The following is a 41,191-nucleotide window of genomic DNA, read 5'->3' as shown; positions in this document are numbered from 1 at the left end:
CTGAAAAAGTAGACTTGTTCCTTAAAGAGTTTAATAACTTAAGCCATCTGACTCCTGTTTATATTGATGAGACAGGGTTTGAGACATATTTTCATCGAGAATATGGTCGCTCTTTGAAAGGTCAGTTAATAAAAGGTCAGGTCTCTGGAAGAAGATATCAGCGGCTATCTTTGGTTGCAGGTCTCATAAATGGTGAGCTTATAGCTCCGATGACATACAAAGATACTATGACGAGTGACTTTTTCGAAGCTTGGTTCAAAACATTCTTGCTACCAACTTTAGATAAACCAGCTGTTATCATTATGGATAATGCAAGGTTTCATAGGATGAGTAAGCTAAGAGATTTATGCGAGGAGCAAGGACATAGACTTTTGCCCCTTCCTCCTTACTCACCTGAGTACAATCCCATCGAGAAAATCTGGGCTCACATCAAAAAACACCTCAGAAAAGTATTACCAAATTGCAATACTTTTCTTGAGGCACTTTTGTCCTACTCTTGTTTCAATTGACTATATTTGTACACAGCCGCATGTAGGATACCCATGGCTAGACTGACTCCAAAAACCATGGACATCTGCGCTAAGGTGATACTGCTATTGGCTGTTGAAAAAATGCTATTAAACAGCTGCATGTTGATTTACTTCCTCTCCGGTTATGTTGTGGGCAAGTTTATAGGCATTGCCATATTTTGAGAATGATTGTTTTTCAATTTGATATTTTTCAAGCAAGGCTACCAACCATTCTGGTCGCTCTTCAGGAACCTTTACTTCCATGATAACTTTTGTAGGATCCAAAAGGTCTTTACCAAACTTACCTTCCATGGCATCTACATCATAGTCGCGGTAGAGCAAATTCTTGTCAATTGTGAGTCGAACTTTTCTATCTTCAATCCCTTTATAGGAAACACGATCATAGTAAATATACATCTTCGGCTTAATAGTCCCGTAGCGTTCTCTCAATTGTTCCAATTCTGAGGTGACTTTTTCATCTTTAATAGTTGAATCAATCACTCCATTTTCAATATAATTTGTTACGGAAACTGGGTTTGAAGTTAAACGATATTTGTAACCAATTTTGTTTTCTTTTTTCTTGATTTCAAGGAAGGCCTGACTAGATTCAGATGGTTTGGAATCGTAAACACGCATGCGAATCTTCTCACGACCATTCTTTTTAGCAATAGAATCTTGAATCATATCGAAATCTTCATTATCGAAATATATATTTGTAATGGTTGACGTTGCAAACTCGTCTGAAACCATATGTTTCTGTAAATCTTTTTCAAGTAGTGCAAATGTTTCTTTATGAACGATGTATTTTGTTTCTTTACGCTTAAATTGTTTTTGTACGATTCTAGTTTTCATGTTTTTCCCTCTTTATCTCAAAACTTCTTAGCAGTTGCCTGCCTCATTTACAATACTTAGTTTACTGAATAACCTTTAAACGAAACTGAAAGTAATGTTAAACAAAACTTAAACTGCAATAAAGTTGAAATTCTTTTGTCACATTCCAAACTATGCTACAATAGTCCTATCAATAGTAAGGCAAGGAGAACCCCATGTACGAATTTGTCCTAGAATACGGCTCTTTCCCCGTAAAACTCATCGACGGTTTTGTCAACAATCGCTCAGAAATCCCTGATTTTCTCAAAGAAGACGAAGAAATGATTGCCCGATTGAATGAGATAAACGAACTCTTCCACCAACTTTTCTTAACCATCGAATGCAAGTTTGACTACATCGGCAAGCAATTCCCTGACAAAATTGAACAACTACGAGAACTCTATCATCCCCTGGCAGACGACCTGCTAGCCAAGTATGGAGAAGCTGTCGACTTGAAGATTGAACCTTTTATTTTGTAAGACAAAAGAGATGACCGCAATCATCTCTTTTCTTCTATTCTGTATTCCAAACCATACTGATCACGCGATAGATAACCATAATCCACCAAGTAGCGTCTCAATATAGCATAGTCATCATAAATCTCAGCTAGAAAGGCATTGACTTCTTTTTCGGTAAATATCGAGCCCTTCTTAGCCAAATCCTCTTGTAAATAAGCAAACAAGACCTGCTTACTTTTCAGCTTTTTCGGAATGACAAGCAACTTCCCTTCTCGGAAAAATTTTTCTTGAATGTCTTGGTGTGACATACTATCAATCTCCTCCTAAAAATATCATAACCTTTCGCCAAAACGAAAATTTTGCTTTATATTCAATCATATCTTGAAAACCATTGAAACCATTATAATGAAACGTATGCTCACCAATTTCACCAGTTGAAGTTTGCCAACTTACACGTAAATTAGGTATCCCACATGGTACCAAGGTATCAATAATAATCCCTGTACCAGATTGAATATTTTCTTTCTTTAGTATTCTCTTCTTTTTAAAGATATTCTTTTTTTCATTATAACTAAGCTCATAGAATTCAATTTTCTTCAAATCTACTCCTCTAGGAATTATTAAAAATTTTTCTCCACTTAGATTTCCTATTTTACACGTTTCATAATATCTAAGTTTTAATTCTTCTATTTGCTCATGTGTACGTAGCTGTAAGATATTAACATTATCTACAATATTTGATTTGTTAAAACTAATTTTTATTATCAAAATCAAGATTGCTAGAATTTGTAAAATTCTAAGTACCCAATCAATATAAACTTCAACGTTCTGAAAATTATCCATTATTACACCTATACCAAAAATCCTAGCCTGCAGACTAGGATTTACAAATTAACGAATTTCAGCACCAAGTGCTTCGAGCGACTTACTGATTTTCTCCATGTACTTAGCCACTTCTTCATCCGTCAGGCTGTCCGCAGGATTCTGGAAGGTCAGGTTGTAAGCCATAGATTTCTTACCAGCCTCAATATTGCTGCCAGCATAGACGTCAAAGAGGGTCACCTTAGTCAAGCGTTTGACGCCAGCACCGGCAATCGCATCCAAGACATCCTGATGTTTGACATCACTGCTCAAAAGCAGGGCAATATCACGGCTAACCGCTGGGAATTTGGAGATTTCGGTAAATGGCTGAGCAGGCTGGAGGGCTTCTTCAATCGCATCCAAATTGATTTCAGCCACATAAGTTTCAGGAATACCGTAATCCTTAGCCGTTTGAGGGTGTACCTGACCAACAAAGCCGATTACGTCTCCATTCAAATGGATTTCAGCTGTACGACCTGGGTGCAGGGCTGCAATCTCACTGGTCGCCACGAAGTCAACTGCCAACTTGTAGTGACCAAAGATAGCTTCCAAGATACCTTTGGCATGGAAGAAATCAACTGGTACTGCTGGTGTCTGGAAGTCCTTCTCAGCTACCAAGCCAGTCAAGACAAGGGCAAATTTATTGATTTCTTGTGGCAGGTCCTCTTTTGGATTGCCAGACTGTTCAAAGATTTTACCGATTTCGTAGAGGGCCAAGTTCTTGTTCTTACGAGCCACGTTGTAGGCTACCGTTTCCAGCATACCAGACACCATGTTCTGACGAAGGGCAGAGCGGTCAACAGTCATTGGCCACATGAGTTCGGTGACTGTGGTTGGACGAGCCGCAAACTCCACTGCCTTTTCAGGTGTTGTTAGGGCATAGGAGATGATTTCTGTCAGGCCTACACCTTCTGCCAGGCTACGCACTTGGCGACGGATGTTCTGGGTCAGGGTCAACTCACCCGCAGTTCCGTCCTCTTTCGGAAGAGTGGTCGGCAGATTATTATAGCCATAGATACGTGCGATTTCCTCTACCAAGTCTGCTGGGATGCGAATGTCCCAACGGCGACGCGGTACTGCGACTGTAAATTGACTTGCATCGCCAGTTGTTTCCATACCTAAACGACGGAAAATATCTGCGATTTGGTCATAGTCAAGGTTGGTCCCGAGCGAGCGGTTGACATAATCAATGGTCGCTGTGACTGGGACATCCGATGTGTCCACGCTGCCCGCAGAAACGATGCCAGACAAGACCTGACCGCCAGCTAGTTCTGCAATCATAGCTGCTGCTGTGTCCATAGCCTCCGTCAAGGTTGCCACGTTGATGCCTTTCTCAAAACGAGAAGAGGACTCTGAGCGAAGGTTGAGGCGACCTGAGGTCTTGCGGATAGACTTGCCGTCAAAAAGGGCAGCTTCCAGCACAACCATCTTAGAGTTGTTGTCAATCTCTGTGTTGGCACCACCCATGACACCACCGAGGGCAACCGCCTTGTCCGCAACGGAAATGACGATGTCGTCAGCAATCAAGTCACGCTCTTCGCCGTCAAGAGTTACCAAGTTTTCACCCTCTCTTGCCTGACGAGCCACGATTTTCTTGCCGTCAAACTTGTCAAAGTCAAAGGCGTGCATTGGCTGACCAAAGTAGAGCAAGATGTAGTTGGTGATGTCCACCACGTTGTTGAGCGGGCGGATACCTGCGTTCATGAGTAGGTTTTGCAACCACTGTGGGCTCGGTGCGATAGTCACATTTTCAATGACACGGGCCGTGTAGGCAGTCACATTGTCTGACTCAATGGCCACTTCAATCACATCGCTGGCCTTCTTGTCGCTTTCCTCCAAGACCACAGGCTTGAAGTTGACCTTGCTGTCATAGATAGCAGCCACTTCATGAGCCACGCCACGCATAGAGAGGGCGTCGGCACGGTTTGGCGTGATAGACAGCTCGATAATCTCGTCGTCGAGGTCCAGGTATGAAAAGACTGGCTCACCCACGACTGCATCTTCAGGAAGGTGGTAGATTCCGTCCGCATAGACTTTTGGCACAACTGAGTCGGACACGCCGATTTCGCTCAATGAGCAGAGCATCCCCAAGGACTCAACGCCGCGGATTTTGCCTTTCTTGATCTTGTAGTTGTCAGCGATACGAGCTCCTGGCAGAGCGACGATTACCTTGATGCCTGGCTTGACATTTGGAGCACCGCAAACGATTTGTGTAACTTCCTCACCAACATTGACCTGGCAGATGTTGAGGTGGGTATCTGGAATTGGCTCAGCAGACACAACCTGACCGACAACCAACTTAGACAAGCCAGCACTCTTTTGCTCAACACCTTCTACCTCAATCCCTGTTGTTGACATTTTTTCAGACAAGTCATGGCTTGTCGCATCAAAGTCAACGAGTTCTTTTAACCATTTGTAACTTACTAACATATTATCCTTTCTGGTGCAAAGGCCGTTTTAGTAGCCAATCCACATCTATCTTATCACCGACCGCAAATTCATGCTGGCCAAATTTTTCAAATCCATATTTTGCATAGAATTTCTGAGCCTTGTAATTGTGTTCCCAAACTCCCAGCCAGACCCAATCGCAGTTAGATTGCTCTGCTTTTTCCAAAGCAAATTCAAACAAGACCTTCCCAAGACCGCGACCTTGAAAAGCCTGCAAGAGATAGATACGCTGGATTTCAAAGGCATTTTCCAGCTCCTGCTCCGTCTGGGCAGGACCTTGGTTGAGCTTGAGATAACCAGCTATCTGATGATCAACTCTTAGAAAATAGTGCTGGCAGTTGGAATCCGATAACTCACTAGTCAAGACCTCCAAGGAATAAGCTTCCTCGAAGAAGTTTTCTAATTCTTCAGGGTCATTATCGTGAGCAAAGGTCTCGGCAAAAGTCTGCTTAGCCAGTTCCTGCAAAACGGAAACCTCTTCTAAACGTATAGGATCAATCTGCACTTTGGCACCTCCCTTTTCTATATATGCCTGGAAAGTCGCAGAATAGCGATTCCCACCTTCACTTACTCGTCCGTGGTTACGACGCTCTAAGGTTGAAAACGACATTTTTTCAACCTTAGAGCTAGTGAGACGATTAGGCAGTTCGCCATAGCGACTGCCGTCTCATAAATAGGTGCTTTAGCACCATTTATGAGTATCGGAGTCCGACGGTTTCTGGTTGAAAACGATACTTTTTCAACCTTAGAGCTAGTGAGACGATTAGACAGTTCGCCATAGCGACTGTCGTCTCATAAATAGGTGCTTCAGCACCATTTATGAGTATCGGATTACGACGGTTTAGAGTCGAAAACAACATATTTTTCAACCTTGAACCTAGTGAGAGGAGTAGGTAGACCACTAGAGCAGCTACCGTTTTTCACCTTAAACAACCTGACAAACTTACTAAATCACGACGGATTTCAAGCAAAACGATATTTTTATCTAGAAATCCTAGTAAGGTAGCTAGGAAAGTCGCAGAGCAGCGATTACCACACCTTAAATAGTGCGAGATTACGACGTTCTAAGGTTGAAAACGACATTTTTTCAACCTTAGAACTAGTGAGGGGAGTAGGTAGACCGCTAGAGCGGCTACCGTCCTGTTTCTAGATACTTTCAGTATCAGAAACAGGTCTCACATCAAAACTGCTCCGAGAATCGTACATCGCCTTGATAGAATCCACGAATATCGTTGATACCGTAGCGGAGCATAGCAATGCGTTCCTGACCAAGACCGAAGGCAAAGCCAGAGTACTTGGTTGAGTCAATGCCGCTCATTTCCAACACTTGCGGGTGGACCATACCGGCACCGAGGATTTCAATCCAGCCTGTTTTCTTACATACGTTACAGCCGTCACCACCGCACTTGAAGCAGGAAACATCCACCTCAACAGATGGCTCAGTGAATGGGAAGTATGATGGACGCAAGCGAATCTGACGCTCTTCACCAAACATTTTCTTGATGATCATTTCAAGCGTACCTTTGAGGTCACCCATGGATACATTTTCACCGACAACCAAGCCTTCAATCTGGTGGAACTGGTGGCTGTGGGTCGCATCGTCCGTATCACGACGGAAAACACGTCCTGGTGAAATCATCTTCAAGGCACCTTTTGAGAAATCATGCTGGTCCATGGTCCGTGCCTGAACAGGCGACGTATGAGTCCGCATAAGGATTTCTTCCGTGATATAGAAGGTATCCTGCATATCACGTGCTGGGTGGTCTTTTGGCAAATTCATGCGCTCAAAGTTGTAGTAATCTTTTTCCACTTCAAATCCGTCAACGATTTGGAAGCCCATGCCCAAGAAAATATCTTCGATTTCTTCAGAAGTCTGAGTCAAGACATGGCGTTTCCCGATCTTGACCTGACGACCTGGCAAGGTCACATCAATGGTTTCTGAAGCTAATTGCTGCTGAATTTTGGCTGCAGCAACCTTCTGAGCTGTTTCTTCAAAGGCAGCTGTCAGCACGTCACGTACTTCATTGACCTGCTTACCAACGATTGGTTTCATGTCGTTAGATAGGTCTTTCAAACCTTTCAACAAGTCAGTCAAGGACCCTTTTTTACCCAAAACCGCAACACGCAGGTCTTGTAGTTCTTTTTCTCCTTGGTGCTGGATTTCTTTTAACTTTTCAAGTGTAGTTTGGCTTAATTCAGCCAACTGTTGTTCAATGTTTGACATAATTCCTCCAATAAAAAAACGCATGACACCACTCGTATCGGAGCGTTGTCACGCGGTACCATCCGTTTTCATCTGCTAGGCAGACCTTAGTTCCATGAACCAGTATTCACAAGTGAAGTGTCGCACTGTGAATAAAAGTTCTAAGTCTTTGCGTGAGTGAATTCGACCAACTTTCACTGATTGAGCTTACAGTCACGGCTCAACTCCCTGGGCAGTTTCCATAGGTGTACTAGTCTCACAGACTTCTATTCAATTAGTTCTAGTTTAACAAAATATAAGCAATTTAGCAACTAATTTCTTTATTCATTTACCGTGATTTCCCCACTATTGTAGTTAATACTGAGTCCGCTCTGCACGTTTGGAACGAACACATTGAACTCTAAGCTACCATCAGAAGATTTAGCTTCGATTTGGCGGCCGACTGCGACTAAATCATTCTCTTGGGCATAGATCAGGGTTACACGGTAGCGGACACGTTTGTTCTTGTCTAGTGCTTTTCGTACCAAGGTTTCAAAATAGTTTTGCCCCGTCGAATCCTCAGCCCTTGCCTGATTGGCCCAAGCTGTTTGAACCGCGATATTTTTAGGATTACTAGTCGAAGCATCGTAGCCTTTTAAACCGCCAATCAAGGCATAGCCCAGCAGATGCCCTCTATCAATCGCATGATCATAGGCACCTTCCAAATCCTGCACCTGATACCAACCAGCCGGAGTCCATGATGTACTTCCGTTCCCCGTTTCGTTGCGGTCCCTGTACTGTCTCGTCGCCTTGGTCATCAGAGCATTTGCCACCGTTGGAACCGTTTCTCCCTGCACAGTCTTTGTCTTATTATCCGCATAGGGCTTACTTGTGACCGAAGCATCCAAATCGGTCTTATTACCGTTGATAATAAAGGCACCAGCGCCATTCCAATCAATCGAATTGCCCAGTTGTTTTTTTACATCTTCTGTCAATACCGAACTAGCCAGTTCCTGACTAGGTGTGCTCTCACTTGCCTTAGACTGATTGACATAATAGGAATAATCAGCAACGTTACTGCTCTTGTTATCACTTAAAAGATAGCCACCCGCTACTACAACAATCGTAGCCAATAAGCTGAGCAGACTCATTGCTTGTTTTTTTACATTTTTCTTCGCCATTTTCTCTCCATCAAAAAAGCAGGTCCAGCCTACTTTCCTGTAAATTTACCGATTAGTTCTTGCCACTTAGCTGGTGACAACACCGCAAATACATTGTCTCCATCTCCTATGACACCGTAACCAACCATTAATCCTAAAATAAACACCAAAATAGCAATCAACAAAACAACTGCTACTAAGATTAAATTTTTACCAACATAGCTAAGATTATCCTTATACATTTTCATATTCTCCACTCACACGTTCAATCGTTGCACCTAAAGCAGCTAATTTCTCATGAAAACGATAATAACCTCGATCTAAGTGCGTTAATTTACCTACAATCGTCTCACCTTCAGCAACCAAACCTGCCAAAATCAATGCAGCACTAGCTCGCAAATCAGTAGACATAACCTGAGCACCTTGCAGAGCTTGTCCTCCCGTGATGATAGCTGTATCTCGTAAAATTTCCGAATGCAAATCCATCCGACGCATTTCTTCCAAATGCTGGAAACGATTCTCAAATACCGTTTCAATCATGGTAGATTCACCCTTTGCAACTGCCATTAGAGCTGTAAATTGAGCCTGCATATCCGTTGGGAAGCCTGGGTGTGGCAAGGTTTTTACTGTTACGGGTTTGAGCTTGTCCACCTGTGAACGTACTCGAATCCCTTCAGCTTCTTCCGTCACCTCAACTCCCATTTCCAACATCTTAGAAATGAGTGGACGGTTGTGCTCCCAGACAGCATCCTTAACCAAGACATCGCCACCAGTCATTGCCGCTGCCACCATAAAGGTACCTGCTTCGATGCGGTCTTGCACCACTTGGTGTTCTGCTCCATGTAGTTGGTCCACACCAGTAATGGTAATGGTTTCTGTTCCTGCTCCCTTGACATTTGCCCCCATTTTGTTGAGGAAAATTGCCAGGTCAACGATTTCTGGTTCCCGCGCAGCATTCTCCAAAACAGTTGTACCCTGCGCCAGCGTTGCAGCCATCATCAAATTTTGCGTTGCCCCAACACTTGGGAAGTCCAGATAGATATGGGCGCCCTGCAAGTTCTCTGCACTTGCCTCAATATATCCAGCTCTTTGTTTAATTTTAGCCCCCATAGCTTGCAAACCTTTCAAATGCAAATCAATAGGACGGCTACCGATGGTACAACCACCTGGCATAGAAACCTTAGCATAGCCATTACGTGCCAAAATCGGACCAAGAATAACAATAGAAGCCCGCATCTGACTGACATATTTGTAAGGAGTTTCATTTCCAAGTTTGCCAGTTGCATCAATATCGATTGATTTGGTAGCTTCATCAAATTTAACCCGAACTCCCAAACCTCGAACCACATTATTCATGGTATAAACATCAGAAAGAATTGGTACCTGAGTCAATTTGGTTTGTCCTTGACTTGCTAGGACAGTCGCCGCCAACAAAGGTAGAACAGCATTCTTAGCTCCTTCGATTTCCACCTGACCTTTCAAGCCAGTTTTACTACCTGTAACAATAATTGTATCCATATATTACTCATTTCTATTTAAATATTAGCAAAAGAACGACCTACGACCAATAATTCCAAGAAAAATGTTGAAACCAAATATCCTAGAGCAATAGCTAGAAACAAGATTAGTAGGTTGATTTTGCGCTGATTTTCACCTGTTACTTTTAAAAAATTTGACCAATCAACTGTTGAAACTAACAGATGATAGCTCAAATAGATAAAAAGTAGATGACTAAAAAACTGTAAAATTGAAATTACCATGTTTCCATTATACCATGAAATTAAAAAATGGAACTGAACCAAGTTCAATTCCATATAGATTAATGTTTTCCAACACGAATACGATTTATCGCACGTTGGAGGGCGACTGTTGCACGCATCTCCATATCAATATTACGAGCAGTCTGTGCTTCTTCCAATTCACGTTCCGCGCGCAATTTGGCACGTTCCGCACGACTAATATCAATATCCCGTTCCCGCTCAGCGGAATCAGAAATGACCGTAATAATATCCTTGTTGACTTCAATGATTCCACCATTGACCGCAATCCAGTCTACATGGTTTTCATCATCCACACGACGCACCTTCATTTCACCGATTTCCAAAACTGCAATCAGTTCTTCATGTCCAGAATAGACACCCATCTCACCATCAACCGTTTTGACCAAAACAAATGCTGCATGATGGTCATATTTGATACCGTCTGGTGTTACGATTTGTACAGTCATTTGTCCCATAAGCCACCTCTAGAATTTCATTTTAGCAGCTTTAGCGACCACATCCTCAATTGAACCAACATTTCGGAAGGCATCTTCTGGTAGATGGTCGTGTTTGCCGTCCAAGATTTCCTTAAAGCCTTTCACCGTTTCAGCTACTGGCACATAAGAACCTGGCATACCTGTAAATTGCTCCGCAACATTGAAGTTTTGAGAGAGGAAGAATTGGATACGACGAGCGCGACCAACTAGGGTCTTCTCTTCATCTGACAATTCATCCATACCCAGGATGGCAATAATATCTTGCAATTCTTGGTAACGTTGAAGAACACGTTTTACTTCCATGGCCACTGCATAGTGCTCTTCACCAACGATTTGTGGAGAAAGCGCACGAGATGATGATGCCAATGGATCCACCGCAGGGTAGATACCAAGCTGAGTCAACTTACGTTCCAAGTTGGTAGTCGAGTCCAAGTGAGCGAAGGCAGTCGCTGGGGCAGGGTCAGTATAGTCATCCGCAGGTACGTAAATAGCCTGAATAGATGTAACAGAACCCTTCTTGGTTGAGGTAATACGCTCCTGCAATTGTCCCATCTCAGTTGCCAGTGTTGGCTGGTAACCAACGGCTGATGGCATACGACCCAAGAGGGCAGACACTTCTGAACCAGCCTGAGTGAAACGGAAGATGTTATCGATGAACAGAAGAACGTCCTGACCTTCTACATCACGGAAGTATTCCGCAATGGTCAAACCAGTAAGAGCAACACGCATACGGGCTCCTGGTGGCTCATTCATCTGACCAAATACCATGGCCGTTTTTTCAATAACACCTGATTCTTTCATTTCCCAGTAAAGATCGTTCCCTTCACGGGTACGCTCGCCAACTCCGGTAAACACAGAGATACCACCGTGTTCTTGGGCAATATTGTGAATCAATTCTTGGATAAGGACGGTTTTACCAACACCGGCACCACCGAAGAGACCAACCTTACCACCTTTTAGATAAGGTGCTAGGAGGTCGATAACCTTAATCCCGGTTTCCAAAATTTCGCTTGAAGTAGATAATTCGTCAAAAGCTGGAGCTTTCTTATGAATTGGCTCACGTTCAAAATCAGCAGGGAATAGCTCATCAAGGTCAATGGTCTCTCCCAAAACATTGAAGACACGACCTAAGGTTTCCTTACCAACTGGAACAGAGATAGGACGACCTGTATCGAGAACTTCCATCCCACGTGTCAATCCATCCGTTGATTCCATGGCAATGGTCCGTACAACGCCATCACCAAGTTCCAAAGCCACTTCAAGCACGACTTTTTGTTTGGAATCATCATTTTTATATACAACGAGTGCGTTGTTAATCTCAGGAAGTTTATCTTCTGCTGCAAACGCAACGTCTACAACTGGTCCGACAACCTGAGTAATTTTGCCTGAACTCATTCTATTTCCTCTATTTCTATTACTCAAGGGCTGAGGCACCAGCTACAATCTCAGTAATTTCCTGAGTAATCGCTGCCTGACGAGCCCTATTGTATTGGATTGTCAAATCGTTAATGACATTCTTAGCATTATCCGTCGCTGTCTGCATGGCTGTCATACCTGCTGCATTTTCAGCAGTTTTGGCATCCAAAATCGCTCCGTAAATAGTTGACTCAGCATACTGCGTCAAGAGTTGCTCCAGAATCACTTCACGGTTTGGCTCCAGTTCAAAAGTAGCTGTGTAGCCATCTGCTTCATTGTGGTCCAAATCTTCTACAGGAAGCATCTGTTGTACACGCACCTGACTGGTCAAACTATTGACATGGTGGTTATAACAAACATACAACTCATCAAAGAGTTCATTCTTGTACATCTCAACAGACTTAGAAATGATTTTTTGAACCTCTTCAAAGCTTGGGTTATCTGCTAAACCGCGCAATTCAAAGACAGGATTGATACCACGAGCACGGAAAAAATCTGCTCCCATACTACCAATAGCAATAATCTCATACTCATCTTTCGAGTCATGGTCCTGTTCAATCATCCCCATCACAGCCTTCAAGATACTGGAATTATATGAACCTTTTAGTCCACTGTCAGAGGTAATGACAATATAACCCGATTTTTGAACTGGACGGCGAATCAGCATTGGATTGCTTGTATCTGAAGCCATCAATTCTCCACGCAAGAGATCCGTTGTAATCTGACGAACCTTACTAGCGTAGATCTGAAAGGATTGCGCTAATTGCTCTGATTTGGCTAATTTAGAAGCCGAAACCATCTGCATGGCACCGGTGATTTGACTGGTTTTCTTAGTTGATGCAATTTTTGACTTGATTTCATTGAGAGAACCTGCCATCATTCACTCCTTTACTTAAAGACAGACTGGTCTTTGAAAGCTTGGATAGCAGCATTCAATTCATCTGTGTCAGGAAGATCTTTTGTTGTGCGAATAACATCCAAAAGACCATCGTAGTGCAAATCAAAATATGCGTACAGTTCTTCTTCAAATGCCAAAATGTCATCAATTGGCACTGAATCCAAGAAGCCATTTGTCAAAGCATACAAAATCAAAACCTGTTTTTCAACTGGAAGTGGCTTATGCAATGGTTGTTTCAACACTTCCACAGTCCGACGACCACGGTTAAGTTTGGCCTGAGTTGCTGCATCCAAATCCGAACCAAATTGAGTAAAGGCTTCTAATTCACGATAAGAAGCTAAGTCGATACGAAGGGTACCTGCAACCTTTTTCATGGCCTTAATCTGTGCAGAGCCACCTACACGAGATACAGAAGAACCCGCATCAATCGCTGGACGGATACCAGAGTTGAATAAATCGTCCTTCAAGAAGATTTGTCCATCCGTGATAGAAATCACGTTGGTCGCGATGTAAGCTGAAATATCCCCCGCTTGTGTTTCGATAAATGGTAGAGCCGTAATGGAGCCTCCCCCCAATTCATCTGAAACCTTTGCTGAACGCTCTAGCAAACGACTGTGCAAGTAGAATACATCCCCTGGATAGGCTTCACGACCCGGAGGACGACGAAGCAAGAGAGATAATTCACGGTAAGCTACCGCTTGTTTTGACAAATCATCATAAACAATCAAGACGTGTTTGCCTTCATACATGAACTCTTCTGCCATTGCAACACCAGCATAAGGAGCCAAGAAAAGCAATGGAGAGGGTTGTGAAGCAGATGCAGTTACTACGATTGTGTAATCCAAAGCACCATATTGACGAAGCGTTTCAACCTGAGTACGAACAGTTGACTCTTTTTGACCGATAGCCACATAGATACAAATCATGTCTTGGCCTTTTTGGTTGAGAATAGCATCAATAGCTACAGATGTCTTCCCTGTCTGACGGTCACCGATAATCAATTCACGTTGACCACGACCAATCGGAACCAAAGCGTCAATCGCCTTAAGACCAGTTTGAAGCGGTTCATTAACCGACTTACGTTGCATAACACCTGGTGCTGGATATTCAATCGGACGAGTCTTACTAGTACGAATTTCACCAAGACCATCCACAGGTTGACCAAGTGGGTTGATGACACGACCAATCAAAGCCGAACCAACTGGTACTTCCATAATTTTACCAGTACGACGAACAACTGACCCTTCACGAATATCGGTAAATTGTCCGAGAATGATGATACCAACATCGTTGGTTTCTAAGTTTTGTGCCATACCAATGGTGCCATTTTCAAATACCAAAAGCTCTCCACTCATGGCATTGTCAAGACCTTGCGCACGGGCGATACCGTCACCGATATAGGTTACGACACCAGTCTCTGTGTAGTCAAAGTCAGGCTGAAAGCCTTCAATTTGTTGTTTTAGTAAAGCGCTAATTTCTTGTGCATTAATCAAAAGAACACCACTTTCTATTTTCTAAAGTTTTTTTCTAACATCCTTCAACTGTGTCCGAACGCTTGCATCGATTACCTTATGGTTAACCGTTACAATAAAACCACCGAGGAGACTTTGATCAAGTTCTTCCGTGATATTGCGTACACGCAAGGAAAATCGTTGTTCTACCAAGTGACGGAGACGCTCTTTTTGAGCTTCTGTCAACGGATAGACTGAAACCACACGGGCTTCAAATTCATTTTTATATTTACTGATTTGTAATTGGACACGCTCAAGGGTTTCAAGAAGCAAGTCTGCATGACCATCACGAATAACATCTTCAATCAAGTCATTGATTTGCCAGAAACTAGATTGACGTACCGTCCTTACAAAGTCAGCCTTTTCTTCTCTCGATACTGTCGCTGACAGCAAGATTCGATTCAGCTTACTATCATGAATGATGGAAATCAAGTCAGAAATCTGGTCATACATATCCCAAATATCTGCATGATCACTGACTTTTTCAACAAATGATAGAGCATATTTTTGCACGATGGCATTTTCTCTAGCGTTCATCTACTTGTCTCCTAGTTTGTCCAAATAACGGTCAATCAAGTTACTATGAGCTTGTTGGTCCAAATCTTCCAAAATAATTTTGCTTGCAAGATCAACTGCCAATTCAGCAACTTGAACGCGCAAGTTTTCCTGTGCTTCACGTTTTTCAGCTTCAATTTCCAATTGAGCTTTTTGCTTCAATCCTTGAATTTCAACGTCTGCTTGCTGAAGAATACGTTTTTTCTCTAGTTTTGCGCGTTCAACCGCGTCTTGAATAATCTTTTGACTTTCAATACGTCCCTGTACCAACTCGTCTTCACGTTGTTGAACAAGGTTCGCTGCTGCTGTTAGTTTTTCTTCTGCAGCATCAATATCATTTGCAATCTTATTGGCACGTTCTTCAAAAATACCTGTAATTTTATCCCATGCAAAAACACGAATAAGAATAATAAGTACTGCAAATGAGACTGTTACCAAGATAAAGTTTCCAAGAATGGTACTAGATTGCATTGTAATAGTTGTTGCCATAGTTGTCATTCCCTTTCCTATTCACTCTCACCACTAATTTTTTTATTTAAGTACATAGATACCAACATGATAAATACATATCCCTGCAAGCATGAAATGAATACAGAAAATGCTGTCCAAACAACGTTTAGAGCAAAGGCAATTGGATATGCAAGTGCACTTTGTTGAGATAATTGTAGAAGAAGAGAGACGAGCACTTCACCAGCATAAATATTACCGTACAGACGAAGAGCAAGCGACACAAGGTTGGTCACTTCTTCCAAAATGTTCATTGGAGCCATAGCCCAGGGTGTCACAAAAGATTTGAGGTACGCCTTGAAACCGCGACGACGAATACCTTCAACATGACAAAATACTGTTGCAATTGTTGCCAAACCGAAATCGTAAGCCATATTGGCCGTTGGAGAAGTCCACAAATTATGTCCTTCTGCTGTTTCCAATTTGGTCATCAAACCTAGATTATTGGCAACCAAAAGAAAAGTAAAGACTGTAAAGAAGAACAAAGAATACCGCTTTGCTTCCGCATCGCCAAGATTCCCTTTTGTAAAATTGATGGTCAATTCGTAAACGTACTCCAAAACATTCTGTTTTCCTTTTGGCTTGAGCTCCATCCGACGACTAGCCCAAAAAACAAGTAAGAAAATAATGGAAATGGTAATGACAGAAACCAATACCATGGTCAGGTCAAAGGTTACGGGACCAAGGGTAAGGGTTGGACTTAAATGTTCTTCCAATGGAGGTTCCCCCCTTTTCTATTTCTCTATTTTCTACTATTTCAAGACAAATGTCATAGCCAAGGTTACGAAGAAAGTTCCCTCGATAAAGGCAACACCCAAAAATACACCAGCCATCAATTTACTTTGCATTTCTGGTTGACGTGCAGTCGAACTAAGGTATGAAGCCACCAACAGTCCCTCACCGATACTTACACCAAGACAGGCCAATCCAAGGGCCAATGCGCCTAAACTCATAACGAATTCTCCTTTTAAAATTTAATACCATGTAAGGATACTCCTAAAACATCTATTTGTCAAGAAAATACCGCCATTGTAAGCGTTTAATTCGTTTTTACAAAATAAAAAGAAAAGACGGTTTCATCTTTTCTTCCTATTTAATAGCTTCATCAATATGGTCTGTTTCTTCAATGAATCGTTTGGCCATATCTTCTCGATTCATCTGATCAGTATCAAGAGTGATTGCATGGTCAGAAACCAGATCTGTATCTGCGAAAAACTCTATATGGTTTGATAGGTTGTACAGACTTACAGGAGCTTCCCCACCAAACTCTCCATCTAGATTGAGCAGTAGACGGTTATCTGGGTTCAGATTTTCAATGGATAGGTTCTTGGTTTTTATGTATTCAACTAGATCACTATCAATGTGTTTGCCACCGTCTAAGACTTGACGAATCAGATGCAGAATTTCAAATAAATTCCCTGTTTTAACCATCAATAAGGTAAAATTACCATCATCTAACTTAGCATCTGGAACGATCTGTTCAAACCCTCCAATTGAATTGGTTAAGGCAACAAAAACCATTGAAACCGAGCCTTCGAATACTCCCTCATCATGCTCTACACGAACAGGTGTAAATTGTACTTGTGGCAGGAGTTCTGCTCCTTTTACCACATAGGCCAAATAGCCAAACATGGTCTTAAGTTGACTTGGAACACTGTAGGTCAATTCCGTAAGTGTACCTGCCGCAGCAATGTTGATAAAATAATGTTCTTGATAAAAACCATTTTTTTGATTTTTGGCTAAACCAATATCCATTAAAATGGTCTGCTGCTTACCAATAACCTTAGCTGCTTCTACAGGATTTCCCCTGGGCACTTTTAAGGCACGCGCATAGTCATTGGTGGTGCCAGTCGGTATGATGGCCATTTTCGGTCGTTTTTCGAGCGGAGCAATTCCATTGACGACTTCATTGATTGTTCCATCTCCACCAGCCGCGATAATCAAGTCAAAGCCTGCAAGCGCCGCACGTGTAGCTTCATTCTTTGCAGAGTCTTTCTCAGCAGTTGTTTGGAAAGCTGAAGTTTCATAACCGTAGCCTTCCAAAATTTCCAATACTTCGGCCACATTTTTCTTCATGATTTCTTGACCTGAGGTCGGATTATATATTAGTCTAGCACGTTTTCTTTCTTCCATCGTTTTACCTTTACAAGCTCTCTAACCAAGCCTCATCTTTAATTTCGATACCTAGTTCCTGTGCTTTTGTCAATTTACTACCAGCATCTGTTCCAGCAACCACAAGATTAGTTTTTTTAGAAACTGTTCCTGCTACATTTGCCCCTAAAGCTTCTAATTTGGCCTTGGCTTCGTTTCGTTTCATTCGCTCCAATTTACCAGTCAGTACAACTGTCATACCCGATAGCGCAGCATTTTCATCTACTACTTGTCCGAGATAGGTCAAGTTTACCTTAGCTTCCTTAAGTTCAGCTAAAAGTTGCTGCGCACCCTCACTAGCAAAAAAAGTTGTCAAGGATTTAGCAATAACCTGACCAATACCTTCTAGCGAAGCAATTGCTTCTTGTTCAGCAAATGCTAAGGTTTCTAAATCGCCAAATTTTTCTACTAAAATCTTACTTGCCTTACTGCCGACATGGCGAATACCCAGCCCAAATAGGAGGCGTTCTGCTGAGTTGCTCTTAGAAGTTTGAATGGCTTGGTAGAGCTTGTCTGCGGACTTTTCCTTGAAACCGTCTAGGGTCAAGAGGTCGTCCACTGTTAGTTTGTAAATGTCCGCCACATCCTTGACCAAACCTGCTAGGAAGAGTTTTTCTACGATTGAAGACCCTAGTCCTGCGATGTTCATGGCATCCCGACTTGCAAAATGTTCCAACTTACTCATCAGCTGGCTAGGACAAATAGGGTTGATACAGCGGAGAGCAACTTCGTCCTCATAGTGTTGTAGGTCGCTCTGACAAGACGGACAATGACTAGGAATGGGCATGATTTCTTGCTCTTTTCGATACTTGTCCACCACTTTCAGAACTGCTGGAATAATATCTCCCGCCTTATAAACAATGACCGTATCGCCAATACGAATATCTTTTTCGGCGATATAGTCTACGTTATGCAAAGTTGCTCGACTGACAGTCGTTCCTGCCAGTTGAACAGGACTAAGATTGGCAGTTGGTGTCACAACACCTGTTCGGCCAACAGTCCAATCAACCGACAAGATTTCTGCTTCTTTTTCCTCAGCTGGAAACTTGTAAGCTACTGCCCATCGTGGCGCTTTTACTGTAAATCCTAGTTCTTCTTGTATAGCTAGGTCATTGACCTTAATCACGATACCGTCGATTTCATAGGGCAAATCTTCTCGCCGCTCTGCCATTTTTTCAATAAAATCCCACGTGTCATCAATCGACTCCGCCAAGCAATATTCGTGGTTGGTCACAAATCCCAGAGCATCTAACTTGCGAAGCACTTCGGACTGGCTAGTCACTTCAGAGGGGCTGGCCTCTTGGTAGAGGAAGGTAGCGAGACCACGCTGGGCCACCACTCCCGTATCAAGCTGGCGGAGAGTCCCTGCTGCTGCATTACGCGGATTAGCAAATTCAGCTTCACCAGCCTCCTGACGCTGTTTGTTAACACGGTCAAAAGAAGCCTTTGGCATATAACACTCACCTCGGACAGTGATGTCCACAGCTTCGGGTAAGGTCAAAGGAATATCAGCCACTCGTTTGAGATTTTCTGTGATATTTTCACCGACACTACCGTCACCACGTGTAGCACCCACGACTAAATTACCCGCTTCATAGGTCAGGGAAATAGATAGACCATCAATCTTCAATTCACAGATATATGTTGCTTGAGGAAATTCCTTACGAACACGCTGGTCAAAAGCTTCTAATTCTTCACGAGAAAAGGCATCCTGCAAACTAAAAAGAGGATAAACATGATTATATTTTTCAAATCCGTCTAGCACCTTTCCCCCGACCCGATGGGTAGGACTATCTGGTAAAATCAGTTCTGGATGAGCCGTTTCTAGCTCTACTAATTCACGATAAAGCGTATCATATTCTGCATCTGATACGCTAGGTTGGTCCAATTGATAATACTCTTTAGCGTATTGATTGAGCACGCTAACTAATTCTGATATTCTTGTTTTCATAAGAATATTATATCATGATTTGAGGGTGCTAACTATATTTGCGCTTCAATAAAAACAGATTCCTTTAGATAATTTTTAGCAAAAAATGTATAATGTGTATATAAACTTTTTGGAGGTGCCCTATGGCTGTAACCTATAAACGACAAGATGATTTAGAAAAGATGCTGGAAGAATTTGCTTCATTTGAAAAACTGGAAGAAATTGAGTATCCTGATCCAAAATCAAAAGAAAATTCCGAGAAAAACAAGTTGAATCAGGATAAAAAATAATATGTTCGGTCTTGATCAATTACCTACCTCCGTCCTACAGGCGGGGGCTATTTTCCTGTCTATCATGATTGAAGCCTTGCCCTTTGTCTTGATTGGAGCATTGATTTCTGGCTTTATTGATGTGTTTATCACCCCTGAAAAAGTCCATAAACTCCTTCCCAAGAACAAGTTTCTTGCCATTCTATTTGGAACCTTTATCGGCTTCATTTTTCCGTCTTGCGAATGTGGTATTGTCCCTATTGTCAATCGGCTATTAGAGAAAAAAGTACCTAGTTATACTGCTGTCCCCTTTTTAGTAACGGCTCCTGTGATTAATCCCATCGTCCTTTTTGCAACCTTTACTGCTTTTGGCAATTCCCTACTTTTCGCCTTCTATAGAGCCCTAGGAGCCATCATTGTATCCCTAGTATTGGGAATCATTCTTGGTTTTTTCGTAAAAGGACCCATTCTTAAAGGAAGCAAGTTTGACCAGCACCAGCATGATTATTCAGATAAAACTAGCTGGCAAAAAGTTAGCTTCGCACTTATTCATGCCATTGATGAATTTTTTGATACGGGACGTTACCTAGTCTTTGGTTGTCTCTTTGCCAGTCTCGTACAAGTCTATATTCCAACTGCTGTCCTGACTACCATCGGTCACAGTCCATTAACAGCTATTTTACTGATGATGTTGCTGGCCTTTCTTCTTTCCCTATGTTCTGAAGCCGATGCCTTTATTGGTGCATCACTACTATCCAGCTTCGGATTTGCCCCAGTAATGGCTTTCTTAGTTATCGGACCCATGGTGGATGTTAAAAACTTGCTCATGATGAAACATTATTTCAAAGGGAAATTTATAGCCGGTTTTATCATTACTATCACTCTCGTTATTTTGGGATATAGTCTGATACTTGGAGGTGTAGTATGATTCGTTTTTTAATTCTTGCAGGCTATTTTGAGATGACCATGTATCTTTATGTCTCTGGAAAATTAGACCAATACATCAATCTGCACTATAGCTATCTAGCCTATCTATCCATGGTTTTATCTTTCATACTTGCCATCGTACAATTGTATGTCTGGGTAAAAGAAATTCGAGTACATAGCCATTTAAAAAGCAAAATTGCCAAACTATCAAGCATTGGACTATTGCTCATTCCTCTTGCTATAGCCTGGCTCTTTCCTACGGTCAGCCTGGATTCAACAACTGTTGCTGCCAAGGGCTATCATTTCCCACTAGCAGCAGAAAACGATGCTAATACACAAAACCAAGAAGGGACGACTGTTCAGTACCTCAAGCCTGATACTTCTATTTATTTTACGAAATCTGCCTATCAAAACCAGATGCGTGAAATTGCTGATAAATACTTGGCTGAAGAAACCATTGTCGTTACTAATGAAAACTATATGGAAGTGATGGAAGCAATCTACGACTATCCTACGGAATTTTCAGGAAAAACGATTGAAATGATTGGATTTGTCTACAATGACCCTGACAATAGCCAGCAATTTTTCCTCTTCCGCTTTGGTATTATTCACTGCATTGCTGATTCTGGGGTATATGGCTTACTCTCTACGGGGGCTACCACAGAATTTCCTAACAATACTTGGTTAAAAGCCAGAGGAACAGTCAAGGTTTCCTACCACACATCGTTGAAACAAAATCTCCCAACACTTGAATTACAATCGATGGTTCAGATTGAGCAGCCAGATTCCCCGTACGTCTACCGTGTTTTCTAATAATCCCAACTCAAAAAGTGAATTTTCTGACAATTTGTGGTATACTATTAATGATATTCAACAGATAGGAATGAAATTATGTCATCACATGTATTGTTTACAATTTTTGGTGCTAGTGGCGACCTTGCCAAACGCAAACTTTACCCATCTTTATTCCGCCTCTATAAGGCTGGACACATCAAGGAAAACTTTGCAGTAATTGGTACAGCTCGCAGACCCTGGACCAAGGAATTTTTTGAGCAAACCGTCATTGAATCACTAGGTGATTTGCCTGACACACCACGTCAAGCTCATGAATTTGCTAGTCATTTCTACTATCAAAGCCATGATGTCAATGACACGGAACAATATGTAGCTCTTCGTAAATTGCAGGACGACTTGTGTGAAAAATATGATACCCAGCACAACAAGGTCTTCTTCCTCTCTATGGCACCTGAATTTTTCGGAACCATTGCCAAACACCTCAAATCTGAGCAAATCGTTGATGGACAAGGTTTTGAACGCTTGATTATTGAAAAACCTTTCGGAACTAGCCTTGCTACAGCTACCAAACTCAATGATGAATTGGCAGCAGCCTTCAATGAAGACCAAATCTATCGTATCGACCATTATCTTGGCAAGGAAATGGTGCAAAATATCTTTGCAGTTCGCTTTGCCAATATCATTTTTGAGCATATTTGGAACCGCGATTACATCGATAACGTCCAAATTACATTTGCTGAAGCGATTGGTGTGGAGGATCGTGGGGGCTACTACGATCATTCTGGCGCCTTAAAAGACATGGTGCAAAACCATGCTCTTCAAGTTCTTTCACTTCTAGCAATGGATAAGCCAGCCAGCTTTAAGGAGGAAGATGTCCGCGCCGAAAAGATCAAGGTCTTCCAACACCTTCGTCAGCCTTCTGATGAGGACCTCAAACGCAACTTTATCCGTGGTCAATATGCAGCAGGTTCCATCGACGGAAAAGACTACGTTAGCTACTTGGATGAACCAAATATTGCCGAAGGTTCTCAGACAGAAACCTTTGCTGGAGGGGTCTTCTTCGTTGATACTGACCGTTTCCGTGATGTTCCTTTCTTCTTCCGTACAGGTAAACGTCTGACAGAAAAGGGCACGCGCGTGACCATCACCTTCAAGCATGCGGAAGATATTTTTGGTCAGCCTTCTGAGGCCAATGTCTTGACCATCTTCATCCAACCAACCGAAGGCTTCATGCTATCTATCAACGGTAAGGAAGTTGGTTCCCACTTTGCTCTTACTCCTGCCAAACTCAACTTCCGCCACAATGCAACTGCTCTTGGAAATTCACCTGAAGCCTACGAAAAACTATTTTACGATGTCCTAAATGGTGATTCTACTAACTTTAGCCATTGGGAAGAAGTGAAAGCAAGCTGGAGCTTGATTGACCGCATTGTTGATTTGTGGACAAGCAACCAAGTCCCACTCCACACCTATCCAGCTGGAACTATGGGACCTGATGCAGCCTTTGATTTGCTTGAAAGCTACGGTTGCAAGTGGGTCTGGACGCCAGATGTGTGGTATCGTGAACGTGGCTTATTGAAATAATAATATAAAAACTGGAGCAATCCAGTTTTTTTGCTATACGGATTAAAAATTGAAAAATATATTCGTAAAATCAAAAAATATATGATATAATTCCGTTATAGAAAGGTGGTACTTATGAGAGGTGGCGTCCGAAAAAATGCTGGAAGAAAAGAAATTAGTCCAGATGAGAAAAAAATAGCAAAATCAATTCATGTTGATCCCTTACTCTACCAAAAAATACAGGAACTAGAGATAGAAGGAAACGACAGTTTTTCTAGTAAATGTCACTATCTATTAGAAGAAGGATTGCATTATCTTTCTTCAAAGTCAGTAAAAAAAGACTGTAAATTGACATTTATTGATTTATTTGCTGGTGTTGGGGGTATACGAAAAGGGTTTGAGGATGAGCAAACCAAATGTGTCTTTTCTTCGGAGTGGGATAAATTTTCAGCTAAAACCTATGAGGCAAATTATGGAGAAGTACCTCATGGAGATATCACAAAAATAGCTGAGCAGGATATTCCAAAACACGATGTTCTCTTGGCAGGTTTTCCTTGCCAGCCATTTTCTAATATTGGAAAGCGAGAGGGCTTTGAACATTCCACTCAAGGAACTCTATTTTTCGATGTGCTTAGAATTTTAAAATACCATATGCCCAAAATGTTTCTTTTAGAAAATGTCCCCGGCTTACTGACCATTCAAAATGGTGAAACCTTTAAAATTATTCTCCAAAGTTTAGAAGAACTGGGTTACTCAGTATTCTTTGACGTTCTTGATGCACAACATTTTGGACTAGCCCAAGTACGAAAACGCATTGTGATTGTTGGATTTCACCCTGATTTAGCTATTACTAGTTTTGCTTTCCCACAAGGAAATCCAGAAAAAAAAGTTCCTGTTTCCAGTATCCTAGAAGATAATCCTACTGGATATGGCATTTCCGAACATTTACAAAAATCCTATCTTTTTAAAAAGGATGATGGGAAACCGCAAATAGTGGATAATCATTCGACTATTCAAGTCAAAACACTAGTAGCATCCTATCATAAAATCCAGCGTTTAACAGGGACTTTTGTGAAAGGGGGGGAAACTGGGATCCGCTTACTTTCAGAATTAGAATGCAAACGATTGATGGGATTCCCAGATGATTTTATTATCCCAGTTAGTCGAACACAAATGTATCGTCAAATGGGCAATTCTGTTGCTGTACCAATGATGCGTGCGGTTGCCAATGCTATGAAGGAAGAACTTGCCCTAGCTGAAATGGAGAAAAGGATGCACTATGCCTAATAAAGTTAACAAAGGTGAGTGGGCTGAACTATTTGTCTTCTTAAAAGCTCTCTCTGATGGGAAGATATTTACGGCCGATGAACAATTAAACAAGATTGAACATTTATTCTATACGATATTAACCGCATTGAACCTCCATGAAGAGTTTAAAAAGGAGTATATCAGAGATAGCAATACTAACTGCATCATTTTAGAAGAAAATGGAAGAGAATTGCTACGTGTTCCAATTCAGGAGTTCAAACAGTCTGCTGAAATTTTATTAAAAGCTATTCAAAATGGTAAGGGGACTTTTGAAATTCCAGAAATAGAGCCCTTACTAACAAAACTCAAAGTAGATAAAATCAAGGCTAGTAATGACAGCAAAAAAGACATTGTCTTTAAAATTCATGATCATTTCACAGGCACACAACCTTTTATTGGCTTTTCCATAAAATCATATATAGGAAGCAAGCCTACTTTGTTAAATGCAAGTGGAGCTACCCGCATCCACTATCGGTGTTCATCTGATATTTCTGAACAATTGAGAGAAAAGGTCCATTCAATTTCTACCAAAAATAAAATCAAGGACCGCATACAATGTTTAAAAGAAAATAAGGTTGAACTCATCTTCGATAGTCTCCCCAACTCAACATTTGAGAGAAATTTACAAATGATTGATTATCGTATGCCTGAAATACTCGCCTATCTCTTTCTAACTTCTTACTCTGTTAACGGCAAATCTGTTTCGGATGTAGTAAAAACTTACTGTCAACTCTACAATGAAGATATGGAATTAGTGGAATACAAAGTAAAAGATTTGCTTGTAGCTATTGCCCTAGGTATGGAACCGAATTCAAAATGGTCTGGTTTGGAAGATGCAAATGGAGGCTATATTGTAGTGAAGGAAGACGGCGAAATCCTATGTTACCATATCTATGATCGGAATAAATTGAGAGAATATTTATACCGCAATACAAAATTTGATAGTCCTTCAAGCAAACGGACTGGTGCTGGGATGTTTTTTTCTGAAGACGAACAAGAGAAATTTTCACTGACTGTGCAAATTCGATTCTAGGTAGAGGACTAATTACCATGACACAAATAAAAGAATTACTCACCCAACTTGAAGCAGCCAGCCATGCTGGCACCCTCAAGCGTTATGAAAAAATTGGCGAAACTAAGCCCTACTACGGCGTTCCAATGGGAGCTATTTCTGGCATCGCCAAGGCCTATAAGAATCGACTGGACTTGTTTGCTCCACTCTGGCAAACAGGTGTCCTTGAGTCACAATATCTGGCTATTCAAATTACCAAAACAAAACCTGACCAGCTGACTTCTGCTGCTTTAGAAGCTTGCCTCAATGAACAAGTTTCGGTCAACGTCCTCGATAAGCTAGCTTCCATCATTCTTAGCAAACGCAAGGATAGCAAAGACTGGGAGGAATACTTACTCATCCAAGACCAAGCTATTTTTCAGCGACTTGGTTGGTTCCTTCGTGCCAAATACTTTGCTGGAAAAACTGCTTCAAACCAAGAAATTGAAGAAACGCTAGCTTATATTAGCGAGCATTTGCAAACCGAAGACCCACTTGTCCAATGGACCATGAACCAATGCTTGGTGGAGATTGCCGTTGCTTACCCCGACTATCTAGAACAAGGCCTTGCAATCGGTCAGGAGTTAGCTGTCTATGTGGACATGAAAGTACCCAAAGGCTGTACTTCTGCCTACGCATCAGACTGGATTGAGGCATTGTTAAAGAGGAAATAATCGTGGTATTGTGGATATTGCCATTTACTCACTGCTGCATACAGATAGAAAAAGTCGCTAGTTCATTGAACTAACGACTTTTTTCTATACCAATCCTTCCAAGAGCCCACGCATAAACTCTTCGGATTTGAATTCTCCGATGTCATCAATTTTCTCACCGAAACCAATCAGCTTGACTGGAATATCCAGTTCCTGACGGATAGCAAGGACTACACCACCTTTTGCAGTACCGTCTAGCTTGGTCAAGACCAGGCCTGTCAATGGGGTAATTTTTGCAAATTCCTTGGCTTGACTGAGGGCATTTTGACCCGTGGAGGCATCAAGTGCTAAGAGAGTTTCATGTGGTGCATCAGGTAGAGTCCGTTTGATGATACGACCGATTTTTTCCAGCTCTGCCATGAGGTTTTCTTTATTTTGCAAACGACCAGCTGTGTCAATCATGAGAATATCCACGCCTTCTGCCACGGCACGTTTTACCCCATCAAAGACCACACTGGCTGGGTCTGACTTTTCAGGACCCGTGACCACAGGCACATCGACACGGCGCCCCCACTCGACCAGCTGGGCTACCGCACCCGCACGAAAGGTGTCCGCTGCGACCAACATGACCTTCTTACCAGCCTGCTTGTATTTATAGGCCAACTTACCGATAGAGGTCGTCTTCCCAACGCCGTTGACACCGACAAAGAGCATGACTGTCAAATCATCCTGGAAATTGATCTGCTCGCTGAACTGGCCGTCTTTTTCGTAAATATCCACCAATTTTTCGATGATAACCCGCCGGAGTTCATCTGTCTTCTTAGCTTTCTGTAGCTTGGCTTCATAGCGGAGCTCCTCTGTCAGAGTAGAAGCAACTTGCACACCTACGTCTGACAAAATCAGCATTTCTTCCAACTCTTCGAAAAATTCTTCATCAACTGAACGGAAGTTAGCAAAGAATTCGTTGAGCCTTGCCCCAAAGCCTGTGCGGGTCTTTTTCAAGGTCCGCTGGTACTTGTCCTGCTCACTTTCTTGCTCTACTGAAACAACTTCCTCAACAGGCTCTTCCTTGACCTTGGTTTGAATAGCAGGGTCAAAGCCTTGTTCCTGCGCTTCCTTCACTCGAGCCGCAGCAGCTTCTTTGGCTGCATAATATTGAGCCATCATGTCTAAGGTCCGTTGTTTCTGAGCTTCTTGCTCGGCAGTCAATTCAGGCTCTACTACTTCAGACTGGATCTCTTCCATTTCTTGAGTAGCTGACTCAACTTCAGTAGTTACAGTATCTTCGCTTGAAGCCGACTGTTCCGTTTCTACTTCTTCAACAAGAGCAACTTGCTCCTCTTGTTTTTCATGTCCAAATAATCGATCAAATAATCCCATATTAGTCCTCATTCAATACATAGTGCTCGATGGCCCAAGCAATGCCATCTTCATCATTGGTTTTTGGCAGGACAAGGTTGGCCGCAGACTTGATTTCATCAGTCGCATTCGCCATGGCAACACCCAAACCAGCCCATTCAATCATCGAAAGATCATTTCCTTCATCGCCACAAGCCATAACTTCTGACTGGTCAATCCCCAGATGTCCAATCAACTTGGCCAAACCATTTGCCTTATGGACACCTTTTGGACTCCATTCGAGCAAGATATCACGCGATTTGAAAATCTCGAAACGCTCGTGAAGTTCTGCAGGAATTTTTGGAATTTGTCCATCCAAAAAGTCTGCTGCCACAGCTGAAACAGCCTTATTGTAGACAAAATCTTCTGGCAATTCCTCATCTGTCACAGGGATTTTATTCAAAAGTGGATTGGCTGTTAGATAGAGAGATTCATGGGCAGCAGGTAGCGAATAGACATCACCACCATAGAGAACATCCAGAGGCAAATCCAAATCATTTGTCACACGACGGATGGCACGGACATCTTCAATGGTGAAGCCAACCTTATCCAAAACCCGACCTGTATTTTCCTGGACTAAACCACCATTAAAGGTGATGGAATACTGGTTTTCACCAAGTAAATCCAATTCTTCCAAGAAAGTTCCAATTGCTTGCAAGGGCCGTCCTGTTGTCAGAACTACATAAACTCCACGCTCACGCGCCGCCTGCAAGGCCTTTTTATTGGCTTCTGAAATCCGCTTGTCCGATGTCAGAAGCGTTCCATCCAAATCCAATGCAATCAACTTAATTGCCATTTACTAATTCCTCCATATAAGCCATGACTGCCTCATCATTGCAATGCCCAATGACCAGATCTGCTTGCGCTTTCACTTCATCAATAGCATTTTCTGTCGCAACCGAATAGGCCGCCAGTTTCAACATTTCCAAGTCATTTTGATTGTCACCAAAGGCAATCAGATTTTCTCCAGTCACCCCTAAGTGCTGGCAGAGGTGAGAAAGTCCGATCCCCTTGTGAACACCTGACAAGATGATATCAATCGAAGTAAAGCCAGTTGTCACAGCGGTCAATTGTTTAAAATGATGATTGATCCAGTCCTGTGCTTCTACACGAGTGGCTTCATCGATGTAAAGATTTAACTTGATAATCTCTTCAGAAATATCTTCAAAGCTCGGTACCAATACAATGTCATGATAATAACCAGACAATTCTCTGTATAGTTCCTCTTCAACTTTATCCAACATATAAGAGGCCTTCAAGCCAGACAAGGTAACATGCTGCGGATGAACATAACCACTCTTAATCAGCTCATCCACCAAGGGTAGATAAGTCGATGGTTGAATGGGATCGTCTAAATAGATGGTTTGATTGCGATAGACAACAACAGCCCCATTTTCAGCAACCAGAGCAATATCATCTAAAAATTCCTCGAACAACTGTTTGAGACTCGGCAGAGAACGACCGCTAGCCGCTACAAACAAATAGCCCTTTTCCTTAAACTGCGTTAACAAATTCCGAAAACGACTGGCATCAAATCCATGGTCACTTCGTAAAAATGTCCCATCCATATCCGTTGCAATGATTTTCTTATACATAACAAACAACCTCCGTCCAGTCCTTTTATTATACCATATTCCATACTGTTTCCGATTTTTCCACAAGAAAAAACCTGGAAAATTCCAAGTTTTTCAAGTTCTTAATCTGTATAGGCTTCCACATCTTTCAGTTTGACCGACACAATCTTGGACACGCCAGATTCCTGCATGGTCACCCCATACATGGCATCCGCCGCCGCCATAGTCCCTTTCCGATGGGTCACGACGATAAACTGACTGTCCTTATCAAAGCGATTGAGATAGTCTCCGAAACGCTTGACATTGGCCTCATCCAAGGCTGCCTCCACCTCATCCAAGATGACAAATGGAATAGTCTTGACGCGGATAATGGAAAATAGCAGAGCGAGGGCCGAGAGGGCCTTTTCGCCACCTGACATAAGATTGAGCGATTGGATTTTCTTGCCCGGAGGTTGAACAGAAATCTCTACGCCCGCAGTCAAAATATCCTGCTCCGTCAAAATCAAGTCCGCAGAACCACCGCCAAACATCTGTCTGAAAGTCTGCTTGAAGCTTTCGCGAATGGCTTCAAAAGTAACCTTAAAGCGTTCCTTGACTTCGTCGTCCATCTCATGAATTGTATTCAAGAGCAAATCACGCGCAGATAAAATATCGGTCCGTTGCTCGTTGAGGAAGGTGAGACGGTTGTTAACCTCATCATATTGCTCAATGGCATCCAGGTTGACAGGACCGAGAGCGCGAATAGAACGTTCCAAGTCTTTCAGACCTTGTTCAGCAAGAGGCAAATTCTCAACTTCCTTGGCCTGTGACTGGGCTTCTTCAAAACTCACTTTGAAATGCTCAGTCAAATTGCCTAGCAAGGTCCGTAATCTATCTCCTGCTTGCTCACATTCTGCTTCTAACTTAGCCTGTTTGCGAATGAGGTCGTCATTCTTAGTCCGCGCCTGCTCCAAGCGGCCTTCCAAATCTTCAAATTGGCCATCAATATCTTCCAGCTCAAATTTCAAGCGAATCTGAATCTGATTGTTCTGTGCTTGCTTGTCAATCGCAGCCTGTAACTGCTCTTCAAGGATGTCAATACTTGTATCTTCGAGAGCTACTAATTTCTGGTCAATTATATCCTCTAGGAGAGAAATATCCTTTTCTGTAGCCGCTTTTTCTTCCTGTAATCGACCAAGGTCTGTCTGTTCAAAGCGCAACTGACTAGAAACTTCTGCCTGCTCCAAGGTCAGTTGTCCCTTCTGGGCCTGCAAGGCTTGCAAGCTCTCTTGGATACTATCACGATTGTCACGCACCTGATTGATTTGCTGGTCCAAGGCTTGTTTTTTCTCCATCAGAGCTTGAAGATTGACTGCTTCCTTGGCCGCTTCTTCTTCCAACTCCGTTAGAATGCTTGGACTGACTTGGCTCATTTGCAGGTCGTACTGGGCTGTCACTTGGGCCAGACGATTTTCTGCTTGTTCCTGATGAATCCTTGCACTCTGCTGGTTCAATCTAGCCTCTTCACCCTCGGTCTTAATGGTTTCCAAGCTTTCTCTAATCTGGTCTAGACTTTTCTTCTTAGTCGCAACCAAGCTTTCTTGTTCTTGCAACTGACTAGATAGCTCTGCTATTTCTCCTAAAAGGACGTCTAATTCCGGCTTGATGAAAGTCGTGCTATTATTCCGATTGCTCCCTCCAGCAAAGGCACCACCTGGACGGATTTCGACCCCGTCCATGGTCACCATACGGACCTGGAACTTAGTCGCACGCGCCGCCTGGTTGGCATGGTCAATGGTATCAAAAATCGCGATAATTCCCAATAAATTTTGGAAAATCGCATCTAAGTTTGGTTGGTAGGTCACCAACTCACTAGCCAGCCCCAAAAAGCCGTCAGAAGATTCAAGTATAGAAACTTGCTGACCCGAAAGCTGGCGAGGCTTGATGGTTGTCAAAGGCAAGAAAGTCGCACGACCTTGCCGTTTTTCTTTCAAAAAGGTAATGGCACGTTTAGCAGTCGCTTCATCTTCAACGATGACATTTTGACTAGCCCCACCAAGAGCAATTTCCAGAGCTGTCTGGTAACGAGTATCGAAGGTCAGTTGCTCACTGACTGCCCCGATAATCCCACCTAGACTAGACGAAGCCTGCAAGACAGCCTTGACCCCTGCGTAGAAATTGGAGTGATTTTTTAAGATGGCTTCCAAGCTAGCTTGACGAGCTTGTTTGCCCTTCAATAAATCCAGTAAATCAAAAAGACTACTTTGCTCAGCCTGATAGGCAGCCTGAGCCTGATCTAGCTCTGCTTTCTGAGTCTGATAAGCTGCCAGTAAATCCTGCAAGACTTGGTCAGCCTGCTCTGCTGCAAGTCGGCTCTTATCCAATTCTTCTTGAGCCTGATTTTTTTCAGCCTGCAAACGTGCCAGGTCTGCCGACTTGCTTTCTGACAGACTGATTTGATTGGCAATATCTTGTTGAAGCTTGGTCAAGCGGTTTGAAACTTCTGCCTCTTCCTGCATGAGCGCAACATACTGTTCACGCAGATGGTCCAAAATCTGATCTGGATCTTCTGAGAAGTAGGAAATTTCCTTATCCACCGCAGCAATATCTTCTTTCAAGCTAGACAAAGAACGCTCCAACTGAGCAATTCTTTCTTGCCTTTGCCCAATCTGTTGTTCCAAACTAGCCCGCTTCCCTAGCATGCTTTCCAAACGCTCTTGAGCCTCTTGACGACTGGATTCATTCTGACTGGATTCCAGTTTATGAACCTCAATTTTTCGCTCCAAGTCACTGATTAACTTGGTCAAATCTAGTAAAACAGCCTGTTCACATTCCATCTGTTCAGATAAACGATGGCGCTTTTCTTTCAAGGTCTGGTTTTCCTGTTCCAATTCAGACCGCTGTTGGTAATAGCTGGTCAATTCAGTTTTAACGGTATCTAGTTCAGCCTCTTTTTCCGATAACTTTTCCTTACCAAGCGACAACTGAGCCACCAAAACATCTAAGTATAATTCCTTACGTTGACCATCTAATTCTAGAAATTTCTTAGCAGTTTGTGCCTGTTTCTCCAATGGTTTGACCTGATTATCCAGTTCATAGATAATATCGTCCAAGCGGTCCAAATTCCCTTGAGCCTGAGCCAGCTTACTTTCTGTTTCTTTCTTACGGGTCTTGTATTTTAAGACCCCTGCCGCCTCTTCAAAAATAGCACGGCGTTCCTCTGGTTTGGAATTAAAAATCGCTTCTACCCGACCTTGAGAAATAATCGAGAATGAATCACGACCCAAGCCAGTGTCCATGAAAAGATCATGAATATCCCGCAAACGAACTTTTTTCCCATCAATCAGGTACTCACTATCACCTGACCGATAAATATGACGCTCTACCTTGATTTCCTTAGCCTTATCCGCGATAAATCCGCTAGAATTATCCAAGGTTACGACAACAGACGCGTAATTGAGTGGTTTCCGACTCTCTGTTCCCGCAAAGATAACGTCAGGCATCTTGCCTCCACGCAGGCTCTTGGCAGAAGATTCCCCCAATGCCCAACGCAGACTTTCTGTAATATTGGACTTGCCAGAACCATTTGGTCCCACAACGGCCGTCACTCCACGGTCAAAGACCACCCTGGTCTTATCCGCAAAGGACTTAAAGCCCTGCATTTCAATCGATTTTAGATACATACCTATCCTCTAGCCTCCACAGCATTTTTTGCGGCGGCTTGTTCAGCTAATTTCTTTGAGCGACCACGACCACGACCAATTACACGCTGGTCGGCAGACACCTCCACTTCAAAGGTCTTATCATGGGCAGGGCCAGACTCGGCTACCACACGATAAGTAATTGCGATTTCACCATTGACCTGCAAAATTTCCTGCAAGGCAGTCTTGTAGTCAGTCACGCGCTCAAAGTTCCCTTTCTCCAAGCGAGGAATCATGACCTTATGGATAAATTCCTCCACGGTCTTTTCCCCCTTGTCCAATAGCAGAGCTCCTAAGAAAGCCTCGAATGCATCTCCTAAAATAGTATCGCGATTTCGTCCCCCAGACTTCTCTTCCCCTTTACCAAGACGAAGAAAACGATCAAAGCCACAGGCACGTGAAAATCCTGCCAAGGACTCCTCACGAACAAAGGTCGAACGCAACTTAGACATTTCCCCCTCTGGTCTGTCAGGATATTTTTGATAGAGATACTTGGAAATCATCAACTGGAGAACAGCGTCTCCTAAAAATTCCAATCGTTCATTATGTGAAATTTTTAGAAGGCGATGCTCATTGGCATAAGAAGTATGGGTAAAAGCCGTTTCTAATAAATTCAAATCCGAAAAATCAATCCCAAAATCAGCCAATAATTTTGCATGTAAATCTTTCATCTATATGCTCCTTTCTAACTTAAACGAAATAGATGGTTTACATTTACTCCGTCCTAACATTATACCATATTTTCCACTGGACTTCTCTTGTCAACTAAGTTTCAGCCAGCACCTCTCCACATCTTTTTGCAAACATTTACATATTCATCAGATTTCGATAAAATGGAAGAAAAAAGAAAAATATTAACATGCAAAATAAGACAAAACCACTCAATACATCCCTGCTCTCCCTCATCCAGTTCATCGGAGCTATTCTCGTTATCGCCCTCCATTGCCGCAGACTATTTGAAGCAGACCAGCTCCACTTCATCCAAAAATCCATCTTTAGTCGCATGGTCGTTCCCTACTTCATGGTCACAGCCAGCTTCTTCCTCCGACGTAACTATCCCAGCCTCTCCAAACAATACCTGATCCGCTACAGCAAACAATACCTGACCTGGTCCGCCCTCTACCTTCCCTTCTACCTCATCTACCTAACACTCCAAGAAATCCCCTTCCCCTACTATCCTCTCGCTCTCCTAGTCGGACTGACCTACACCGGCACCAGCTACCAACTCTGGTACATGCCCGCCTTCTTTCTAGGTCTTGTCCTCGTTCATTTTTCCTTGGAGAAATGGGGCTGGCGCATCACAGCTTGTCTAGCCTGCCTTCTCTATCTCCTAGGCTCAGTCGAAACCTACTCCTCCTACCTGACAGAATCGATTTTCCTGACCGCATTTGACAGCTACAAAACCTTCTTTTTCACCAGCCGCAACGGCCTCTTCTACGCACCGATTTTTGTCCTGACAGGCTTTTATCTAGCCGACAAACTCAATCAACCCATTTTCCAATACCGACAAAAGACTAAACTACTTGTCTACATAGCCCTTTTAGCCTTTGAAGCTACAATCATCTATCTCAATCAGGGCTACGACAAGAACTTTCTAGTTAGCCTGATTCCATTCACGGCCTATCTAGTCGCTTGGACCCTGACCACAGACCTTTTCCGCCAAAAGAAATTACAATTTCTCAAAGAGTACGCCAGCTATTATTATTTTATCCATGTTATACCCGTCGAAATCAGCTTTTTCTTCCTAGAAACTAGTTACCTGACCAAAATACAGCAAGGCTGGCTGGTTTTCTTCATCACCATCATCACTTGCCAACTGCTCAGCTGGTTCATCATTAATACTCAATGAAAATCAAAAACAGACTAGCTCCAACAGTCTGGGAATAGACTGTTGGAGGTCGGAAATTAGACGAACTTGGTTCGTGACCGTAAGATGTGGATAGAACTGAAGTTCATCAAATCAAGTCAACAACGTCTAATTTTGATTTTCGAAGAGTATAAGCACAAAAGAACCTTGTAAGATCTAACTTACAAGGCTTTTTTACAAATCAAAATCCTCCTTCAACTTATCAATCACCTGTTGGAGCAGGTCGCGATTAACACTGTATTTGATATTCTTATCTTTGGCATTAAAGAGAAGGAGGTCGCCGTTAATCAGCTTTTGGGTGTGGAAAGATACCGCTGCCCCTGTAATAGCCAGTCGCTCTGCAATATCTTTGCTCTTAGCATGGGGCTTGGTCAGCTCCACCAAGACCTGATAGCGCGTGCTGTCGCTGATGACTTTAAGAGCCGTTGTCAAATCATCCAGATCCAGCTCGTCATTTGACAGCATAATCTGATCAATTCGACAGGAAGCTAAAAGAGCGACTTTCATATAGTCAAATTGTTCATTGCCATAATAAGCAAACCAATAATTCCACGGACTGAGAACGAAGAATTGAGCATTTTCAACACTCAAAGCATCCAAGCTAGTCATGGATAACCGCTTGGACTCTTGATAGAGTTTTTCAATGTCAAATTCACGAGCAAATTTTTCCCGCTCCGCTCTTGCCTCTTCAAAATAGGGCTGATAGATTGGAAGCATCTTATCCAAGAGATGGACAGACCGCTGAACCGTTTCCAAGGGATTGCGAATAGCCAGTGACCAGTACCACTTATCTGCCGGCTTTTTATCCGTTTTTTCCAAGAGTTCCATGAGGCTGAGGCCCTTCTCACGATGTCCGTCATTTTCAGACGCCAACATGGTTCGCATGGCATCTTCTACTTCTTCTTGAGACAGCTTTAAAATCAATTGACAAGCTTCCTTGACTGTCTTAGGATCCTGTCCTTGATCCAAGAGGTAGAAATACAAGGTGTGCAGGATTGTAAAGATATGTCCCCAGACAAAGACCTCATTAACCTCCTGACGATAATCCGCCAACTTTTCTTCCATCTCATCACGAATGTCCAAGGCATCTTTGAGAATGTCTTTTTCTTTCTGTGAAAAATCCGCCTCAATCGGTTCCTCACGTTCCGTAACAATTAAAGGAATAAAGAATTTTTCGACAATTTCGCTTCTATAATCTCGGTAATCTAATTTCATACGCATACTTTCTAAGCTTTAACAACTACTTCATTTTTAGGCCTACTCCCCACAAGAATAGTATAGCTTACTAGTCCCACAGAAAGCAAGAGGAAGATGAGGGAAATGCTTGTAACAGATAAGATTGTTACCATAAGGGCGACCAAGGCTTGACCTGCAAGCATCCCAATATTGAATATAGTCCCCATTCCTGCATTGATAGTCGCCAATTTATCTTCGGGTAGTTCATTCATTATCAGGGCATACAATTTTGGATTGATAATGCCAGTCGTCATGGTAGTGACTAAGATAGTCGCCATCACAATATAAATATTATGAAGGTAGAAGCCAACAAACAGGATGACCGAAAAACCTGTACAACACTTGAGCAGATTGGACAAGCTGATATGTTTGAAGAAAGCCATACCTAGACTAGAGCCAAGGATGTAACCAACAGAAAATAGATTGAATACCAAGGCAAGAGTTATACCAGAATTGACAATCACGAAGTCTGAAAATTCCTTCATAGACAGGATAACCATGGGAGATACGGCACTAACAACCGTATTGATACCCGAAATGGTCAGAATAGAAGCTTTTAGTACAGGGATGTTTTGAATGGCTTGATAAGATTCTTTAAGGCTCTGACCAATTCCCTTGACAAGTCCTGCTTCTGTTTCAGTTTGTTCAACCTCTTGGATAGGATTTTCTTTCAACAACTTGGCAAAAGCTGGACGCAGACCTACCATAATCGCAAGGCTGACCAAGAAGGTCCCAGCATTGAAAAAGGCAAGATTCTGGTAAGACATGAAGCCGATGAGAATGGCACCGCTGGATCGAAAGACAATCATCAAGATGCCGCCCACGGTATTCTTAAAAGCCATGGCTGTTTCACGGTCTTCTGCCTCCACGACCCGCAGGCTAAGTGGCATATAAAGCCCGTTTTCATACTGACCAGCCAAGTCAGATAGGAAATTGACCACACAAACTACCGCTACAATCCACAGGGCTGGTGTAAATCCCATCAGTAAGCCAACGAGGGCATAAAGAACAAAACGAATCACCAGAGTAGCCAAAATCGTATCCAATTTATTTTTTGTCCGATCAGCCCAGATTCCCATAAAAAGTCCCGACAAGATTGGCAGAGTTTCAGAAACCGTAATCATGGCCAAGGCAAACTTGGTATCTGGTAAAAACAAGACATAGTTCATCAAAGCCAGATAGTAAAGCGTATCGCCAAAGTTGGAAATCACATCTGCTAGGTAGCTTGATAAGAACAATTTATTGTTGAGTATCTTTTTCAAAGTAATTTTCCTTCTAGTAGTCAAATTTTTCTATCTATGCACTAGCTACAATCTTTTCAGTATTTTTTCCTGTAAAAATGCTATAACCCAAGAGTCCCACAGAAAGCAAGAGGAAGATGAGAGAAATACTTGTCGCAGAAAGCACCGTCACCATAAGGGCGACCAAGGCTTGACCTGCTACCATACCAATCTGGCAGAAAGCATCAATCCCTCCACCGACTGTCGCTAATTTATCCTCCGGCAATTCATTCATAACCAGAGCACTCATTTTCGGGTTGAAAATTCCCAGTGTCACTGCCGTTACAAAGATAACTGCCAATACTACATAGATGTTGTGAAGAAAGAAACCTGAGAAAAGTAAAACAGGCATAAGAGTAGAAAACTTGAGGAGGTTGACCAAGCTAACATTTTTGAAAAGAGCCATACCGATACTTGACCCCAAGATACTACCAACTGAGAAGAGAATGGAAATCAGAGCCACCGTTGTCCCCGCATTGACAATCACAAAGTCTGAAAACTCCTTCATATTAAGAATTGCTAATGGTGAGAGGGCAGTAAAAATCGCATTCAAGCTTGCAATGGTAATGATTGACGCTTTAAGAACAGGAATATTCTGCACGGCTTGGTAGGAATCTTTGATACTCTGACCAATTCCCTTGATAAGTCCTGCTTCTGTTTCGGTTTGTTCAACTTCTTGGATAGGACTCTCTTTCAACAACTTGGCAAAAGCTGGACGCAAACCTGCCATAATCGCAAGACTGACCAAGAAGGTCCCAGCGTTGAAGAAGGCTAGGTTTTGATAGGACATAAATCCGATCAGGATGGCACCACTGGCTTGAAAGGCGATCTGCAAGAGATTTTTAACAGTCATTTTAAAAGCCATAGCTGTTTCACGGTCTTCAGCAGCCACAACCCGCAAGCTGACTGGCATATAGAGACCGTTTTCGTATTGACCAGCAAGGTCAGACAGGAAGTTGATGACGCAGACCACTGCCACAACCCACAGGGCTGGGGTAAATCCCATGAGGAAACCAACCAAGGTATACAAACCAACACGAACCAGTAGGGTCGCTAGGATGGTATCCAATTTGTTTTTGGTCTTATCTGCCCAGATTCCGATGAAGAGGCCTGCCAAAATCGGCAAGGTTTCAGATACGGTAATCATAGCTAAGGCAAACTTGGTATCTGGCAAGAGTAAAACATAGTTCATCAAAGCCAGATAGTAAAGCGTATCTCCAAAGTTAGAAATCAAGTCTGCCACAAAGCTGGACAGGAACAATTTATTGTTGACTAGTTTTTTCATAAGAAACTCCTTTTAATTTAATTAAACATTTGTTTAATATTATTTTACACTTTATTTTAATAAAGTCAATACTTAATTTTATAAAAATTAAATATTTTTTAAACACTTGTTTAATTTTTATTCTATCTGACTTTTTCTTGACAAGATTAGCACAGTTTGTTATAGTATTGTTCGGGCACCTCTTTTGAGAGGTCGGAGAAAAGGCTCCCTAGTTTTAGGGAGCTATTTTTTGTTTTCCCAGAGAATAATACATATTTGGAGGACATATTTATAATGAAAAAAATCGCATTTGATTCAACTAAATACTTGAATTTGCAACGTGATCACATTTTAGAGCGAATTGCCCAATTTGAAGGCAAGCTTTATATGGAATTTGGTGGAAAAATGTTGGAAGATTTCCACGCAGCCCGTGTTTTACCTGGCTATGAACCAGATAACAAAATCAAGCTCCTCCAAGAGTTAAAAGACCAAGTAGAAATTGTCATCGCCATCAATGCCAGCAACATCGAGCATTCTAAGGCACGCGGCGACCTAGGTATTTCTTACGACCAAGAAGTCTTCCGCTTGATTGATACATTTAATGATATTGATATTTATGTTGGTTCTGTGGTCATTACCCAATACCGCAACCAACCAGCCGCAGACGCCTTCCGCAAACAGTTGGAAAAACATGGTATCAAGTCCTATCTCCACTACCCAATCAAAGGGTATCCTTCTGATATTGACCATATCATTTCACCAGAAGGCATGGGTAAAAACGACTACATCGAAACCAGTCGCAATCTGGTTGTCGTCACAGCACCTGGACCTGGTTCTGGTAAACTGGCGACCTGTATCTCCCAACTTTACCACGACCAATTGCATGGCGTAACATCAGGCTATGCTAAGTTTGAAACCTTCCCTGTCTGGAACTTACCACTCCACCATCCCGTTAACTTGGCCTATGAAGCAGCAACTGCTGACCTTGACGACCTCAACATGATTGATCCTTTCCACCTGCAAACCTACGGCAAAACTGCGGTCAACTACAACCGTGACATCGAGGTTTTCCCTGTCCTCAACCGTACCTTTGAACGTATTTTGAACAAATCACCGTATGCTTCACCTACGGACATGGGTGTCAACATGGTGGGCTACTCCATCGTGGACGAGGAAGCGGCTATCGAAACATCCAAGCAAGAAATTATCCGCCGCTACTACCAGACATTGGTTGATTTCAAGGCAGAGCGGGTTGGTGAGCAAGCAGTTAAAAAGATTGAGCTCCTCATGAATGAAGTCGGTGTGACACCAGCCGATCGTAAGGTCGTTATCGCTGCCCGCGAAAAAGCAGAGCTGACAGCTAGCCCTGCCCTAGCTATTCAGTTGCCAAATGGAGAGATGGTAACAGGAAAAACATCCGACCTCCTCAAACCAACTGCAACTGTTCTTCTCAATGCTATCAAGCAAATCGCTAACATCGATGATGAAACACTTCTTATCGAACCAAACTACATCCGCCCAATCCAAGAATTGAAGTCAGATTATTTGGATAAAAATAATACTCGTTTAGATGCAAGTGAAATCCTTAACGCCCTCGCCATCACAGCACAAGACAGCCCTCTTGCCGCACGTGCCATGAAAGAATTGGGCCAATTAAATGGCAGCGAAGCTCATTCAACAGTCATTTTATCTGACGAAGATAAGAGTGTTCTTCGTAAATTAGGTATCAATCTTACCTTTGACCCTATCTACCAACACAATAAGTTTTATCAGAAGAACTAAGCACAAAATAGACTTGCCGAGGCAAGTCTACTCTTGTTGGCTCTTTGTCAACTGTAGTGGGTAGATGAAAAGCTAATACTCTTCGAAAATCAAAATTATCCGTTGTCAACTTGCCTTGATGAACTCCAGTTCTATCTTCGGCTTCGTTTCCTAGGCTACTTTTGATTTTCATTGAGTATAAGACCTAGAGAGGACGAACTTCGTTCTCTCTTTCTTTATCTCTTTCCTATTTTCAGGAGATAAGCTGAAAAGGGCTATCCCCAGCCCTTTTCACTGTTCAAAGCAATCAAAATCCGTTTTTTAAAGTTTTCAAAGTTCCTGAAACCAAAGGCATTTCTTTTAATGACTTTGATGAGATTATTGGTAGCTTCTAACTTGGCGTTGGAATAAGGCAATTCCATGGCGTTTAAAACCTTGTCTTTATCCTTTAGAAATGTCTTAAATACCGTCTGGAAAATAGGATTAACAGTGGCTATTTCCTGTTCGATGAGGTCAAAGAAATGGTCTAAGTTCTTCTCTTGGAAATGGAATAAGAGAAGTTGGTAGAGTTCATAGTGCTTTCGTAGTTCATCTGAGTAAAATAGGAGTTTTTCTAGAATGTCTTTGTTAGTCAAGTGCATCCGAAACGTAGGGCGATAAAATCGTTTATCATTGATTTTACGACTATCCTGTTGTATCAATTTCCAGTAGCGTTTCAAGGCCTTGTATTCCTGTGATTTTCTATCAAGTTGATTCATAATTTGAATACGAACACGGTTCATAGCACGGCTGAGGTGTTGAACAATGTGGAAGCGATCCAGAACAATCTTGGCGTTTGGAAATAGCTGTCTA

The 41,191-nt window shown here is 42.4% G+C and carries 40 protein-coding genes; 11 read left to right on the top strand and 29 right to left on the bottom strand.

The features are described from left to right. Positions 1–509: IS630 family transposase (locus tag ODU55_RS07455; protein WP_398582427.1), on the top strand; the 509-nt coding region annotated here is incomplete at its 5' end. 108 nt (positions 510–617) lie between these two features. Here ODU55_RS07455 and ODU55_RS07450 read toward each other — a convergent pair. Beyond that, positions 618–1,361: a polyphosphate polymerase domain-containing protein gene (locus ODU55_RS07450; protein ID WP_398582426.1), complete on the bottom strand. Its 744-nt coding sequence runs from the start codon at positions 1,359–1,361 to the stop codon at positions 618–620. A 194-nt stretch (positions 1,362–1,555) separates the two neighbouring features. Here ODU55_RS07450 and ODU55_RS07445 point away from each other — a divergent pair, with 194 nt between their 5' ends. Then, on the top strand, positions 1,556–1,858 hold the full coding sequence (locus ODU55_RS07445; RefSeq protein WP_398582425.1) for a hypothetical protein: 303 nt from the start codon (positions 1,556–1,558) through the stop codon (positions 1,856–1,858). A gap of 20 nt (positions 1,859–1,878) precedes the next feature. On the opposite strand, the gene ODU55_RS07440 is transcribed toward ODU55_RS07445, so the two are convergent. The 19 genes from ODU55_RS07440 to ligA form a co-directional block, all read right to left on the bottom strand. Then, complete coding sequence (locus ODU55_RS07440) at positions 1,879–2,145, bottom strand: DUF2087 domain-containing protein (protein WP_398582424.1); 267 nt, start codon at positions 2,143–2,145, stop codon at positions 1,879–1,881. A gap of 4 nt (positions 2,146–2,149) precedes the next feature. Continuing rightward, positions 2,150–2,680 (bottom strand): hypothetical protein, encoded by a 531-nt coding sequence (locus tag ODU55_RS07435; RefSeq protein WP_398582423.1) that lies wholly within the window; start codon positions 2,678–2,680, stop codon positions 2,150–2,152. Between the two features lie 48 nt (positions 2,681–2,728). After that, positions 2,729–5,128 (bottom strand): phenylalanine--tRNA ligase subunit beta, encoded by a 2,400-nt coding sequence (gene pheT, locus ODU55_RS07430; RefSeq protein ID WP_398582422.1) that lies wholly within the window; start codon positions 5,126–5,128, stop codon positions 2,729–2,731. A gap of 1 nt (position 5,129) precedes the next feature. Next, a complete protein-coding gene (locus ODU55_RS07425; RefSeq protein WP_398582428.1) occupies positions 5,130–5,651 on the bottom strand; it encodes a GNAT family N-acetyltransferase in 522 nt (173 codons plus the stop codon). A 675-nt stretch (positions 5,652–6,326) separates the two neighbouring features. Beyond that, complete coding sequence (gene pheS / locus ODU55_RS07420) at positions 6,327–7,370, bottom strand: phenylalanine--tRNA ligase subunit alpha (protein ID WP_044671200.1); 1,044 nt, start codon at positions 7,368–7,370, stop codon at positions 6,327–6,329. 299 nt (positions 7,371–7,669) lie between these two features. After that, positions 7,670–8,509 carry a DNA/RNA non-specific endonuclease gene (locus tag ODU55_RS07415; protein ID WP_398582421.1) on the bottom strand — a complete coding sequence of 280 codons (840 nt, stop codon included), beginning with the start codon at positions 8,507–8,509 and terminating at the stop codon, positions 7,670–7,672. A 29-nt stretch (positions 8,510–8,538) separates the two neighbouring features. Next, on the bottom strand, positions 8,539–8,730 hold the full coding sequence (locus ODU55_RS07410; protein WP_398582420.1) for a DNA-directed RNA polymerase subunit beta: 192 nt from the start codon (positions 8,728–8,730) through the stop codon (positions 8,539–8,541). Beyond that, a complete protein-coding gene (gene murA / locus ODU55_RS07405) occupies positions 8,723–10,006 on the bottom strand; it encodes a UDP-N-acetylglucosamine 1-carboxyvinyltransferase (protein ID WP_398582419.1) in 1,284 nt (427 codons plus the stop codon). The genes ODU55_RS07410 and murA overlap by 8 nt, the downstream gene beginning before the upstream one ends. 17 nt (positions 10,007–10,023) lie before the next feature. Next, the gene (locus ODU55_RS07400; protein ID WP_398582418.1) at positions 10,024–10,248 is read right to left on the bottom strand and encodes a DUF1146 family protein; all 225 of its coding nucleotides are present in this window, start codon (positions 10,246–10,248) and stop codon (positions 10,024–10,026) included. Between the two features lie 59 nt (positions 10,249–10,307). Further along, positions 10,308–10,724 carry a F0F1 ATP synthase subunit epsilon gene (locus ODU55_RS07395; protein WP_002936007.1) on the bottom strand — a complete coding sequence of 139 codons (417 nt, stop codon included), beginning with the start codon at positions 10,722–10,724 and terminating at the stop codon, positions 10,308–10,310. 9 nt (positions 10,725–10,733) lie between these two features. Continuing rightward, positions 10,734–12,140 (bottom strand): F0F1 ATP synthase subunit beta, encoded by a 1,407-nt coding sequence (gene atpD, locus ODU55_RS07390; protein ID WP_398582417.1) that lies wholly within the window; start codon positions 12,138–12,140, stop codon positions 10,734–10,736. A gap of 19 nt (positions 12,141–12,159) precedes the next feature. Further along, positions 12,160–13,038: a F0F1 ATP synthase subunit gamma gene (locus ODU55_RS07385; protein WP_002936012.1), complete on the bottom strand. Its 879-nt coding sequence runs from the start codon at positions 13,036–13,038 to the stop codon at positions 12,160–12,162. An 11-nt stretch (positions 13,039–13,049) separates the two neighbouring features. Further along, positions 13,050–14,570, bottom strand: coding sequence for a F0F1 ATP synthase subunit alpha (gene atpA / locus ODU55_RS07380; RefSeq protein ID WP_032497571.1), 1,521 nt, complete (start codon positions 14,568–14,570; stop codon positions 13,050–13,052). Positions 14,571–14,573: 3 nt separating this feature from the next. Then, on the bottom strand, positions 14,574–15,107 hold the full coding sequence (locus tag ODU55_RS07375; protein WP_024378468.1) for a F0F1 ATP synthase subunit delta: 534 nt from the start codon (positions 15,105–15,107) through the stop codon (positions 14,574–14,576). Further along, the gene (atpF, locus tag ODU55_RS07370; RefSeq protein ID WP_249547996.1) at positions 15,108–15,614 is read right to left on the bottom strand and encodes a F0F1 ATP synthase subunit B; all 507 of its coding nucleotides are present in this window, start codon (positions 15,612–15,614) and stop codon (positions 15,108–15,110) included. A 17-nt stretch (positions 15,615–15,631) separates the two neighbouring features. After that, the gene (gene atpB, locus ODU55_RS07365; RefSeq protein ID WP_024407435.1) at positions 15,632–16,348 is read right to left on the bottom strand and encodes a F0F1 ATP synthase subunit A; all 717 of its coding nucleotides are present in this window, start codon (positions 16,346–16,348) and stop codon (positions 15,632–15,634) included. A gap of 36 nt (positions 16,349–16,384) precedes the next feature. After that, positions 16,385–16,585, bottom strand: a complete 201-nt coding sequence (locus tag ODU55_RS07360; protein ID WP_002936021.1) for a F0F1 ATP synthase subunit C — start codon at positions 16,583–16,585, stop codon at positions 16,385–16,387. 136 nt (positions 16,586–16,721) lie between these two features. Continuing rightward, complete coding sequence (locus ODU55_RS07355; protein WP_398582416.1) at positions 16,722–17,765, bottom strand: diacylglycerol kinase family lipid kinase; 1,044 nt, start codon at positions 17,763–17,765, stop codon at positions 16,722–16,724. Positions 17,766–17,775: 10 nt separating this feature from the next. Next, on the bottom strand, positions 17,776–19,734 hold the full coding sequence (gene ligA / locus ODU55_RS07350; protein ID WP_398582415.1) for an NAD-dependent DNA ligase LigA: 1,959 nt from the start codon (positions 19,732–19,734) through the stop codon (positions 17,776–17,778). A gap of 122 nt (positions 19,735–19,856) precedes the next feature. On the opposite strand from ligA, the gene ODU55_RS07345 reads away from it, so the two are divergent. The 7 genes from ODU55_RS07345 to ODU55_RS07315 all read left to right on the top strand — a co-directional run bounded on the left by ODU55_RS07345 (position 19,857) and on the right by ODU55_RS07315 (position 26,300). Beyond that, positions 19,857–20,003, top strand: coding sequence for an SPJ_0845 family protein (locus ODU55_RS07345; RefSeq protein ID WP_172015830.1), 147 nt, complete (start codon positions 19,857–19,859; stop codon positions 20,001–20,003). 1 nt (position 20,004) lies between these two features. Continuing rightward, positions 20,005–20,910 (top strand): permease, encoded by a 906-nt coding sequence (locus ODU55_RS07340; protein WP_398582414.1) that lies wholly within the window; start codon positions 20,005–20,007, stop codon positions 20,908–20,910. Next, positions 20,907–21,722 (top strand): TIGR03943 family putative permease subunit, encoded by an 816-nt coding sequence (locus ODU55_RS07335; protein ID WP_398582413.1) that lies wholly within the window; start codon positions 20,907–20,909, stop codon positions 21,720–21,722. Before ODU55_RS07340 ends, ODU55_RS07335 begins: the two co-directional genes overlap by 4 nt. A gap of 78 nt (positions 21,723–21,800) precedes the next feature. Then, complete coding sequence (gene zwf / locus ODU55_RS07330; RefSeq protein WP_398582412.1) at positions 21,801–23,288, top strand: glucose-6-phosphate dehydrogenase; 1,488 nt, start codon at positions 21,801–21,803, stop codon at positions 23,286–23,288. 114 nt (positions 23,289–23,402) lie between these two features. Continuing rightward, a complete protein-coding gene (locus ODU55_RS07325) occupies positions 23,403–24,554 on the top strand; it encodes a DNA cytosine methyltransferase (RefSeq protein ID WP_398582411.1) in 1,152 nt (383 codons plus the stop codon). Further along, a complete protein-coding gene (locus tag ODU55_RS07320; RefSeq protein WP_398582410.1) occupies positions 24,547–25,608 on the top strand; it encodes an HpaII family restriction endonuclease in 1,062 nt (353 codons plus the stop codon). The genes ODU55_RS07325 and ODU55_RS07320 overlap by 8 nt, the downstream gene beginning before the upstream one ends. Before the next feature lie 17 nt (positions 25,609–25,625). After that, entirely contained in the window at positions 25,626–26,300 is a 675-nt protein-coding gene (locus ODU55_RS07315) for a DNA alkylation repair protein (protein ID WP_398582409.1), read from the top strand. A gap of 84 nt (positions 26,301–26,384) precedes the next feature. On the opposite strand, the gene ftsY is transcribed toward ODU55_RS07315, so the two are convergent. The 5 genes from ftsY to rnc form a co-directional block, all read right to left on the bottom strand. Then, on the bottom strand, positions 26,385–27,659 hold the full coding sequence (gene ftsY / locus ODU55_RS07310; protein ID WP_398582408.1) for a signal recognition particle-docking protein FtsY: 1,275 nt from the start codon (positions 27,657–27,659) through the stop codon (positions 26,385–26,387). A gap of 1 nt (position 27,660) precedes the next feature. Then, positions 27,661–28,473 (bottom strand): Cof-type HAD-IIB family hydrolase, encoded by an 813-nt coding sequence (locus ODU55_RS07305; protein WP_398582407.1) that lies wholly within the window; start codon positions 28,471–28,473, stop codon positions 27,661–27,663. Further along, positions 28,463–29,272 carry a Cof-type HAD-IIB family hydrolase gene (locus ODU55_RS07300; RefSeq protein ID WP_398582406.1) on the bottom strand — a complete coding sequence of 270 codons (810 nt, stop codon included), beginning with the start codon at positions 29,270–29,272 and terminating at the stop codon, positions 28,463–28,465. Before ODU55_RS07300 ends, ODU55_RS07305 begins: the two co-directional genes overlap by 11 nt. Before the next feature lie 101 nt (positions 29,273–29,373). Further along, a complete protein-coding gene (gene smc / locus ODU55_RS07295) occupies positions 29,374–32,913 on the bottom strand; it encodes a chromosome segregation protein SMC (RefSeq protein ID WP_398582405.1) in 3,540 nt (1,179 codons plus the stop codon). A 2-nt stretch (positions 32,914–32,915) separates the two neighbouring features. Then, positions 32,916–33,602, bottom strand: coding sequence for a ribonuclease III (rnc, locus tag ODU55_RS07290; protein WP_398582404.1), 687 nt, complete (start codon positions 33,600–33,602; stop codon positions 32,916–32,918). A 188-nt stretch (positions 33,603–33,790) separates the two neighbouring features. On the opposite strand from rnc, the gene ODU55_RS07285 reads away from it, so the two are divergent. Next, positions 33,791–34,780 (top strand): acyltransferase family protein, encoded by a 990-nt coding sequence (locus ODU55_RS07285; RefSeq protein ID WP_398582403.1) that lies wholly within the window; start codon positions 33,791–33,793, stop codon positions 34,778–34,780. A gap of 192 nt (positions 34,781–34,972) precedes the next feature. Here ODU55_RS07285 and ODU55_RS07280 read toward each other — a convergent pair whose 3' ends face one another. Genes ODU55_RS07280 through ODU55_RS07270 form a run of 3 tightly spaced genes read right to left on the bottom strand, consistent with a single transcriptional unit; the run spans position 34,973 to position 38,599 of the window. Further along, positions 34,973–36,013: an ArsR/SmtB family transcription factor gene (locus ODU55_RS07280; RefSeq protein ID WP_398582402.1), complete on the bottom strand. Its 1,041-nt coding sequence runs from the start codon at positions 36,011–36,013 to the stop codon at positions 34,973–34,975. An 11-nt stretch (positions 36,014–36,024) separates the two neighbouring features. Continuing rightward, a complete protein-coding gene (locus tag ODU55_RS07275; protein WP_398582401.1) occupies positions 36,025–37,296 on the bottom strand; it encodes an MFS transporter in 1,272 nt (423 codons plus the stop codon). A gap of 34 nt (positions 37,297–37,330) precedes the next feature. Beyond that, positions 37,331–38,599, bottom strand: coding sequence for an MFS transporter (locus ODU55_RS07270; RefSeq protein WP_398582400.1), 1,269 nt, complete (start codon positions 38,597–38,599; stop codon positions 37,331–37,333). A gap of 273 nt (positions 38,600–38,872) precedes the next feature. Here ODU55_RS07270 and ODU55_RS07265 point away from each other — a divergent pair, with 273 nt between their 5' ends. Next, positions 38,873–40,360 carry a DUF1846 domain-containing protein gene (locus ODU55_RS07265; protein ID WP_398582399.1) on the top strand — a complete coding sequence of 496 codons (1,488 nt, stop codon included), beginning with the start codon at positions 38,873–38,875 and terminating at the stop codon, positions 40,358–40,360. 254 nt (positions 40,361–40,614) lie between these two features. Here the strand turns inward: ODU55_RS07265 and ODU55_RS07260 are convergent. After that, positions 40,615–41,191, bottom strand: a 577-nt coding sequence (locus ODU55_RS07260) for a transposase (RefSeq protein ID WP_398582398.1), incomplete at its 5' end; no start/stop codon positions are given.

This window comes from Streptococcus sp. 2022WUSS037 (assembly GCF_044427225.1).
Classification (GTDB): Bacteria; Bacillota; Bacilli; order Lactobacillales; family Streptococcaceae; genus Streptococcus.
This window is presented reverse-complemented; position numbering and strand designations above follow the sequence as displayed.

Bases quoted from the DNA above. Each gene is read 5' to 3' on its own strand.
- ODU55_RS07325 (WP_398582411.1), top strand. From the start codon at position 23,403: ATGAGAGGTGGCGTCCGAAAAAATGCTGGAAGAAAAGAAATTAGTCCA.
- atpF (WP_249547996.1), bottom strand. From the start codon at position 15,614: ATGGCAACAACTATTACAATGCAATCTAGTACCATTCTTGGAAACTTT.
- ODU55_RS07320 (WP_398582410.1), top strand. From the start codon at position 24,547: ATGCCTAATAAAGTTAACAAAGGTGAGTGGGCTGAACTATTTGTCTTC.
- ODU55_RS07355 (WP_398582416.1), bottom strand. From the start codon at position 17,765: ATGGAAGAAAGAAAACGTGCTAGACTAATATATAATCCGACCTCAGGT.
- ODU55_RS07280 (WP_398582402.1), bottom strand. From the start codon at position 36,013: ATGAAATTAGATTACCGAGATTATAGAAGCGAAATTGTCGAAAAATTC.
- ligA (WP_398582415.1), bottom strand. From the start codon at position 19,734: ATGAAAACAAGAATATCAGAATTAGTTAGCGTGCTCAATCAATACGCT.
- ODU55_RS07305 (WP_398582407.1), bottom strand. From the start codon at position 28,473: ATGGCAATTAAGTTGATTGCATTGGATTTGGATGGAACGCTTCTGACA.
- zwf (WP_398582412.1), top strand. From the start codon at position 21,801: ATGTCATCACATGTATTGTTTACAATTTTTGGTGCTAGTGGCGACCTT.
- smc (WP_398582405.1), bottom strand. From the start codon at position 32,913: ATGTATCTAAAATCGATTGAAATGCAGGGCTTTAAGTCCTTTGCGGAT.
- ODU55_RS07300 (WP_398582406.1), bottom strand. From the start codon at position 29,272: ATGTATAAGAAAATCATTGCAACGGATATGGATGGGACATTTTTACGA.
- ODU55_RS07375 (WP_024378468.1), bottom strand. From the start codon at position 15,107: ATGAACGCTAGAGAAAATGCCATCGTGCAAAAATATGCTCTATCATTT.
- ODU55_RS07315 (WP_398582409.1), top strand. From the start codon at position 25,626: ATGACACAAATAAAAGAATTACTCACCCAACTTGAAGCAGCCAGCCAT.
- ODU55_RS07440 (WP_398582424.1), bottom strand. From the start codon at position 2,145: ATGTCACACCAAGACATTCAAGAAAAATTTTTCCGAGAAGGGAAGTTG.
- ODU55_RS07385 (WP_002936012.1), bottom strand. From the start codon at position 13,038: ATGGCAGGTTCTCTCAATGAAATCAAGTCAAAAATTGCATCAACTAAG.
- ODU55_RS07400 (WP_398582418.1), bottom strand. From the start codon at position 10,248: ATGGTAATTTCAATTTTACAGTTTTTTAGTCATCTACTTTTTATCTAT.
- ODU55_RS07270 (WP_398582400.1), bottom strand. From the start codon at position 38,599: ATGAAAAAACTAGTCAACAATAAATTGTTCCTGTCCAGCTTTGTGGCA.
- ODU55_RS07335 (WP_398582413.1), top strand. From the start codon at position 20,907: ATGATTCGTTTTTTAATTCTTGCAGGCTATTTTGAGATGACCATGTAT.
- ODU55_RS07340 (WP_398582414.1), top strand. From the start codon at position 20,005: ATGTTCGGTCTTGATCAATTACCTACCTCCGTCCTACAGGCGGGGGCT.
- ODU55_RS07415 (WP_398582421.1), bottom strand. From the start codon at position 8,509: ATGGCGAAGAAAAATGTAAAAAAACAAGCAATGAGTCTGCTCAGCTTA.
- rnc (WP_398582404.1), bottom strand. From the start codon at position 33,602: ATGAAAGATTTACATGCAAAATTATTGGCTGATTTTGGGATTGATTTT.
- pheT (WP_398582422.1), bottom strand. From the start codon at position 5,128: ATGTTAGTAAGTTACAAATGGTTAAAAGAACTCGTTGACTTTGATGCG.
- ODU55_RS07435 (WP_398582423.1), bottom strand. From the start codon at position 2,680: ATGGATAATTTTCAGAACGTTGAAGTTTATATTGATTGGGTACTTAGA.
- ODU55_RS07285 (WP_398582403.1), top strand. From the start codon at position 33,791: ATGCAAAATAAGACAAAACCACTCAATACATCCCTGCTCTCCCTCATC.
- ftsY (WP_398582408.1), bottom strand. From the start codon at position 27,659: ATGGGATTATTTGATCGATTATTTGGACATGAAAAACAAGAGGAGCAA.
- ODU55_RS07395 (WP_002936007.1), bottom strand. From the start codon at position 10,724: ATGGGACAAATGACTGTACAAATCGTAACACCAGACGGTATCAAATAT.
- ODU55_RS07445 (WP_398582425.1), top strand. From the start codon at position 1,556: ATGTACGAATTTGTCCTAGAATACGGCTCTTTCCCCGTAAAACTCATC.
- atpD (WP_398582417.1), bottom strand. From the start codon at position 12,140: ATGAGTTCAGGCAAAATTACTCAGGTTGTCGGACCAGTTGTAGACGTT.
- pheS (WP_044671200.1), bottom strand. From the start codon at position 7,370: ATGTCAAACATTGAACAACAGTTGGCTGAATTAAGCCAAACTACACTT.
- ODU55_RS07410 (WP_398582420.1), bottom strand. From the start codon at position 8,730: ATGTATAAGGATAATCTTAGCTATGTTGGTAAAAATTTAATCTTAGTA.
- ODU55_RS07450 (WP_398582426.1), bottom strand. From the start codon at position 1,361: ATGAAAACTAGAATCGTACAAAAACAATTTAAGCGTAAAGAAACAAAA.
- ODU55_RS07265 (WP_398582399.1), top strand. From the start codon at position 38,873: ATGAAAAAAATCGCATTTGATTCAACTAAATACTTGAATTTGCAACGT.
- ODU55_RS07345 (WP_172015830.1), top strand. From the start codon at position 19,857: ATGGCTGTAACCTATAAACGACAAGATGATTTAGAAAAGATGCTGGAA.
- ODU55_RS07360 (WP_002936021.1), bottom strand. From the start codon at position 16,585: ATGAGTTTAGGCGCATTGGCCCTTGGATTGGCCTGTCTTGGTGTAAGT.
- murA (WP_398582419.1), bottom strand. From the start codon at position 10,006: ATGGATACAATTATTGTTACAGGTAGTAAAACTGGCTTGAAAGGTCAG.